We start from the raw sequence: 55,791 nt of genomic DNA on the forward strand, positions 1-55,791 counted from the left end.
CATTATAGGGATGGCGCGCAGCCAGGCAAGAGATTTTTTGAAGAAAATCACATAAATGACAGTACATTCAATTAGAAACAGCTTACCCCAAACATATATACAGGTTTATCCACAGAAGCGTGATTTATGCCCCGTTTAGCGACCATTAAAGTAGGCAGGAGGCCGCGAGTGGCATCATACTTGAGTGGAAATATCTGTACCGAGTGGCCGTGGTGGCGTCATCCAGGAAAGCTGGTTACCATGGTGGTGAATATAGTGTTGCACCTTTTTTGCTTTCATTTACAAAAGGTCTTTAAAGATGAATTTATCCAAGTTTCCCGTTTATATGCAGGCTGCGGTGCTGGCCCTGCTATTGGCTTTGATTGGTTATCTGGTTGCCCAAGCGCTGCAGTTCTCTTTGAAAGCCGAGGTGATCTTCGCCGTCGGCTTGGCGATTGGTGGCTTCATAGTTCCCCTGTGCCTGAAAAAGGCCCCCGCAACCGCGGCGGCCAACGGCACCCCGCAAGAGACGTGCACCTTATATGTAGGCAACCTGCCTTATCGTGCCAACGAGATCGCCGTGCGCGAACTGTTTGCCGAGCAGGGTCAGGTGATCTCTGTGCGCTTGATGAAGGACAAGGCGACTGGCAAGCGCCGGGGATTTGGTTTTGTCGAGATGCCCGCCGCCGATGCGGCCAAGGCCATCGCCGCGCTCAATGACAAGGAGTATCAGCAGCGCACCCTCAAGGTCCGTGAGGCCAATGACAAGCGAGACAAGGAAGAGACCGAGACGAACGACGTCGATGCCTGATCTCTCAGTCCATCACTTCGGTTAAGGTAGACAGCCCCCAAGCTTGCAAGGGGGCTGTCAGTTTTTTGGCCTCATCATCCAGCCGGGTGCAGTAGGCATGGGCCTGGGGAGTCCCGACACTCTCTGTCATGTCATGACTGGCCAGCAGATGGGACACCCGCTTGGCGACCGCCGCCCCCGAGTCCACCAGCCGGCAGCCAGGCATGAGGCGTTGGATCTCGCTATCGAGCAGGGGAAAGTGGGTGCAACCCAGCACCAGGGTATCCGGACGCTCCTCCCCCGTCAGCCAATCCGCCAGCACAGTTTGCAGCAGCGCCATATCGACTGCCTTCCCCGCCAGTTTCTGTTCGGCCTCGATGACGAGTTCAGTGGTGCCCTTGAGCAGCACCCGCTTGCCGGGCGCAAACTGGGCGATCAGTTCATGGGTATAGGGACGGGCTACAGTGCCCGGTGTCGCCAGCAGGCCGATGCAGCCGTTGCGGGTCAGGGTGGCGGCGGGCTTGATGGCGGGTACCACCCCCACCACCGGAATGGAGAGCGCGCTGCGCAGCGCCGGCAGGGCCAGGGTACTGGCGGTGTTGCAGGCGATCACCACCAGATCGATGGCAAGTTGGGCCACCATGCGGCTTACCAGGCCGACACAGGCCTGGATCAGGGCAGGTTCGCTCAGCTCACCGTAGGGGAAATTGGCGTTGTCGAAGCAGTAATAGTAGTTGTGGTTCGGCAGTGACTGACGGATCTCGCGATAGACGCTCAGCCCCCCCATACCAGAATCGAACACCAGAATATTAGCCACCTGCACCCCCTCACGCTGCGAGGGGGGGATCATACTCCCGCCCCCCGCCAATAGAAAAGGCCCCGCTCATGGCAGGGCCTGTTTTTTGCGAGCGGTTGCCTCGGGATCAGAACTTGTAGTCTGCCGTCAGGCGGAACTCGGTGCCCAGACCCGGGTAGTCGACCGCGGACTCGTACTGCTTGTCGAGCAGGTTGTCGATGCGCCCACCCAGGGTCAGCTGAGGCGTCGCCGCATAGGTGGCTCCCAGATTCAGCAGGGTGTAAGAGCCCAGTTCGACCCGCTCGGCCGGCCAGCTGCTGAAATCCTTGTCGTCACGTTTGCCGGTATAGATGAGCTCGCTCGACCAGTTGACCGGGCCAGTCTGCACCTGTGCCAGCCAGCCGGCCTTGTGCTTGGCACGACGCACCAGCTGACGGTCGTCGTCGTTCTTGTCCTTGGCACGGGTATAGTCGTAGTTGAACTCGTGATGGACCGGGCCGGTTTCCAGCCCCAGCGCCACTTCCACGCCGCGGATATCGGCATCCGTGTTGTCCGGCTTGCAACTGGAGAAAGCGCTCTGACAGGCGATCAGGTTCTGGATCTGGTTGCGATACAGGTTCAGCGACCAGTCCCAGCCGGTGTAACGGCCGGAGAAGTCCAGCTCCAGGTTCTTGCTCTCCTCCGGCTTCAGGTCCGGATTCTCATAGCCTGGATAGTAGAGATCGAGGAAGGTCGGCGCCTTGAATGCGGTGCCATAGCTCAGTCGCACGTTGTGGCTGTCATCTATGTCCAGGCCGGTGGCCGCAGACCAGGTGTTGTGACGCCCGTACTGTTCGTTGTCATCGGTGCGACCGGACAGCTCCATCAGCAGGGCCTGCCAGCGATAGCTGCCGACGGCAAACAACCCCTTGTTGTCCCGATCCGGGGCATCATAGGCCTGGCCACTGGCCCGGGAGTCCGACTTCAGTTGTTCCTGCTGCCAGTCCGCACCACCGGTCAGGGTCAGCCCCTCGACGCCACTCCAGCTGCTCAGCCAGGAGAAGCGGGTCAGCCCGGTATGAATGGGGTTGGCAGAGGATTCGCCCTGGCTCTCCAGCCAGTTCTTCAGCTTGTTCTCGCCATAGCTGGCCTCGAGCCTGCTGTTGAAGTGCTCGCCCTGATACTTGACGGCGCCATCATACTGAAACGCCTGTACCCGGCTCTGATCCGCCCCCAGATAGGGATCGTCCATCTCGGTCTGGTTGTCGTAACCCTGGGCGTTGATGTCGGCGCTCCAGGCCTGGTTGAAGGCGTGGTTGAAGCCCAGCTGACCATTGAGGCTGTCGAAGCCGTCCCGATCCGGCTGGTCGGCCGCGGCCACCACGTCGTAACCGTCGGTGCGCTCGTAACCGATCATCATATTGGCGTCCGTGCCGGCCCCCAGTGCCTGCACGCTGCGCAGTTGGCCCTGGCCATAACCATGGCTGCCCACCCCACCCTTCAGGTGAGTCTCGCTGCCATGTTTGGCGGAGGTCTGGGTGATCAGGTTGATGACGCCACCGATGGCATCCGAGCCATACACGGCCGCGCGCGGGCCCCGTATGTATTCGATGCGCTCGATATTGCCAAGGGGGATCTGGCTGAGGTCCGGGGCGCCGGTCACCATGGCGGCGATGGGGCGGCCATTGACCAGCACCAGGGAGTGGTTGGAGTTGGTGCCGCGGATGAAGAGGCTGCTCTGATGGCCACGACCACCCAGGGTGGTGATCTGTACCCCCGGCAGGGTCTTGAGCAGATCCGGCAAGCTCTGCACCTGACGGGCCTCGATCTCGGCGCGCTCGATCACCACGACGGGCGCGAGTACGGCGCTGGCGGGCTGTTCGACCCGATTGGCGGTCACCACCATGGTGGGGTTGACGGGGATGGTGGTCTGGGCGAAGGCGGCCGTCGGCAACAGGGCGGCCACCCATAATTTCTTGGACATCACAGATCCTTAAGTTCGCGTAAGTATCTATTCCTTATGCCGGTTTCTCTCGGCGGGAATACGAACTTTGGCAGGTCTTCGGGCTCGGGGGCTGATGGCCTACGGCGACGGCTTCCCACCTGACGGCAGTGCCCTGATGTCGCTTCGCTCCCCCTTACCGCTGCGCGCCAGCTCCGGATTCTCACCGGATTCCCTTTTAAGCATGATGCGCCAAAGCGGGGGGGATTATAGGCAGAGCCAGATTGGATGTATAGCCATCTGGATTGCTGTTATCGTTTTTTCCCAACAGATGGTGCCGAGTGGCACAGATGTTGCCCCACCCCGCTGCCTCCCCCCTGTTGCCGACCATCAGACGGGGCCAGAAACAAGAAATGTTGAGCCAGATCCCACGGCTTTTTGGTAACATGCGGCAAACGTTTGACACCCCCGAGGAAGCCGTAATGACGACCCCCCCTTTGATCGGCCTGGTAATGGGCTCCGACTCTGACTGGCCCGTGATGCAGGCAGCCGCCCGTATCCTCAAGGAGCACGGCGTGCCCTACGAGGCGCGCGTCGTCTCCGCCCATCGCACCCCGGATCTCTTGTTCGAATATGCCGCCAGTGCCCGCGAGCGCGGCCTGCGCGCCATCATCGCCGGGGCCGGCGGCGCCGCCCACCTGCCGGGAATGCTGGCCGCCAAGACCACAATCCCGGTGCTGGGCGTACCCATCCCCACCCGTCAGCTCAAGGGGATGGACTCCCTGCTCTCCATCGTCCAGATGCCCAAGGGGGTACCGGTCGCCACCTTCGCCATCGGCGAGGCGGGGGCCGCCAACGCCGGTCTGTTTGCGGTCTCCCTGCTCTCCGTCGCGCAAGACGGCGATGCCCCCCGTTATCACCAGCAGCTCGAGGGCTTTCGCGCCAAGGAGCGCGATCGGGTGCTGGCCCTCACCCTGGAGGACCCGGCATGATACTGCCCCCCGCCACTTTGGGTATGCTGGGTGGCGGCCAACTCGGCCGCTACTTCGTGATGTCTGCCCACCGTCTCGGCTACCAGGTCATCGTGCTGGATCCGGATCCCGCCAGCATCGCCGGCGCGGCCGCCGACGAGCAGATAGTGGCCTCCTATGACGATGCCGAGGCCCTGCGCGATCTGGCCAGCCGCTGCGACGCCATCACCTGCGAGTTCGAGAACGTGCCCGCCGCCTCCCTGGCCCTATTGGAGCAACACAAGCCGGTGCGCCCGGCCGCCAGCGCCGTGCGTGTCTGCCAGGATCGCCGGGAAGAGAAAGCCTTCCTGACCCGCGCCGGCGTGCCGGTCGCCCCGAACCTGACCCTGCTGCCGGGCGAGCCGCTGCCCGCCCTGCCCAGCGACCTCTTCCCCGCCATCCTCAAGACCGCCCGCGAGGGCTACGATGGCAAGGGGCAGTGGACTATCCACAATGCGGGCGAATTGCCAGCGGCCCTGACCGCCAGCGGCGTCCCCTGCGTGCTGGAGAAGCGCCTGCCCCTGGAGGGGGAGTTTGCCCTCACCCTGGCCCGCAGTCCGAGCGGTGCCATCAGTGCCCTGCCTCTGGTGCAAAACTGGCACAGCGGCGGCATCCTGGATCAGACCCGCTCCCCGGCCAATGTGCCCGCCCTGGAGCGCGAGGCCCAGCGCATCGCCGAGCACATCATCGCCGCCCTCGACTACGTGGGTGTGCTGACGGTGGAGTTCTTCCTGGTCGGCGGTGAGCTGCTGGTCAACGAGATGGCCCCCCGCCCCCACAATTCGGGTCATCCCAGCATCGACAACGCCGGTTGCAGCCAGTTCGAGTTGCAGGTGCGCGCCCTGTGCGATCTGCCGCTGCCGGCGCAGGCTGAGGTTCAGCCCGCCATCCTGCTGAACCTGCTCGGGGATCTGTGGCAAGACGGCACGCCGGACTGGGCCGGCGCCCTGGCCCTGCCCGGGGTGCACCTGCACCTCTATGGCAAGGGCGAGGCCCGCCCCGGTCGCAAGATGGGCCACGTCACTGTCACCGGCCGCGACTGGCCAGCGGTCGAGGCCACCGCGCACCAGTTGCGCGCCCTGCTGGGCCTGCCGCCGCGCTAAGCGTCGCTGGTACCAACGAAAAGACCCGGGCCTTGGCCCGGGTCTTCCTATTCATGTCATTGACGTCAGCGCCGATCCGCCACCACGGCGACGTAGGCCAGGAGCAAGAGCGTCATCAGCGCCGCCCGTTCAAACACCGCCAGCAACATTGTCTGATCCTCGAGCATAGTGCCCGCTGGCCTCTGGCCACCGGCACGCACCATAGAAGGAATCTGGCATGGACGACGAACCCCGATCAAATCAGGGGGGATGGCACCATAACAGGATTGAAAAAGAGAGGATCGGGCTGCCATCTTCAGCCCGATTTAGCGTAGAGGCTGATATCAGGAAGAGAGCGTCGCCAGTCTCGCGGCGAAGCCCATGAAGAACAGGCCTATCAGTCCGTTACCCAGCTTGGCGAGGCGCACCTTGCGCGCAAAGAAGCGGGCCATCAGAGTGCCGCCGAAGATCAGCAGGGTCAGGTAGACGAAGCTCATGGCCTCCAGCATGCCGGCCAGCACCAGGTAGGAGATCCAGGTGTGGGCATAGCTGAAGTCGATGAACTGCACGAAGAAGGAGACGTAGAACAGGATCGCCTTGGGGTTGGTGAGGCTCAGGGTGAGGGCCTTGGAGAAATAGCGCTCCCCCAGTTCCACCGCAGACTCCTGCCCTTCGCGCCTGGCGATGAAGTTGGCATGGAGGATCTTCACCCCCAGATAGAGCAGGTAGATGGCGCCCAGATAACGCACCAGGGTAAACAGCAGGGGGGTGGTGCGAATGAGGGAGGCGATCCCCAGATAGGCGCAGAAGATGAGGATGGCATCGCCGACGAAGACCCCGAGGGCGGCGCGATAGCCAGGCCCAATGCCCCGCACCGCGGCGGTGCGCAGCACATAAATGGAGTTGGGACCCGGCGCTATGATGATGAAGAAGAGCCCCACCAGATAGGTCCAGACGTTGATGACTCCCAGGCTTTCGAACATGTTCCCTCCATGGCGGGCGATGGGCCGGATAGCGGCGGCAGGCTTTCTATACTAATCCGCCACGCGCCAAGCACAAGATCTGACCTGCCATCCCCACACCTTCAGCATGCACGGCTTGCACGCCGATCGAGAGCAGCCCCGGCGTTCGCCCACTTTGGTTATGTCAAGATGCACCTGGATAGGGCATGGTAGAGGGAGTGTGAAACCGCAGATACCTCACCCATGGACAAGACCCTGAGTACCGACACGCCGATCGCCGCTCCGCCCTCGGCCGACCCCCTGAACACCACCACTTATCCGGTGATTGCCGCCATCAGCTTCTCGCACCTGTTGAACGACATGATGCAATCGGTGCTGCTGGCCATCTATCCGCTGCTGAAGCTGGGGCTCGATCTGTCGTTCACCCAGATAGGGCTCATCACCCTCACCTACCAGTTCACGGGCTCGTTGTTGCAGCCGCTGATCGGCCTCTACACGGACCGCAGGCCCATGCCGTATTCTCTGCCCCTCGGCATGGGTTTCACCCTGATAGGCTTGCTCTCCCTGTCACAGGCGGGCAGCTTTGGCGCCGTGCTGCTGTCGGCCATGCTGATCGGCATGGGCTCCTCCGTCTTCCATCCGGAATCCTCCCGGGTCGCCCGCATGGCGGCCGGCAACCAGCCGGGCCTGGCCCAATCCCTGTTCCAGATCGGCGGCAACCTCGGCTCGGCCATAGGTCCGCTGCTCGCCGCGCTCATCATAATGCCGCAGGGACAGGGCAGCGCCGCCTGGTTCTCGCTGTTCGCCCTGGTGGGCGTCATGGTGCTCTGCCTGGTCGGGCGCTGGTCCAGCCATCACGGGACCAACTTCCACAAGCGGATGAAGGCCCATGCCGGCAGTGGCCTGAGCCGCCGCCAGATCGGCTGGTCGCTGGCCATCCTGGGCCTGCTGATGTTCTCCAAGTTCTTCTACATGACCAGCCTGAGCAGCTATTACACCTTCTATCTGATGGACAAGTTCAGCCTGTCCCTGGATAGCGCCCAGTTCCATCTGTTTGCCTTCCTGTTCGCCGTCGCGGCGGGTACCGTGCTCGGCGGGCCGGTCGGTGACCGCATCGGCCGTAAGCGGGTGATCTGGATCTCCATCCTGGGGGTCGCCCCCTTCACCCTGCTGCTGCCCCACGTCGACCTGTTCTGGACCTCGGTGCTCTCGGTGATCATCGGCCTCGTCCTGGCATCGGCCTTCTCCGCCATCCTGGTCTACGCCCAGGAGCTGGTGCCCGGCAAGGTCGGCACCATCTCGGGCCTATTCTTCGGCTTCGCCTTCGGCATGGGGGGCATAGGGGCCGCCCTGCTGGGTCAGCTGGCCGATGCCACCAGCATAGAAACCGTGTACCAGTTCTGCGCCTACTTGCCGCTCATCGGCTTGCTGACCGCCTTCTTGCCGACGATCCGCAAGGGCTAGCGGGTCGCCCCGCGAGGGATGCCACCCATAAAAAACGCGGCCTGAGAGGCCGCGTCGGACGTTGATGAGAACAAGGGTGCGTCAGCAGTACTGGCCAGCCACCCAGCCGGAGGGGATGACAGACCCATTGGAAGTTGTCACTACTGAGCCCGTGATCGTGGTCATCGACGACTCCGGGCTGCATCATCAGCAGTACTGACCAGCTACCCAGCCGGAGGGAGTTACAGACCCATTGGAAGTTGTCACTATTGAGCCCGTGATCGTGGTCATCGACGACACCGGGCTGCATCATCAGCAGTACTGGCCAGCTACCCAGCCAGATGACCAGGCCCACTGGAAGTTGTAGCCACCGAGCCAGCCGGTCACGTCCACCACCTCGCCGACGAAGTAGAGACCGGGCACCTTGCGCGCTTCCATGGTCTTGGAAGAGAGCTCCCTGGTATCCACCCCCCCCAGGGTCACCTCGGCGGTGCGATAGCCTTCGGTGCCGTTCGGCAGTATCTGCCAGTCCCCCAGCAGGGTGGCCACCGCCTCCAGCTCCCGCTCGTTGTACTGACGCATGGGCTTGCTGTTGAGCTGCCCCAGCTCCACCAGCTTGTCGACGAAGCGCTTGGGCAGCTCACGCCCCAGCACGGTTTTCAGCTCCTGGGCCGGATGGGCCAGCGCCCAGGCCTTGAGGGCCGCCGGTATATCCAGCTCGGGCAGCAGGTTGATGTGGATCTTCTCCCCCGCCAGCCAGAAGGAGGATATCTGCAGGATGGCGGGGCCGGAGAGGCCGCGGTGGGTGAACAGCATGGCCTCCTTGAAGCGGGTGCCATCCTCGGCGGTCACCGCCACCGGCAGGCTGACCCCGGCGAGATCGGCGAAGGCCTCTTTCTGCTCCTGATGCAGGGTGAAGGGCACCAGACCGGCGCGGGTGGGCAACACGTTGAGGCCGAACTGCTCCGCCAGCTTGAAGCCGTACGGAGTGGCGCCGAGTTTGGGCATGGAGAGGCCGCCGGTGGCCACCACCAGCGAGTGGCAGTTGACCTCCCCCTGACTGGTGGTCAGCACGAAGCCCTCTTCGCTCTTGCCGACGGAGAGGGTCTCGGTCTGGCACTGCAGGGTCACCCCGGCCCAGTCACACTCGGTGAGCAATACCTCGACGATATCCTTGGCGCTTTCGTCACAGAACAGCTGACCTAGCGTCTTCTCGTGATAGTTCACCCCGTGCCTGTCCACCAGATCGATGAAATCCTGCTGGGTGTAGCGCGCCAGCGCCGATTTGCAGAAGTGCGGATTGCCCGAGAGGAAGGCGTGGGGACCGGCCTGATGGTTGGTGAAGTTGCAGCGGCCGCCGCCGCTGATGAGGATCTTGCGGCCCGGTTTCTTGGCGTTGTCCAGCAGCAGCACGGAGCGCCCCCGGTAGCCAGCCTGGGCCGCACACATCAAGCCGGCCGCCCCGGCGCCGATCACCACCACATCAAACTGCTTCATCATCACACACCCATCAAAAGAAACACGGCCCCTGCTACGGGGGCCGTCATGGCCGCCAGCAGAAACCGCAGCGGCGGTTTCATGGCAGCAGCAAAAGAAAACGGCCCACAAGGGGGCCGTATTGTACTGGTTGAACACTAAGTGTCCACGACTATCAGGCGTTGCCATCCATGACGCTGGCGGGGGCCGCCTTGGCCAGCTCGGCCAGCTCCTTGTCGATGAAGTAGAGGCCCTTGCCGTCTTCGCCCACCAGGTTGAGGCGGTCCACTATGCTCTTGAACAGCTTCTCTTCCTCATGCTGCTCGGCCACATACCACTGCAGGAAGTTGAAGGTGGAATAGTCCTGAGTCGTGAAGGCGACATGAGCCAGACCGTTGATGCACTGGGTGATGTGGTGCTCGTGCTCCAACGTGGTGCGAAAGACGTCTCCCAGGGTGGTGAACTCGTGGGGAGGGGCGCTGATGGCACCCAGGATCGGCATGGCGCCGGTCTCGCTCACATAGGTGAACAGGCGCTCCATGTGCTGGCGCTCCTCCACCGCATGCTTGCGCAGGAAGGTGGCGGCCCCTTCGAAGCCCTTGTCCTCGCACCAGGCGCTCATCTGCAGATAGAGGTTGGAGGAATAGAACTCCAGATTTATCTGTTCGTTCAGCTTCTCGATCATGGCTTGGGCCAACATGTTGATTCTCCACTGTGATTTGGTTTCGATTGTCGCGACGAACCCTTCCCGGATCAACCCGTTGTCACAGGATTTGCTGCTGTTTCAATCCAGGGCTCATTCTACCCCCCATATGGGTATGGCAAGATGATGACGCATGCCGTGCCCAAGCGTAACCCTTATGATGGCGCCCATGATCCGGGACCCCCTCTGAAATGTACCGCTATCTTCTGCTGCTCCTGTGCTGGTTGGCCCAGGTCCAGGCCAGTCCATCCCTGTTGCAGGACGCCGAGTGGCGCGCGATGCGCGATCCCGCCAGCTATCTCGCCCAGCTCAACGCCGTCTCTGGTCAGGACATGGAGCTGTTCCATGCCCGCTCCCTGGCCAAGGCCGCCCAGGGGGATTACCGCAGCGCCCAGCTCGACAACGCCAGAGCCAGAACCCTGGCCGCCGCCCATCAGGAGTCGACCCGGCTGCGGGATTTCGAGCTGCAGCAGGTGGCTCTTTCCCTGGACACCTCAGCCCCGGATCAGGCCCTCACCCTGCTCGCCCGACTCAAGCCAGCCCTGCAGGACAATCCGGCACAGCTGGCTCAGTGGCATGCCCTGAACGGCCTGGCGCACTATCGCACCGACCAGTTGCAACTGGCGGTCGCCGAGCTCAGAAGCGCCTTCCTGCTCAAGCGTCAACTCAACCAGCAGAGCAAGCTGGCCCGGCTGCAGTGCGTGCAGCTGCTCATCACACTGGGCGATCTCTACGCCGACATAGGGCTGCACCAGCAGGCCGAGGATCACTACCTGGACGCCCTGCAGCGCAATCTGCGGCTGGATGAACCCAGCAGCCAGGCACTCATCAAGACGGGCATGGCACGACTCTATCTCGACATGGGCCGCCCGGCCCAGGCACGGCAGCTGCTCGACAGCCAGCTGGCCAACCCGGCCCTCTCCCCGGGACGGCGCGCCACCATGCTGGGTTATCTCGCCCAGGCCCTCAATGCCGAGGGCAATGGCTCGGCGGCGCTGCGCACTCTGGATCAGGCAGAAGCCCTCTATCGGCAGCTCGGCTACCCCTCCCCCCGGCATCTGCTCACCACCCGGGCCCAGGCCCTGAGTGGCCAGGGCGAGCAGGGTCAGGCCCTGGCGCTGCTGGGCCATGCCCAGACGCTGGACCTCGCCGGCCAGCGGCTGCGGGCCGATCTGCTGGCCAGACAGGGCAACTACCCCGCCGCCTATCGGGCGCTGCAGGAGCATCAGGCCGATTATCGCCGCCGCTTCAATCGCACCCTGAGTGAACACACGGCCGCCTTCCAGGCACAGATGGATCTTGCCCGCAGCGAGGGCGACAACCACAGGCTGGTGCTGGAAAACGAGCAGCGCCGCCAGCAGCTTGTCCACCAGCAGCGTACCCGCAACTATCAGCTGATCCTGGTGATGCTGCTGCTCAGCGCCTTGCTGCTGCTCGGCATCACCACCTACCGGCTGCACCGCAGCTCACGGCGCCTCTATCGGCTGGCCACCTTCGATCAGCTGACCGGGCTCGCCAACCGCCACGCCCTGCTGGAGCGGATCCAGCGCATCTGGTCCCGGCCCGGGCCCCTCTCGCTCATCATCATCGACATAGATCACTTCAAGCAGATCAATGACCAGCATGGTCACAGCGCCGGGGATGCCGCCATCGCCCGCCTGGGCAGGCTGCTCGGGGAATGGGCGCCGGACAGGGAGTTGATCGGGCGCTGGGGCGGCGAGGAATTTCTGGTGGCCATTCCCCTGCCGGCCACGGACTGCTGGCATCTGGCGGAAGCGCTGCGCAAACGGGTGGCCACTGAGCAGCAAGCGGGCCAGGCGGCCATGACCATCAGCCTGGGGATCGCCAGTCGGGAGAGCGAGGCCGAGGCGCTGATCCCCCTCATTCACAGGGCCGACATGGCCATGTATCAGGCCAAGCGCCAGGGGCGCAACCAGACGGTGATGGCCGCCGCCCCCCGCATCCTGGCCATCCGTAGCCTGGCCTAGGGCGCCAGCTCGCCGAGGGCGGCTATGGCGATGTCGGCTCCCGCCCTTGCACCATGGTCATCCGCAGCCTGGCTTAAGGTGCCCGCTGACCGAGGACGGCAAGGACGGTGCAGGCCGACCTAGGGCTCCAGCTCGCCGAGGGCGTCTATGTTGACCGGCGCCTCATAATCCACCCCGGGCAGCTCGAAGCCGTTGAGCTGCATGAAGTCCCGCCTCAATCCGGCGAAGTCCCCCATGCTGGTGAAGTTCTCGGGCGTGACCTTGGGCCAGAGCGCCGAGACCGCGGCCTGAATGGCCGGATCCAGCTCGTGGTCATCCATGCGGATCAGCCGGTTGCCATCGGCGATCACCCCCTCGGCCCCATACATCTTGTCGGCAAACAGGCGCCGCATCTGTTCGATGCAGCCCTCGTGCACCCCGCGCTCCTTCATCACCCCCATCAGCAGCCCCAGATAGACGGGCAGTACGGGAATATAGGCGCTCGCCTTGGTCACCAGCGCCTTGCAGACGCTGACCCAGGCATGGCCGCCAAGCTCGGCCAGCTGCAGGTTGATCGCCTCGGCGGTGCCGTGCAGGTGCTCCTTGGCGTAGCCTATGGTGCCGTCCCGATAAAGGGGATAGGTGGATGCGGGGCCTATGTAGGAGTAGGCCACCGTCTGCACCCCGGGGGCCAGACAGTCGGCATCCTGCAGGGCCTGCATCCATTGCTGCCAGTCCTCACCCCCCATCACTGTGACGGTATCGTGGATCTCCTCGGGGCTGGCCAGCGGCAGGGTCTGCTCCACCAGGGCATTGTGCTCCAGGCTGAGCCCCCAGCCGGTGAAGGGCTGCCCCGTGGCCTTGAGCACGGAGCGCACCCGGCGTCCGTCCGCCAGTACCCGTTGACCGCTGGCCAATGAGTAGATGACCAGATCCACCTCTCCCCACAGCTGGCGTATGGTGGCGATGGCCTGCTGGCGCATGGCGTCGGAGAAGGCGTCACCGATCAGGTTGATGGCCTGGTAGCCCTCCCGCTCGGCGGCCTGCTTGAACCAGATGTTGTTGTACCAGCCCGCGCTGCCGATGCCCTGATCGGATGGACCACGCTCAAACGAGACCCCGATGGTGTTCGCCCCGGCCCCGAAGGTGAGGGCGATGCGCGACGCCAACCCAAAGCCGGAGGAGGCCCCCAGGATCAGCACCCGCCTGGGCCCGTTGAAGGGGCCGGCGGCACGGATCTCGGCTATCTGTTGCTCCACGGCGGCGCGACAGCCGATGGGATGGCAATTGCGGGCGACGCAGCCCTGGATCTGGGGATGGATGATCATGGTACTTCTCCTGCGGGAACAGGCTTGATCATAGCCAGCCGGTGCGAAGATGGCCTTGATGTGGCGAAGGGTGGCCCGGAGAAAATGGGCCGGAAAAACAAAAGGGAGCCATCGGCTCCCAAAGCGGTATTCAGATGCTTCTTGTTATGGTGCTCGTTGCGAGACACGGCCACATCCTATGCCGAGCGCGGATGACGGGCAAGGCGAGCACAGTGACCCCCGTCATATTTCTGCTCGTTTTATCGCCATATTCTGTCCGCAAGGGGAGCTGGCTCACACAGGTGGCACGACAGGATGCCATCGCCGCGCCAGGCTGTGACGAGACTGACATTTTAGTTGCAACAGAGATTGGTATAGTGAAGGGAACACCTGTGAGGAGAATCCCATGAGCGGAACCCATTACCAACATGTGCTGGTCGCGATCGACCTGTCGGAGGACAACCGCAAGGTAATAGAGAAGGCGGTGGACAGGGCCATCTCCAACGGCGCCAAGCTGTCGGTGATCCATGTGGACGTCGACCTCAAGGATCTCTACACCGAGATGATCGATATCGACATCGACAACGTGCAGGATCAGGTGATCGCCGAGGCGAAAGAGAAGCTGGAGGCGTTCCTGGCGCCGGTGGAGTACCCCATCGAGAAGAAGCTGGTGATCTGCGGCGATCTCAGCGAGCGGGTCAACCAGGCGGTGCGCGATTACGACATCGATCTGCTGGTGTGCGGCCACCGCCAGAGCTTCTGGAGCCTGCTGACCTCCAGCGCCCGTCAGCTGATGAATACCGTGCCCTGTGACCTGCTGGTGGTGCCCTTGCAGAAGTGAGCAAACAGGCGTAGCTTGATATGCCATGAACATGACCGCATTCAACCACAAGCACTGGTGGTGCCGCTCCTAAACAGGCGGCACCGCGTTTCTATTCTTTTTTCCCAAAGAAAACACCGTGACCGCCGAGAGGCGGTCATTGTTTTCATCCCTTTGTCGCCTCCCGGCCCACCCTGACTGGAGAGAGTGACATGCAAGCACCCATCATACTGACCGGCGATCGTCCCACCGGCAAACTGCACATAGGCCACTACGTCGGCTCCTTGCGTCAGCGCGTCGAGGCCCAGCACCATTATCGCCAGTTCGTGATGATCGCCGATCTGCAGGCGCTGACCGACAACGGCCACGACCCGGCCAGGGTGAGCGGCAACGTGCTGGAGGTGATGGCCGACTACCTGGCCGCCGGTCTGGATCCGGCAAAGACCACCTTCTGCCTGCAGAGCGCCCTGCCCGCCCTCCCCGAGCTCACCAGCTACTACCTCAATCTGGTCAGCGTCGCCCGGCTGGAGCGCAACCCCACCGTCAAGGCGGAGATCCAGCAAAAAGGGTTCGAGCGCAGCCTTCCCGCCGGTTTTCTGGTCTATCCCGTCAGCCAGGCCGCCGACATCACCGCCTTTCGCGCCACTCACGTGCCGGTGGGGGAGGATCAGCTGCCCATGCTGGAGCAGGCCAACGAGATAGTACGCCGCTTCAATGCCCTGGTGGGCAGGGAGGTGCTGACCGAGTGCCAGCCCATCCTGAGCGACACCGGCCGCCTGCCCGGCATCGACGGCAAGGCCAAGATGTCCAAGTCCCTCGGCAATACCATAGAGCTCGGCATGTCGGAAGAGGCGATCCGGCAGGCGGTGTTCGCCATGTATACCGACCCCAACCATCTCAGGGTGAGCGACCCGGGTCAGGTGGAAGGCAATACGGTATTCGCCTATCTGGATGCCTTCCACCCGGACAAGGCCCTGGTGGCCGAGATGAAGGCCCACTATCGCCGTGGCGGCCTCGGCGACATGCGCTGCAAACAGGTGCTGAACGACTGCCTGCAGAGCCTGCTCGCGCCGATGCGGGCCCGCAGGCAACAGGCCCTGGCCGATCGCGGCGAGCTGCTCCGCCTGCTGCACCAGGGCACAGAGCAGGCCCGCGTCATCACGGCCGCCGTGCTGGCGGAGGTAAAGGGCGCCATGGGGCTCAACTACTTCCCCTGATCCGGCTCAGGCCGGGCCGAGCGGTGTCAGCCCGTAGCGCGCCAGGGCCAGGGCATGGAGCTCCCCCTTGAGCCAGCGGATCGCCTCGTCGTGGGCGCTCAGGGGATGGCCCGCCATCAGGTAGACGATGGGAATGGCGGGCTCGAGCTGGTGCAGCCGCAGCGGATAGTGCTGGCTGAAGTGGCGCCCTATCATCTCGGGCACCACCACCAGGTAGCGGCCGGTCGCCATCAGCTGGGGTACCGCCATGAAGCTCGGCAGCCGCACCCCCAGCTCCCGCTCCACCCCGAAGCGGGCCAGCCAGAGATCCACCATGGCCTGGCTGTGGCCCCAGCTGGAGGTGTGTATATGGGGTCGACCGATCAGCTCGGCCGGCCCCAGGGTATCGGGCAGCGCGCTGCCGAGGGGTGACAGACAGACCAGGGGGTTGCTGAACCAGTCTTCGCGCCACAGCCGGGGGGAGAGATGATCCGCACCGGCGAAGCCCACCACCAGATCCAGCTCTCCCTTCTCAAGCTCCCGCTCGTAGTCGCTGGCCGCCAGCTCGCACACCTCCAGCCGGCAATGGGGCGCCAGCTCATGGAGCCGCTCCACCATGGCTGGCACCAGGCCATGCTCCACCGAGCCGGGCAGGGCCATGCGAAACACCCGATGGGCGCTGGCGGGGTCGAACCCCTTGGCCTGGCGCAGTCCCTGCTCCAGCATGGCCAGCGCCTGGCGCACCGGCCCCGCCAGGGCCTTGGCCCGCTCGGTCGGCATCATCTCTCGCCGGCTCATGACGAACAGGGGATCATCCAGCGCCTGGCGCAAGCGCCCCAGGGCGTGGCTGACGGTGGATTGGGAGAGGTGCAGCCGTTCGGCGGCGCGGGTGACGTTGCGTTCCTGCATCAGCACATCGAACAGGGTGAGCAGGTTGAGGTCGAGACGGGCGAGGGAGAGTTCCATCGATATTCACCATGGCTTGATGCCAACAATTCATTTTCGACATAGTAGCAGACTCCCTAGAATGCGCTCATTGATTGCATCACCGACAACGAGACAAGACATGCGTAGTTATCTGTTACTGCTGGCCATCGGCCTGCTGTGGGGTTCCCAGTTCATCTTCATGCATCAGGCCGTGGCCGAGCTGCCCCCCATACTGGTGGCCGCCGGACGTGCCCTGTGCGGCAGCCTGACCCTGGGCCTGCTCTGCCTGTTCATGCGCCTCAAGAGCGAACATACCCCCTGGCGCACCTACATGCTGATCGCCCTGCTCGATGCCACCATCCCCTTCATCATGGTGGCCTGGGGTCAACAGTACGTGGATAGCGCCATCGCCGCCGTGGTGATGGGCTGCATCCCCTTCGTCACCATACTGATGGCGCCGCTGTTCATCTCGGGGGAGAAGATCACCAAGAGCGGCCTGCTTTCCGTGGTGATCGGTTTCGTCGGCGTGCTGGTGCTGTTCTGGCCCGAGCTGGCTGGCGGCATGAATGCCGGCCTGCTGGGCGCCATGGCCATACTGTTCGGTGCCAGCTGCTTCGCCATCGGCCTGCTGATGATCAAGCGTTTCGCCAAGGATCACCCGGTGGTGGTGGCACGCAACATCCTCATCTCCTCCGCCATCCAGCTGCTGATCGCCGCCCCCTTCCTGATCGACTTCGACCGACTCACCCTGCCGGGCCAGCGCGCCATCGGCGCCGTGGTCATGCTGGGCATCTTCTGTACCGGCCTGGTCTATTTCCTCTACATGGCGCTGATCCAGAAGGCGGGCCCCACCTTCGCCTCCTTCAGCAACTATCTGGTACCCCTGTTCGGGGTGGTGCTGGGCGCCCTCTTCCTCGGCGAGCAGATCCACTCCACCACCGGGGTGGCACTGGCCCTGATCCTGGGCTCGGTCGCCATGAACCAGTGGGCCCAGCAGAGACGCAGCCGTCAGGAGAACCTGTGTCAGGCATCCTGACCTCCCTGTGTGGCGGCCTGGTGCTGATCGCCGGCTGGCAGTACCGCCACAAGGTGACGGGCCTGCTCGGCCTGCTGATGGTGCTGCTGCCCTGGCTGTTCGACAGCAGGCTGCAGGCCATGCTGGGGCATGCCTTCCATGCCTGACGGCCACCCAGTGTGACTGGCGACCCCTCGCCTGCCCGGCGAGGTGCGCCAAGGAACCCGCACTCCCGCAACCGGTGCCCTGCACCGGTTTTTTTATGGCCGGGATCCGTCACCGGGCCCGATAGCGGTAACCCAGGTGTTCGTTCTTGCGCGGGCCCCTGATCTGCCAGGCGAGCAGAAAGCCGTCTTCCCTCAGGGTCAGCTCGGCGCTGTAGTGATCCTGACCACAGCGGTGGGGCTCCGCGGTCAGCCAGCGACCATCCCCTTGCGGCAACAGCTCGAACAGCTCGACCGGCTGCTCATGGCGCAGATGGGAAAGCATGATCCCCCGCGCGGTGCGCTGCCACCAGAAGCGGTTGTGCATGGCCAGCACCTTGCCATGGGGCGTGGTGTAGCGGCCCTGCTCGGTGAACAGCCAGCCCCCCTGATGATGGGTCACCCGCACCTCCCCCTCGCCGCGACCGCACCAGTCGGTTGCGGAACCCGCCCCGTTGCTCGCCTCGAAGGCAAAAGATCCGATCTGTGGCAATCGCTCCCATAAACGCTGGATCGCGCCTTCCAACTCGGCCATCATAGCCACCTCCAAATTGACAACTGACGATAAATCAAACACATGAACTACTTGATAGGGGTTACCCTGCTCTGGTCCTTCTCCTTCAGCCTGATCGGGGTCTATCTGGCCGGTCAGGTGGATGCCTACTTCTCCGTGCTGACCCGCATCGCCCTCGCCAGTCTGGTATTTCTGCCCTTCCTGCGCCGACGCTGGCTGCGCCCGGATCTGGCCCTCAAGCTGATGGCCCTCGGCGCCATCCAGCTCGGCATCATGTATCTGTTCTACTACCACTCCTTCCTGCTGCTGACGGTGCCGGAAGTGCTGGTGTTCACCATCTTCACCCCCCTCTACGTCACCCTGCTCCACGATCTGCTGGAGCGGCGCTTCAAGCCCGCCTATCTGTGGGCGGCGCTGCTGGCGGTGCTGGGGGCGGCCGTCATCCGCTTCGACGGCCTGACCGAAAGCTATGTGCTGGGATTCCTGGTGGTACAGGGGGCCAACCTCAGCTTCGCCCTGGGGCAGGTGGGCTACAAGGTGCTGCTGGCACGGGAGACAGAACAGCCCCCCCAGCATGCCGTGTTCGGCTGCTTCTATCTGGGAGCCCTGGCTGTCGCCCTGCCCGCCTGGTGGTTGCTCGGCAAGCCGCAATACCCAAGTACAGGTTTGCAGTGGGGCATACTGCTGTGGCTGGGGATCGGTGCGTCCGGTCTGGGTTACTTCCTGTGGAACAAGGGCGCGACCCTGGTCAGCAGCGGCGTGCTGGCCATCATGAACAACGCCCTGATCCCGGCGGGTCTGCTGGTAAACCTGATGCTGTGGGGGCGGGAGACGGATCTGCTGCGCCTCGCCGTCGGCGGCCTGCTGATGCTGGCCTCCCTCTGGCTGTGCAAGCCAGGGCGACCGGCCCGGGCCTGACCGACAGCTGTGCTCAGCCGACGACCTGGTTGTGCTCCTGGCGGGCCTGACCATGGCAGGAGGCGAGCCGGGCGAGCAGGTGATCGATCTGCTCCCCCGGTTGATGCTGCACCAGGCCGATGCTGATGGTGACCGGGCGCTCCGGCAGCAGGCTGGCATCGGCAATCTCGAGGCGCAGCCGCTCGGCTATCTCCAGCGCATCGAGCCGCTCTATGCCGGGCAGCATCAGGATGAAGGTGTCATCATCCCAACGGGCGAAGGGATCGTCCTTGCGCAGCTCGTGGCGCACGATGCGCGCCAGCTTGGCCAGCATGGCGTCGCAGTCCGCCTCGCCAAACAGCTGTAATATCTTGGCCCTGTGGTCCACGGTCAGCTGCAGCAGGCAGAAGGCCCCCCCCTGGCTCAGCCGCTCGCCGAGCCGCTGTTCGAAGTCGCGGCGGCTCTCGAGCCCGGTCAGGGGATCCGTGCCCTGCGGCTCCGCCGCCTGGGCGTGGCGACAGCGGCGCACCATGCCGAGCAGATCGCCGTTCGCCATGCGGCTGGCCCGCTCGTCGAGCCGGATGTAGTGGCCGTCATGGTGCAGGATGCGGTAGTCCAGCCGCAACGCGTCATGCCCATGCAGGCAGGCGGCGAACGCCTCGGCCACCCGCCCCATGTCATCCGGGTGAACCCGGGCCAGCCAGCTCATCTCATCCAGGGTCTCGGGGGTGAGACCCAGCAGCGCCAGGCAGGAGGGATCCCGCTGTATCGCCTGATGCTGTGGCCAGCGCCAGGCGCCGGCATCCATGATGGCCATGACATCCGCCATCAAGGAACAATCCAGTTCGGTCACCGTATCCGCCAGCGGAGCCTTCAGTACATCCATCAAACGCCTCGAAACTGTGAAAATTCGTCATGAACCCCAATAAGTAGCATCGAGGCAAGGGATCGGCAATCCGGGTACTGGCAAAAAACCGGGACCATGGCCGAAGGGCCGGGATCAGGCACCGCCGCTGCGAGCCCCATGATAACCCTCCATCAGGGTCTGCCAGTTCCCGGGCACGAAGTGGAAGCTGGTGTGCAGCTGCGCCTCCTTGTTGAAGGAGCGCAGCAGACGCTCCAGATTGGCTTGCTGCCAGCTGCCCGGGGCGCGGAGCTCCCCCTTGTCGAAATCGATCACCCAGACCTTCTGATCCTTGTCGAGCAGCAGGTTGTGGCTGTTGAGATCCGCATGATAGACGCCGGCATCGTGCAACTGGCGGATCGCCTGGCCGACCCGCAGCCAGATGTCGGCCGCAATGGGGCCTCGCTTGAGCAAGGCCACCAGATCCTTGGCGCCACGAATGCGCTCGATCAGGATATCGGCCCGATAGAAGGGCCCCTGCTTGACCATGCGGGCCGCAAACGGGCGCGGTACCGGCAGGCCCTGTTCGCTCAAGCGGGCCAGCAGGCTGTACTCGGCCATGGCCCGGCTCGACTCCACCCCCTCGAACCAGAAGCGATCCCGCACCACCTTGCCCACCATGCCGCCACGATAGTAGTGGCGCAACACCAGATGGCACGACTCCCCCTTCACGAACCAGGTCACACCGCGACCAATGGCGGACCCCACCACCTTGCCCTGATCCTGCCACCAGCCGGGATCGAACAGCCTGGGCGAGGGGTTGTGGAAGTGATCATCGGCAAACCAGCACACCTGGTTCTTGTCGGTTTGAATTTGCATCTGGCGGGTTCCGGGCAGTGATTGGCCGCAATTTTACAATCCACGAGGGAGTTTGCATAATGCCATTCATCGATTACCCACCCATTGCGCCACATCATGCTGCCGTTCCAAACGCCACCCTCTTCCATCTGCATCCTGCGGCTCTCCGCCATCGGGGATTGCTGCCATGCGCTGGCCCTGGTGCGCGTCATCCAGCGGGCGTGGCCAGAGACCCGCATCACCTGGGTCACCGGCAAGCTGGAGGCCGGGTTGTTTGCCGATCTGCCCGGCGTCGAGGTGATCCCGTTCGACAAGGGCCAGGGCTGGCGCGGTTATCGCGATCTGTGGCGTCGACTGGCAGGCCGCAGGTTCGATGCCCTGCTGCATCTGCAGGCGGCCCTGCGGGCCAGCATCGCCACCCTCGGCATCCGGGCCGGGGTCAAGCTCGGCTTCGACCGGGAGCGGGCCAACGATGGCCAATGGCTGTTCACCAATCACAAGGTACCCTCCCCCGCCTCTCCCCACGTGCTGGATGGCTTCCTCGCCTTCGCCAGGGAGCTGGGCATCCAGGATCTGACCCCGGACTGGCAACTGCCCATCAGCGCGGAACATCAGGCGTGGGCAAAGGAGAAGATTGGCGGCAAGCCCACCCTGCTCATCTGCGCGGCCGCCAGCAAGCCCTTCAAGAACTGGACCGCAGCCGGTTATGCCGCCCTGGCAGACCATGCCGCGGCCAGGGGGATGCAGGTCTACCTGTGCGGCGGACCGGCCCAACTGGAGCTGGATCTCGCCGCCGAGATCCGGCGCTTAAGCGAGAGCAAGCCGGTCGACCTGGTGGGACAGACCAGCCTCAAGCAGCTGCTGGCCCTGATCAAGGAGGCGAGCCTGGTGCTGGCTCCGGACACGGGGCCCACCCACATGGCGACCATGGTCGGGACCCCCGTCATCGGCCTTTATGCCCACCACAACCCGGCCCGCACCGGTCCCTACCTGGCACGGGATCGGGTCGTCAGCGTCTATCAGGAACTCATTGAAGCCGAGACCGGCAAGCCCCTCGATCAGTTGAGCTGGCGTACCCGGCTCAAGGATCCGGACGCCATGGCCAGGCTGCCGATCGCCCGGGTGATCGCCCGATTCGACGAATATTGGCAGCAAATGGCAGGATCCATCGAAAATCCCGAGTGATCAGCGAGAGATAACCTGATGGTCAGCCGACAGCTGGCTCGCCAGAATGACGGCCGTGTGGAGGCGACTCCCACAGCAAGCTACGAATCCTTTGATCGGCTGGAATATGATTCCGGCCGTTTTTTTATCTGCGGCCGTCTGCTACCATCTGCCGCCTTCATATGCCCCAGTGGCTTAATTTTCCGCGTTTTGTGCTTGGCTGTCGCCCCTTCGGGCACAAGACGGCAGCCTCTGCTACAACCAGAACACTATCATCGCTTAAAGGTACGGACATGGCGCAACAAGGCACCCTCTACATCATCTCCTCCCCGAGCGGAGCGGGTAAGTCCAGTCTGCTCAGTGCCCTGCTCAGCCAGCCGGAAGCCGCCGGCCGGATGCAGCTCTCCGTCTCCCACACCACCCGCGCCATGCGCCCGGGGGAAGAGAACGGGGTGCACTACCATTTCGTGCCGGTAGATGAGTTCAAGGCGCTGATCGAGCGCGGCGATTTTCTGGAGTGGGCAGAGGTGTTCGGCAACTACTATGGCACCTCCCGCGCCGCCATCGAGGCCTGCCTGGCCCAGGGCATCGATGTCTTTCTCGACATCGACTGGCAAGGCGCCCGCCAGATCCGCGCGCAGATGGAGACCCGCTCCATCTTCATACTGCCGCCGAGCCGCCCCGAACTGGAGCGCCGCCTGATCGGCCGCGGCCAGGACAGCGAAGAGGTGATCCGGGGTCGCATGGCGAAAGCCGTTGCCGAAATGGTGCACTACGACGAGTATGACTATGTCATCATCAACGAAGAGTTCGAGCTGGCCCTGTGCCAACTCAAGGCCATCATAGAGAGCCAGAGGTTGACGACGGGCCGCCAGCAGCAGGCACAACAAAACTTGCTACAACAGCTACTGGCGGAATAAGCTAAAACCAAGTAAACTTTTGCGTCATTTTTAAACACTGGAGTCCTGCATGGCACGCGTTACTGTAGAAGATGCTGTAAAACAGGTAGGTAACCGTTTTGACCTGGTGCTGGTCGCCGCGCGCCGCGCCCGTCAGATCGCGGTTCAAGGTAAAGATCCCCTGGTTGACGAAGAGAACGACAAGCCGACTGTGATCGCCCTGCGTGAGATCGAGCTGGGTCTGGTGAACAATCAAGTAATGGATACCCAGGACCGTTACGAGCAGCAGGAGCAGGAAGCCGCCGAGCTGGCTGCCGTTGCCGCTATCGCCGAAGGGCGCGGTTAAGTCCTCCAAGCCGGCACCCGCCCGGGTGCCGACTGTTCTCCCCCATTTACAACCGCTCGAAAACCTCGCAAACTCAGGGGTATACCCTCAATACCACGGATTGCTGAATTACCGCAGCGGGGCATGTCTTGTATCTATTTGAAAATCTTAAAGAAGTAGCTAGTTCTTATCTGCCAGCAGAGCAGGTTGAGAAACTCAAGCAAGCCTATGTGGTAGCCCGCGATGCTCACCAGGGCCAGATGCGATCCAGTGGTGAACCCTATATTACCCACCCGGTTGCGGTTGCCCGCATTCTGGGGGACATGCGCCTGGACCACGAGACCCTGATGGCCGCCGTGCTGCACGATGTCATCGAGGACACCCCTGTCACCAAGGCCGAGCTGGCAGAGCTGTTTGGCGATGCGGTCGCCGAGCTGGTCTCCGGCGTCTCCAAGCTCGACAAGCTGAAGTTTCGCGACCGCAAGGAAGCCCAGGTCGAGAACTTCCGCAAGATGATGATGGCCATGACCCAGGACATACGGGTCATCCTGATCAAGCTGGCCGACCGCACCCACAACATGCGCACCCTCGGCTCATTGCGGCCGGACAAGCGCCGCCGCATCGCCCGCGAGACCCTGGAGATCTTCGCCCCCATCGCCAACCGCCTCGGCATCCACACCATGAAGAACGAGCTGGAAGAGCTCGGCTTCGAGGCCCTCTACCCCATGCGCTCCCGGGTGCTGAAAGAGTCGGTGCGCCGTGCCCGTGGCAATCGCCGCGAGATCATCGAGTCCATCCAGAGCGAAATCCAGGGGAGACTGCAGGAGTCCGGCATCGAGGCCCAGGTGAGCGGCCGCGAGAAGAACATGTTCTCCATCTACAACAAGATGGAGAAAAAAGAGCTGCAATTTCATGAGGTAATGGATATCTATGCCTTTCGCGTCAAGGTGAAGGACATAGACACCTGTTACCGGGTGCTGGGGCAGATGCACAGCCTCTACAAGCCCCGTCCCGGCCGCTTTAAAGATTATATCGCCATCCCCAAGACCAACGGCTACCAGTCCCTGCACACCTCCCTGGTGGGGCCGCACGGGGTGCCGGTCGAGGTGCAGATCCGCACCGAGTACATGGATCAGATGGCCGACAAGGGGGTTGCCGCCCACTGGGCCTACAAGCAGGATGGCGACAGCTCGGGCACCACGGCCCAGATCCGCGCCCAGCGCTGGATGCAGAGCCTGCTCGAGCTGCAGCAGAGCGCCGGCAGCTCGTTCGAGTTCATCGAAGGGGTCAAGACCGATCTTTTCCCGGACGAGATCTATGTGTTCACCCCCGAGGGACGCATCATGGAATTGCCCACCGGCGCCACCCCGGTGGATTTCGCCTACACGGTGCACACGGACATCGGCCATGCCTGCGTGGGGGCCAGGGTCGACCGCCACCCCTACCCGCTGAGCAGCCAGCTGCAATCCGGTCAGACGGTGGAGATCATCACGGCGCCGGGGGCCCGCCCCAATGCGGCCTGGCTCAACTTCGTGGTGACCACCAAGGCTCGCTCCAAGATCCGCCAGTTCCTCAAGAACCTGCGCACCGAGGAGTCCGTGGTGCTCGGCCGTCGCCTGCTCAATCATGCCCTCGGCGCCAAGAACATAGAGGACATTCCGGAAGCCCGCATCAAGCAGGTACTGACCGATACCAAGCACGAGAACCTGCATGGCCTGCTGGCCGATATCGGTCTGGGCAATGCCATGAGCGTCATGGTCGCCCGCCGCATGCAGGCCGATGAGCTGCCCCAGGATGATCAGCCCAGGAGCAGCAAGAAGATGCCGATCAAGGGTGCCGACGGCATGCTGGTCACCTTCGCCAACTGCTGCCGCCCGATCCCGGGGGATGCCATCATCGCTCACATCAGCCCGGGCAAGGGGCTGGTGATCCACCAGGAGTCGTGCCGCAACATCAAGGGCTACAGCCGCGAACCGGACAAGTACCTGCCGGTACAGTGGGAAGTGGATCCGGATCAGGAACTGGAATTCAAGACCGGCATCCATATCGAGATCGTCAACCATCAGGGCGCCCTGGCGGAGCTGGCCAACGTGATCGCCGCCACCGGTGCCAACATCCACGGTATCAGTACCGAGGAGAAGGATGGTCGCGTCTATCTGGTCACCCTGCTTATCACCACCAAGGGCCGCATCCATCTGGCCAACATCATGCGCAAGATCCGCGTCATGCCCAATGTGCTCAGGGTGAGCCGACAGAAGAACTGATCCCACAGGCGGCGCAAGCCGCCTGTTGCTTTTTCAAGAGACAATCATGGCCTCACGCGCATCGGCGGCACACAACGTCCGAGCCGCGCACCAGCCTCATCACATAGATATCGATATGACACCTGAACGCTTTAAACGGATCTCCGACATGCTGGCCCAGCGCCAGCTCGATTTGACCGTCTGCATGGAAGAGGTCCACAAGCCTCACAACCTGGCCGCCATCGTCCGCACCGCCGACGCCATCGGTATCCATCGGGTCCACGCCGTCTGGCCAAAAACCTGGATCCACAAGCGCAAGGGCACGGCCCGCGGCAGCCAGAACTGGGTCGACGTCAAGCTACACCCGGACGTAGGCAGCGCAGTGGCCGAACTGAAAGCCTCTGGCATGCAGATACTTGCGACTCATCTATCTGAAAATTCAGTGGATTTTCGCGCCATCGATTACACCAGGCCGACCGCCATCCTGGTGGGCCAGGAGAAGCACGGCATCGGCGACGAGGCGCTGGCCCTGGCCGATCACCATATCGTCATTCCCATGGTGGGCATGGTGCAGTCCCTCAACGTCTCTGTGGCCGCCGCCGCCATCCTGTATGAAGCTCAGCGCCAGCGGGAGCTGGCTGGCTGCTATCGGCGAGGCTGCCCACTCGACCTGGAAGAGCAGAACAGCATACTGTTCGAGGGGGGCTACCCCGTCTATGCCCAGCTCTGCAAAGAGAAAGAGATGCCCTACCCCCAGCTGGGCCCGGCCGGCGAGATCCTGGCGGACGAGGCCTGGTGGCAACGGATGCAGCTGACCCGCAAGGGTTGGGCCAGCCTGGGGGACGAGGAAGAGGCATTCAGAGAGGAGTCATGAAGACCCCGAGATCGCCATGGCGAAGACAAACCGCTACTCTGACTGTCATCTTGACCTGCCACCCAGACACGATGGCATCCGACCCTATCTGGCAACAGGAGTGTGCCCGATGAAATCCCTCTCTCTTCCCCTGCTGGCCCTGACCCTGTTTTCTGCCGGAGCCCTTGCCGTGAGCAATCCTTACCAGCTGACCACTGAAGCCGACGTCCCCGCCCTCTATCAGCAGACCCTGCCCGAGTTCTGGCGCCAGCATGCCGTTGAGGGGGAGTTTGAAGGCAAGGACGGGGTCACCATCCGCTATGCCGCCCTGCGCCAGCCCAAGATCGATCGCGCCATCCTCATCGTCAACGGCCGGGTCGAGACCTATCTCAAGTACCAGGAGCTGGCGTGGGATTTGTGGCGCCAGGGCTACAGCCTCTACCTGATAGACCATCGCGGCCAGGGGATGTCGGATCGCCTGCTGGCGAATAGGGAGAAGGGCTATGTGGCCGACTTCGAGGACTATGTGGTGGATCTGAAGCAGTTTCACGACCAGGTGATCCTGGCAGACCAGCCCGCCAGCCTGTTCCTGCTGGCCCACTCCATGGGGGGCGCCATCTCGGCGCGCTATCTGGAACGCTGGCCCGATGACATCCGCGCCGCCGCCCTCTCCTCCCCCATGATGGGCATTCATCTCGGCGGCCTGCCCCACTGGCTTGCCAAGGGGCTCAGCGCCACCATAGCCAGGGTCGGTGGCTGGTTCGGCGAGCCCCCCTACGGCCCTGGCCAGGGCGCCTATCAGGACCAGGGATTCGCCGACAATGAGCTGACCCACAGCGAGGCGCGCTACGCCGCCTTCCGCCGACAATACGAGCAATCCCCCCGGCTCAAGCTGGGAGGCGCCACGGCGCACTGGATCCATCAGGGCATGACGGGGGCTGAGCGGGCCCTGGCAGAGGCGGGCAGCATCAAGACACCGCTGCTGCTGCTGCAGGCGGGGGACGACAGCGTGGTCGACAACCAGGCCCAGGCCGACTTCTGCCAGCGCGCCCCCTGCGAGGGCGGCAAGCCCCTGCGCATCGACGGCGCCTGGCATGAGCTCTTCATCGAGGCCGATGACAAGCGCCAACCCGCCCTCACCGCGGTCCTGGACTTCTTCGGCCGCTACTAGGTGCCGTTGACCCATGGTCAACGGCACCTAGACTGGTTATTTTTTGTAACCCTAAATAAATGGGGCGAGCCCAATGGCTGGAGTACACTGCCCCGGTATTTCTGCGAAACCGAGGTAACGATGTTCAAGGTAGTTGTATCCGATCTCGACGGTACCCTGCTCAACAAGCAGCACCAGATCTCCCCCCGCACCCGCGACACCCTGCACCGGCTGGTGGCCAAGGGCATCAAGTTCGTAGTAGCCACCGGACGCCATCACGTGGATGTGCGCACCATTCGCGATACCCTCGGGCTGGACATCTACCTCATCACCTCCAACGGTGCCATGGTTCATGACAAGCAGGACAAGCTGGTGTTCAACCAGTCCCTGCCGGCGGAGGTCGCCGCCGAACTGATCGCCCTGCCACGCGACCCCGACATCCACCTCAACATCTATCAGGGGGATGAGTGGCTGGTCGAGGAGGAGCTGCCCTGGCTGCTCAGCTTCCATGACGAATCCGGCTTCAACTATCGGCTGGTCGATCTCCAGACTCAGTCGAAAGAGGGGATCAGCAAGGTGTTCTACATCGGCGAGCACGAGAAGCTGCTGCCCATCGAAGCCCGACTCAACGCCCAATACGGTGACAGGCTCAATGTCACCTTCTCCCTGCCGGACTGTCTCGAGGTGATGCACGCCGGCGTGCACAAGGGCAATGCGGTGCAGGCTGTCTTGGCCCAGCATGGGCTGGAGATGTCTCAGGCGGTGGCCTTCGGCGATGGCATGAACGACTTCGAGATGCTCAACATGGTGGGTCGTGGCGTGGTGATGGACAATGCCCACGATCGGCTCAAGCTGGCCCTGCCCCGCCACGAGCGCACCCTGAGTTCGGACGAGGACGGGGTGGCCGTCTATCTGGAGCAGCTGTTCTCGCTGCCGACCTGACCCGCAGCCGCACCGGCATGCCCCCGCGTCGGGGCATGCCGTCGGCCATCCCCGACACTGGCTAGCGCCTGAACCTGTGCTCGCAGGCCTTGCAGAAAAACTCATCGGAGAGACGCCTGTCCAGTACCCGGCCAAGTAGCCAGCCTATGCCTCCTGCCCCCAGCCCTCCCAGCAACCCACCACAGATGGCTCCCAGCAGAGCCCCGAACGGCGTACCGGCACTGCCCAGGGTACCACCCCAAATGGCACCAACCTTGGCGAGGGTCGCCGCCCCCGCATAGCCCCCCGCCGCCCCGATCCCTAGAGCGCAGGCTCGACTCACCCGCTCATCCAGCACCTTGTCAACTCCTTCGCGCAAGCACCTTGGACACCTCATCGCCATTTCCTCACAGAGTCAGCTCACTGATTATTGGTCAGAAACGCCACCTGGGTTCAATCGATGAATAAATGACGAATTTGAGTTCCGACTAACCCAAATTCTGGCTACCGAGGCGACGATCCGTGAACGCGATCGATACCCAAACATGCCCTCCTCTCGATAATGAAGAGCCCCATCCCACGACGGTGAAGCCACATGTCTGTCTTGAACAACCTCTCGTTTAGCGCCAAGTTAAGGGTCCCCCTCCTGATTGTCCTGCTTACCATGTCCGCCGTCATGGCGGTGGCCTACCGCAGTTTCAGTGAACAGCAGCGAGTGAACCAGGCCCTGACCGAGCAGATATTACCCGTCCAGAATGCGCTGGAGGATGCCTACCGGGATCTCTACCAGATCGTCGCCGCCGGTCAGGGCTTGATTGTCGGTGGCCTCAACGAACGCAATCTCGCCTTTCAGCATCGGGAATTTGTCGACAACAGCAGCAAGGCCAGGGCCCGGCTAGCCAAGGTGCAGGGCTTGATCGCGGCGGGTCTGCTCGGTCCGGAACATCAAGCCAGCTTGGACCTGATGCTGGCGGAGTTCGATCGCTGGTTGCCACATTATGACGCCGTCTTTGCCCATCCCCAGGAGGCTCAAGCCTACCTGGCCAGCCATTTCGATGAGGCAGAACAACAATTCGCCTCCATCCGCAAACAACTCAATCTGCTCAAGGGAGGGATAGGGCTGAGCAGAGAAGCCTTGATCCAGCAGAGCCAGTCATCCAGCCAGCACGCCCAGAGGCTGATGAGTCTGGGTACACTGGCAGCCATCCTTTTTGCCATAGGCCTTACCTGGTTGCTGACCCGGCTCATGCTGCAGCCATTGCGCAACATGCAGCTGGCCCTGGCCAATATTGCCGAGGGCGAGGGCGATCTGAGCCAGCGGCTGACGATCCACAGCCAGGATGAAATAGGTTCACTCGGTACCACCTTTAACCGCTTCATCACCCAGATACACAGGATCATCGGCGATGTCAGTCTCACTGTGACCACAGTACAGACCGCCTCGGATCGACTGCGCGACCTGATGACGCAGATGGTCGGCAACGGGCAGGCACAACAACAGCAGAGTGACCAGATAGCGGCGGCGGTAGAAGAACAGAGTGCCACCAGTGCTCAGATGATGGTCCATGCGAGCCAGACGGCCAGCACCTCTGCCGTCGCCACCCAGCAGGTACACAGCGCCAGCGATGCGCTGCATCAGACGGTCACGGCGATGGAGGAACTGGCCCTGGATATTCAGGCATCGGAGCAGGGGGTCACCAGACTGGAACAGGATGTCGACCACATTACCTCAGTGCTGGCGGTGATCCGCAATATCGCCGAACAGACCAATCTACTGGCCCTCAATGCCGCCATCGAGGCCGCCCGCGCCGGTGAGCAGGGACGCGGCTTCGCCGTGGTAGCCGACGAAGTACGCAACCTGGCCAGCAAGACCCGGCACAGCACGGGGGAGATACAACAGATGATAGAGCGGCTGCAACAGGGCAGTCAGCAGGCGGTGCAGAAGATGAAAGCCAGCAGCCGACGCAGCCAGCAAGTGGTCGAGCAGGCCCATCAGACCCGTGCCAATCTTGAGCAGATGCGCCAGGCCATCACCATCATCAATGAGATGAATGACCAGATCCGGGGGGCGGCCCACGAACAGAGCGAGGTCAGTGGCGAGATCAACCGGCGTCTGCAAGAGGTTGCGGGCAATGGTCGTGCCATGCTGTCCGGGCTGGCGCAAGTGCGCCTCACCAGTGCGCAACTGGCGGAGCAGAGCCAGCAGCTGGCGGCCACAGTCCATCAGTTCAAGCTGTGAGGCCCCCATCATGGACCGGCACCAGGCATCTCAACTGCTGGGCTTGAACAACCCCTTGTCCAGCTGGTGCTTCTTCATCCGCAGATAGAGCTTCTTGCGCGGGATGCCGAGGTAGTTGGCGGCTTCGGTCACCCGACCCGAGAAGAGGAAGAGGGTGTCTTCGATGATCCGCTTCTCGTACTCCTCCACCAGGTCATCGAGCGGCTCCCTGGCATTGGCGGCTGGCATGGCACGCTCGACACCTGCCAGCTTGATGATGCCCACCGCATAGAGCTCGGCCACGTTGCGCAGCTCACGGATATTGCCAGGCCATTGATGGCGCTTGAGGGTCTCCAGATAGGCGCGATCCACCTGGGGAACGGCGCGGCCTATCCGTTTGCAGCCCTGGCGCAAGAAAGAGCGAAACAGGGGAATGATGTCGCAGCTACGCTCCGCCAACCTGGGCAACTTTATCCTCACCTGGGAAAGGTAGTAGTAGAGCTCTGGCATCAGCACCTGCTGCGCCACCAGTTGCTCCGGCGCCTCTTCAAACAGGGCTATGGTACGCTGAGCCTTGTTGCCTTTGCGCTCTTGCTCCAGCAGATACCCTCCCAGCCAGCGCTGACACTCAGGGGTCAATCTGGCCGGGCCCTGCAACACCAGGGTGCCACGATGGCTCAGGGCCAGACTCTCCTTCATCTGCTCTACCCCGGGCGCAGCCGCACAGTCATGGAGATGCAACGGCTGATCCTGACGCTCACCTATGCCATGGAGCAGGTGGGCCAGGGTATGTCGACCCGTGCCAGGCTCCCCTTCCAGCATCAGATCCTTGTCGGTCTGGGCCAGTTGATTGAGCTGATGGCGGATGGCGACGAGTTGCGGGCTGGTCCCGATCAACTGATGCTCGACCGCCGCCTGGATCTCGTTGCGATGGGCCAGCAGGGCGCGCCTGTGCTCCAGGGCGCGGGCCAACAGATCCAGCAGCGCTTCCGGATTGAGGGGTTTCTCCAGAAAGTCGAAGGCCCCCTGCTTGACGGCCTTGACCGCCAGAGGGATGTCCCCATGACCGGTGATCAGGATCACCGGGATATCCGGGTCTATCTGGCGTACTCGCGCCAGCAGATCCAGCCCATTCATCGCCGGCATATAGATGTCGGACACCAGTACCCCGGACCAGTCTGCACCGAGCAAAGCCAAGGCCTGCTCCGGGCTGGCAGTCCCCCTTGGCTGATAGCCGGACAGGTTCAACAGATGACAATAGGACTCCAATACGTCCTCATCGTCATCCACCAGCAGCACGTCGGTGCCACGAGTTCGCGTTAACCGCATGATAGTTACTCCCATGAGTCATGAGCGGCGTCGCTCGCCAGCGATCTCGCCTCATCGACGGTAAATTCCAGTACCACCATGGCCCCTCTCTCCAGGGTCGACCCTAGGCAGATCCCCCCGCCGCAGCGCGCCAGCAGGGAGCGGCAGATGGTCAGCCCCAGCCCGAGCCCCACTTCCTTGGAGCTGGTGAAGGGGGTAAACAGCCTGGGCAGCATCTCTTCCCCGAAGCCGGACCCAGAGTCACACAGCGCAATCCTGATCAGCCGCGGATCCCGTTCGAGCAGCAGCAGCCGGATCTGGCGCAGTTCCCGACCCGCGATGGCATCCAGGCCATTGACCAGAAGGTTGACCAGGACCTGCTCCACCAGGCCAGGGTCACCCTGGATCCAGAGATCTCTGGGGAGCTCGTTGTGCAACCGGCATCCATCGCGCCTGGCCCGGGTCTCCACCAGCAACAGGGCTTGTTCCGCCAGTTCATGCAGATCCAGCCGGATCAGAGGGCAGGCCTGGGGCGACTTGCGGGCAAAATTGCGCAGCGCCGTGATGATGCGCCCCATCCGCTGGCCGAGACGCTCTATCTTGTCCAGCTCCAGCCCCAGCTGCCGAGACTCGCCGGCCGCCAGTGCCATCCGGCTGGTATAGAGATAGGTCATCATGGCCGACAGGGGCTGATTGAGCTCATGGGCCAGGCTGGTCATGGCCTGACCGACCACCGCCATCTTGGCGGCCTGAATCAGCTCGTCCTGAGTCTGCAACAGGTTGCGTTGGGCCTGCTCCCGCCGGGCCACCTCCTCCGCCAACCGACGATTATTCTCGGTCAATGCCCGGGTGCGCTCCTCCACCAGCCGCCCCAGCTCTCGTGCAGTCAGCTCCTGGCGGGTCACGTCCGTGATGGTGATGATGAACTTGGATCGCCGCGCCTGCTCGAAGCGACGGAAATTGAAATGAAGGTAGCGGGCCTGCCCCGCCAACTCGGCGGCCAGGGTGCATTCGCTGCTGCCGAGCCGTTGCAGCGGTTGACCTGGCTGGAACTGGGCCGCCAGCACGGCCCCCCCCTCACCGGGGAAAACCTGCCACAGGGGCTGCTCCGGTTCTATGCTCGCTTGCCGGAACAGGGCCAATGCACTCGGGTTGACCGACTCTATGGTCCCGTCCGGGTGGCAGGTGATGAGGGAGGCCTGGGTGTTGTTGATGAGATTGAGGGCATTGGTTCGTTCCACTTGCTGCCATTGCTCGCAGAAGCCGCGCAGGCTCTCACCCAGTCGTCCAATCTCGTCTCGCCCCACCGTCTTGATCGGTTGCTCCAGCTGGCCGGCCGCGACCCGGGCCAGATCCTGGCTCAGGATATCAAGCCGCCGGATCAACCGTCGACCAATCAGCACCACCAGCACGAAGCCGCTGATCAGCACAGAAAGCCCCAACGCCACCAGGATCACCGTCTTGCCCGTCACCACCCTGCGATGGCTGTCATGACCCAGGGTACGCAGCGCCTGGTTGGCCTCGATCACCACCCGGCTGACCCTGGCGTGATAGCGGGAGACAGACTCATCCAGCTGGGGCCGCAGCGCTTCCAGCTGTTGATGGGTCCGCACGTCGGCAGCCAGCAGCCGTTGCAGCTGGCCGCCGGGTTTGACCAGAGTCACTATCTCCTTGAGGATCTGGCGATAGCTCACCGTCGAGGGGTAATCTGCCAGCCGGGCGGCCAGGGTCTCTATCTCTTCTATCTTGTAACCGATGAACAGGAAGGCACTCTCCAGATCCTGCTGATAACGTAGCGCCATCACTTCAGTCACCAGGCTCTGGAGCTCGTTCTCCTTGAAGGTGAGATCCTGCAGGGTGGAGAACTCCTTGATGACCTCCCCCAGGGAACCATGCTGTCCCCCGTCTTCGACCATGCCGGTCAGATGCCATTCCACCTCCTGCAGCAGAGGCGCCACCTCATCCACCAGATCCTGATGCAGCCAGGTACTGTGTTTCTGGATCTGTGCCAGGGCAGTCTGATGATCCAGCTGCCGACGCAGGTAGTCCCCATGACGTTCGACCAGCCCTTCCAAGGCGAGGAAGCTCTGCCGCTGATGCGGGGTTTCCCTGTTGTCCGGTGTGCTGGAGAGCGAGGCCTGTCGCATTTCCTGCATGGTCATCGACACTTGACGGGAGAGGCGCTGGTGTTGCCCCAGCTCCCGGCTGTCCCTGAGCTGCGCCAGTTGCAGGAGCAACCGCGAGCTGGCACGCTCCAATTGGTAGGCCCCCTCAATGGCCGGCAGGCTCTCCTCGACGATAGCCCCCACCTGGCGACCGAGTCTGTCCCACATCACATAGGCGGTCCCTCCCATGGCAAGCGCCAGGGTCGTGATGGCAATGAAAGACAACATCAGACGCCGCCCCAGAGTACTGGGCCAGCGCAGCCATTCCCCTCGGCCACTCATGGCTGCGCCACCAGTTCGACCAATGCCATGGCTGCCTTCAGATTGTCCTGGGTCATCTGTCGCCACCTCTGCTGCGCCCGTTCCGCCTGCGGGCTCGCCTTGCCCCCCTCGTAGACATCATCAAACAGCGCCAGCAGGGCAGGATCCTGTGTCTGTTGCTCGCTGAGGGGGGGCGTGCTGGCCAGTGTCCTTGCCTGCGCGATCAGGGCGGCTCGCCTGGGTTCCCCGTTCGCTCCAGCCTCGTCTATGCCCTGCCAGGTCAGCCGCAGGGCGGGCAATTGCTGGGTGATGGTCTGATCAAACAGCACCTTCAGCAAACTGGCACGGCGATAGAGCAGCTCCTTGTCGAGCACGAATTCGGTCTGCTGGGCCAACCCAGGTTCGGTCAGAGTGACTTTCGCCATCTCGGAAGTGCCGACGATGGCTTGCCCCTCGGCAGAGAGCAGGAAATCGATAAACCGGGCCGCCAGCGCAGACTGCTGGCTGGTTTGCATCACCGCCAGGTAGGTGGGCAGTATCACTCCCTGGTGCAAGGGGGTGAATCCTATGTAATCGAAGTGGGCCTGGCTGGTGCGGGCATAGCTCTCGATCACCAGCCCGGCCCCAGCCAGCCCGCGACTGATGCCGTCACTGACGCCGAAACTGCGGGCCGTGATGGCGGACAGGTTGCCACCTATCTGCATCAGGATCGCCCAGCCCTGTCGCCAGCCATATTGCTGCAGGATGCTCTCCACCATCATGTGGGTGGTACCGGACTGGGAGGGGGAGCTCATCATCACATGCCCCATGAAGGCGGGATCAGCCAGACTCTGCCAGTCGGTCGGTACCGGCAACCGGTGCTTGGCCAGATAGCGGCGGTTGTACAGGATGCCAATGCCGGAGTAACCGACCACGGCCACCTTGCCATCCAGGCCCAGAATGTGGGGGCTCAACCAGGTGGGAGGCTGGGTGCGCACGGGCAATCGGGCAAGCAGGCCTGCCTTGTCCAGCGAGTGGAAGAAGGTGGGCGACGAGGAGAGCACCACGTCCACCGGGGCCCCGTCGGCCTGGGTCAGCAGACGCTGGGCCGACAGGGTGCGCCGGTAGATCACCTCCAGCCTCACCTCGGGATGGCGCTGGCGAAACCCTTCCACCATGGCCTTGATCGGGCTCTCGGAGAAGGAGGTCAGTACCGTCAGCGAGGATGCCACAGCCGGCATGCTGAGTCCGCCGCAGACCAGAAGCAGGATGGAGGCGATTCGGCGATGGGTCTGCATGGGTACTGAGTCACTCCTGATGCCAACGAAATGTGTGCGAGCGGTCAAAGATTCGGGATCTGGCCGAAATACTCGAGCGGGGGCATGGGCTAATTCTGACCCATATCCGCCACCCCCAGACTCTTATTGTCATTGATCACCGCTGGTGGAACCAGGCAAAACAGGCCATTTCTGACTCGTAAAATGCGCCAACCGAGTCACAAATGACTCGAAAATCGCATTTTGCCGCCCGCAATTCCCCCTACCTAAGATGTGCCCGACAGGCAGAGCCCCTCTGCACTTTCGCTACCTACACGAACGGAGCACACACCATGTTCAACTTCTTCAAGACGCGAGCCGACCTGCCGGTCATGGACGCCTCGCCAGACAAGATAAGATCCATCTATCGCAAGTATCAGTGGCAGGTCTTCCTGGGCCTGGTGCTGGGTTACGCCATGTTCTACGTGGTTCGAATGAGCCTTAACGTGGTCAAGAAGCCTCTGCTGGATGCCGGTATCGTCACCCTGGACGAACTGGGTGTCATCGGCTCGGCCTTCCTGTTCACCTATGCGGTCGGCAAGTTCTCCAACGGCTTCCTGTCGGATTACGCCAACATAGGCCGCTTCATGTCGGTCGCCCTGGGCGCCTCCGCGGTCTGCACCATCTTCATGGGCATGAACACCGCCACCTTCTTCCTGGTGCTGATGTGGGGCCTGAACGGCTGGTTCCAGTCCATCGGCTCGGCCCCCTCCTGCGTCTCCATCTTCCAGTGGTTCTCCCCCAAGCAGCGCGGCTCCGTCTATTCCATCTGGGGCGGCTCGCGCAACATAGGTGAAGGCATCTCCTGGATCCTGACCGCCACCGTCGTCAGCTACTTCGGCTGGCAGGCCGGCTTCATCGGCGCCGGCATCGCCTCCGGTATCGCCGCCATCCTGATGTACCTGGTCCTGAAGGATCGCCCGCAGACCTACGCCCTGCCCGAGCCTGCCGTCGCCTTCGGCGAAGAGCCCGAGATCGCCAAGAAGGTCGAGCCGGCCGAGATCCGCCGCGCCCAGCTGTTCATTCTCAAACAGCCGGTGGTCTGGCTCATCGCCGCCGCCTGTGCCTGTATGTACATGTCCCGCTATGCCATGAGCTCCTGGGCTGTGCTCTATCTGCAAGAGCAGAAGGGTTACAGCCTGATCGATGCCGGTTTCGCCATGTCCGCCTACCCCATCGCCGGTTTCATCGGCGCCATCCTGGCCGGGGTCATCTCCGACAAGGTGTTCAATGCCAACCGCCATATCCCTACCCTGCTGTACGGCTTGGCCAACATCGCCGGCATGTGCCTGATGTTCTGGGGCCCCCAGAGCCGCATGATGGATGCCGTCGCCCTCTCCCTGATCGGCTACTCCATCGGGGGGCTGGTGGTGTTCCTGGCCGGTCTGACCGCCTGCGACCTGATGCCCAAGACGGCAGTGGGGGCGGTGAAGGGCTTCATCGGTCTGTGCTCCTACATCGCCGCCTCCGGCCAGGAGCTGGTCTCCGCCGCCCTGATCGAGACCAGCGTGGTCGACGGAGTCACCCACTATGACTTCAGCAGTGCCCAGTACTTCTGGCTCGGAGCCTCTGTGGTCTCCATGCTGCTCGCCATGACGGTGTGGAATGCCAAGAAAGTCGTCAACTACTGATGCCTGCTCACAAAAAAGGTGGTCGCTTGACCACCTTTTTTGTTTCCTGCACTACCCAAGAGAGTGACCCCATGCGCAAAACCAAGATTATCGCCACCCTGGGCCCGGCCAGCTCTTCCTGCGAGATGGTGGAGAAACTGATCCGAGCGGGCGCCAATGTCTTTCGCCTCAACTTCTCCCACGGCAGCCACGAGCAGCACAGGCAAGTCGCAGGGCGGATCCGCGAGGTCGCCAGCCGGCTCGGACTGCACATCGGCATACTGGCCGACCTGCAGGGCCCCAAGATCCGGATCGCCAGCTTCGCGGCAGGCGGCATCCGACTGCGGCCGGGAGAGACATTCATCCTCGATGCCAGCCTGGCCCCCGCCCAAGGCAACCAGGAGAGGGTCGGACTCGACTATCCCGAGCTGGTGAACGAAGTCAGTATCGGCAATATGCTGCTGCTCGATGATGGCCGCCTGCAGCTCAGGGTGGAGCACATAGCGGAGCAAGAGGTCCACACCCGGGTGGTGATCGGAGGCGAGCTCTCCAACCGCAAGGGGATCAATGTGCTGGGAGGGGGTCTGAGCGCACCGGCGCTGACCGAGAAAGACAGGGAGGACATTCTGCTTGCCCGGCAGATTGGCGCCGATTTCGTGGCCGTCTCCTTCCCTCGCTGCAAGACGGATTTGCTGGAAGCACGCCAGCTGATCTCCGCCACCGGCAGCAAGGCGGCCATCATCGCCAAGGTGGAGCGGGCCGAAGTGGTCGCCTCCATCGAGGCCATGGACGAAATCATTCGCGCCGCCGACATCATCATGGTGGCCAGGGGGGATCTCGGAGTCGAGATTGGGGATGCCAGGCTGCCTGGCGTGCAGAAGAGATTGATCCAGCGTTGTCGCCAGCTAGGACGCCCGGTGATCACGGCGACCCAGATGATGGAGTCCATGATCAGCAACCCCATGCCGACCCGGGCCGAGGTGCTGGATGTGGCCAACGCCGTGCTGGACGGGACAGATGCCGTCATGCTCTCGGCCGAGTCTGCCGCTGGCGACTATCCGGTCGAGGCGGTGGAGGCCATGGCTCGCATCGCCCAGGGGGCCGAGCAGGAACAACCGTCGCCTCCGTTCATCCGGCACTGCATCGACCGTGATCAGCCGGGTCGCTGCATGGCCCTGACCGCCATGACCGCGGTCTTCAGCCAGAACAGTGCCTGCGGCATTGCCGTGCTGACCCGGCAGGGCCATGCCGTCACGGCACTCTCCCGCTCCCACCTAGGCAATCCGCTCTGGGCCGTCTCCAGCGATAGACTGCTGCTCAACCAGATGGCCATACTGCGCGGCGTCAGCCCCCTCTTTTTCGAGCAAACCGCCACGGACAACCAGCATCACAGACTGATCGAGACCCTGCGCCAGGCCGGTCAACTGAACGGGATCGGCTCTCTGCTCATCAGCCAGCTCGATGCCATGGAAGGGGCCGGCCATGAGGATGTCTGTCGCCTGGTCCCCCTGCCGGCCCCGGAGACTCTTGCCGTCTAATGGGGGTGGGATACAGGCGGACTCGAGTCAGGGAGTCAGAATGCGAAAAACCCCGCCGAAGCGGGGTTTTTCTGAAGATGGTCGGTGATAAAGGATTCGAACCTTTGACCCTCTGGTCCCAAACCAGATGCGCTACCGGGCTGCGCTAATCACCGAAATAGTTGGTATTCAAAAACAAAAAATGACCTTGCCGGTCATCTCTCGCATTCAGTCGGTATGGTGCGAAGAGAGGGACTCGAACCCTCACACCCGGGGGGCACTAACACCTGAAGCTAGCGCGTCTACCAATTCCGCCACCTTCGCGTACCTAACCAACTGTCACTTCTTCAGCTTGAATGGGGTGGCTGATGGGGCTCGAACCCACGACAACCGGAATCACAATCCGGGACTCTACCAACTGAGCTACAGCCACCACAACTGTTTTTTTTCGTTCCACAACACGCCCGCTATTCGGCGCACGTTTGATGGTGCGCCCGACAGGATTCGAACCTGTGACCTCTGCCTCCGGAGGGCAGCGCTCTATCCAGCTGAGCTACGGGCGCTACGCTGTCGAACGGGGCGGATTATTCATTACCCGGGACAACTTGTCTACTCTTTTTTTATTTTATCGATTCAACTGCTTCTTTTTCAGTCACTTGGCATCCATTGCCATCACTAATCCGGTGTTAGGCCCAGATCGGCACCAAGATAGCTCGTTTATGCTGCTTCTGTTTCCTTGACTTGCTTCCACATGATCCTAGAATGAATGAACGTTCATTCATGCGATCACCACAAGAGCCATGGACAAGAAAGAACGCATCTTCGATGCGGCACACGACATTCTCGCCGAACAGGGCTTCCATGGCCTCTCTATCGCCATGGTCGCCAAGCAAGCAAGGGTAGCGACCGGAACCATTTATCGTTATTTTAGCGATAAGGAAGACCTGATACGCCTGCTTTATCGGCACACCATCCAACAATGTCATGATCTGATCATGAGTGACGTGGATATAGAAGAGACAACGTTCACGCAATATCGACAACTGTGGCTCAATGTTCATCAGATCTTTGCCTCCGACCCCAATGCCCTCACCTGCAAGTTGCAGTATGAGAGTTCGCCGCTAGCCTGTGAGCTGGAGAAGGACCCCGTCATACTGGCGCTGTGGGAACCCCTGGATCGCTTCTATGAGCGGGGACGGGCATCGGGACTGTTTATCGATCTGCCGATCCGTGTGTTGCAGACTCTCAGCCTGGAAAGCGCAGCCCAGCTGATGCAACAGTGCCGGGTGCATGAACTGGAACTGACGGACACCCAGCAGGAGGCGGTCATACACGCCAGCTGGCAAGCCATATTACAACCCTCAACCTCTCTACCAGGAATCTGTTCATGAAAAAGTGGATGGTCATAATGTTGTTGATCGCGCTCGCCCTCTTTGGCAGCGTCATCGGCTTCAACATGTTCAAGCAGAAGAAGATTGCCGAGTACATGGCCAACCGGCCCGAGCCTGAATTCCCGGTGACCGCCATGGTCGCCCAGGCGCAGGACTGGACCCCGACCATAGAGGCGATCGGCTTCATCGAGCCAAACCAGGGGGTCACGCTGTCGACCGAGCTGGCGGGCACCATAGACCAGATCGCCTTCGAATCCGGGATGGCCGTCAAGGCTGACCAGCTGCTGATCGGACTGGACTCCAGCGTCGAGAAGGCCAATCTGCGCTCCTCCACCGCCAGATTGCCCGCCGCCCGGGCCAAGTTCGAACGCTACCAGAACCTCTACCAGAAGAACTCCATCTCCCGGGATCAGCTCGATGACGCCGAAGCCAGCTACCGCTCCCTGGAGGCCGACATCGAGAGCCTGAGGGCGACTATAGCTCGCCGGGAAGTGCGTGCACCGTTCGCCGGTGTCGTCGGCCTGCGCAATGTCTTCCTCGGCCAGTACATGGAGCCGGGCACCGAGATAGTGCGCCTGGAAGACATCAGCGTGATGCGCCTGCGCTTCACCGTGCCCCAGACCGATATCTCCAAGATATCCCTGGGCCAGACCATCAAGATCGGCGTGGATGCCTATCCGCAGACCGAGTTCAACGGCAAGATCAGCGCCATCGAGCCCGCCGTCAACTACCAGAGCGGCCTGATCCAGGTGCAGGCCGACATCCCGAACAATGGCGGCAAACTGCGCTCCGGCATGTTCGCCCGTGCCAGCATCATTCTGCCGACCATCAAGGATCAGATAGTGCTGCCGCAAAATGCCATCACCTTCACCCTGTATGGCCAGAACGTCTATGTCATCAAGGAGAAGGACGGCGTCAAGCGTGCCACTCAGGTGGTGGTCAAGGTTGGCGAGCGTCGCGGCAATGACGCCCATATTCTGAGCGGCCTCAAGGCTGGCGATGAAGTGGTGCTGTCCGGGCAGGTGCGACTGAGTAACGACACCAAGGTCAAGGTCGAACAGAACGACGCCCTGGCCGTCCCGGCACAAACCCCGATGCTGTAAGCGCGGAGATCCGTAATGCGATTTACTGACATATTCATAAAGCGGCCCGTGCTGGCGATCTCGATCAGTTTCCTGATCGCCCTGCTCGGCTTCCAGGCCATCTTCAAGATGCAGGTGCGGGAGTATCCCGAGGTCATCAACACCGTCATCACGGTCAACACCAGCTACTATGGCGCCAGCTCCGACCTGATCCAGGGGTTCATCACCCAGCCCCTGGAACAAGCCATCGCCCAGGCAGACAACATCGACTTCATGACCTCCTCCAGTCAGCTTGGCAGCTCGACCGTGACGGCCTACATGAAGCTGAACACGGATCCCAACGCCGCCCTGTCCGACATACTGGCCAAGGTCAACTCGGTGCGATCCCAGCTGCCCAAGGAGTCTGAGGACCCGTCCGTCACCTCATCGACCGGCTCCACCACAGCGGTGCTCTACCTCGGCTTCACCAGCCCCGAGCTCAACTCGAGCCAGATCACCGACTACCTGGAGCGGGTCATCAAGCCCCAGCTGTTCACCGTGGGCGGCGTCTCCAAGGTGGATCTCTACGGGGGGACCGAGTTCGCCCTGCGAGTCTGGCTGGATCCGGCCAAGATGGCGGCGTTCGATCTGACCGCCAGCGACGTGATGACAGTGCTCAACAGCAACAACTATCAGTCGGCCACCGGTCAGTCCACCGGCTATTTCATGCTGTTCAACGGCGATGCCAAGACCCAGGTCACGGATACCGAGGAGCTCAAACGCCTGGTGGTCTCGACCCGGGAAGGCAAGGTGATCCGCCTGTCCGACATCGCCAAGGTCAGTCTGGAGAAGAGCCACGATATCTATCGCGCCACCGCCAACGGTCGTGAAGCCGTGGTCCTGGCCATCAACGCCTCCCCGACCGCCAACCCGATCAACATAGCCCACGACGTGCTGGCCATGCTGCCCAGCCTCAAGAGCAACATGCCGAGCACCATGGAGCTGAACATCCTCTATGACTCGACCGTGGCGATCAACGAATCCATCAACGAGGTCATCAAGACCATACTGGAGGCGGCCGCCATCGTACTGGTGGTGATCACCCTGTTCCTGGGCTCCTTCCGTGCCGTCATCATCCCCATCATCACCATTCCCTTGAGTCTGATCGGGGTAGTGATGGTGATGGACATGTTCGGTTTCTCCATCAACCTCATGACCCTGCTGGCCATGGTGCTCGCCATCGGTCTGGTGGTGGATGATGCCATCGTGGTACTGGAGAACGTCGACCGACACATCAAGGAGGGTGAAGAACCATTCCGGGCCGCCATCATAGGCACCCGGGAGATAGCCGTGCCCGTCATCGCCATGACCCTGACCCTGGCGGCCGTGTACGCCCCCATCGCCCTGATGGGTGGCATCACGGGCTCCCTGTTCAAGGAGTTCGCCCTGACCCTGGCGGGGGCCGTGTTCGTGTCGGGCATCATAGCCCTGACCCTCTCCCCCATGATGTGCTCCGTGATGCTCAAGGCCAATGCCAAGCCGGGCAAGTTCGAGAGCACTGTGCACCACCTGCTCGAACGCATGACGGAGCGCTACGATCGCATGCTGCACGCCGTGATGCACAAGCGCCCCGTGGTCATAGTGTTCGCCATCATAGTGTTCGGCAGCCTGCCGCTGCTGTTCAAGTTCATCCCGAGCGAACTGGCGCCGTCCGAAGACAAGGGCGTCATGGCGGTGCTGGGCACGGCGCCCTCGAACGCCAACCTGGACTACATAGAAAACACCATGAAGGACGTGAACAAGATCCTGGATGACCAGCCTGAGATCGCCTATTCACAAGTCTTCTCCGGTGTGTTCAACGCCAACCAGGCCTTCGGCATCGCCTCTCTCAAGCCCTGGAGCGAACGGGAAGCGAGCCAGAAAGAGGTGCTCGACAGGGTTGGCCAGCAGGTACAGCACATCCCCGGCATGTCCATCACCACCTTCCAGTTCCCCGAACTGCCGGGTGCCTCCAGTGGCTTGCCGATCCAGTTCGTCATCACCACCCCCAACAGCTTCGAGAGCCTCTTCATCGTGGCCAGCGAGATGTTGACCGCAGCCCAGGCCAGTGGCCAGTTCGTCTATTCGGATCTCGATCTGAACTATGACTCGGCCACCATGAAGATCAGCATCGACAAGGACAAGGCCGGTGCCTACGGCATCACCATGCAGGACATAGGCGTCACCATGGGCACCATGATGGCGGATGGCTACGTCAACCGTATCGATCTGGATGGCCGCTCCTACGAGGTGATCCCGCAGGTGGAACGCAAGTACCGCCTCAACCCCGAGTCCATGAAGGGCTACTATGTGCGTGCCGCCGATGGCCGTGCCGTGCCGCTCGGCAGCCTGATCTCCATCGAGGTAGTCGGCGAGCCCCGCGCCCTGCCCCACTTCAACCAGCTCAACTCGGCCACCATTGGCGCCGTGCCCACCCCGGGCGTCGCCATGGGGGATGCCATCGGCTGGTTCGAGACGGCCGCCGCCGACAAGCTGCCCCAGGGCTACCGTTACGACTTCATGGGCGAGGCACGCCAGTTCGTCACCGAGGGTAGTGCCCTCTACGCCACCTTCGCCCTGGCCCTGGCCATCATCTTCCTGGTGCTGGCCATCCAGTTCGAATCCGTGCGCGACCCCCTGGTGATCATGGTGTCGGTGCCGCTGGCCATCAGCGGTGCCCTGATCGCCCTGGCCTGGGGCATGGCCACCATGAACATCTACTCCCAGGTGGGCCTGATCACCCTCGTTGGCTTGATCACCAAGCACGGCATCCTGATCTGCGAGGTGGCCAAGGAGGAGCAGCTGCTGCACGGCATGAACCGGATGGAAGCCGTGATGCAGGCGGCCAAGGTGCGACTGCGCCCGATCCTGATGACCACGGCGGCCATGATAGCCGGCCTGATCCCGCTGCTGTACGCGACCGGCGCCGGCGCCGCCCAGCGCTTCAGCATCGGCATCGTCATCGTGGCGGGTCTGGCCATCGGCACCCTGTTCACCCTGTTCGTGCTGCCGGTCATCTACACCTTCCTGGCATCCGAGCATGAGCCGCTCAAGGAGTTCGACGAGTCGATCCCTCCCAAGGCGAAGGGGGGTCATTGATCCCCTGACGCAAGAGGCCCCGCGAGGGGCCTCTTTTCTATCCGCATCCAGGGCCCGGCGACGGGCCAATAAAAAGCGGCCACCCCGGGGTGGCCGCTCTCATGTCTGTCTCTTCTCTCGCAGGATCAGCCCAGACGCTTGACCGAGCGACGCACGATCAGTTCCGGCTGCACCGTCATGGACTCGACTTCGAGCTCCTTGTTGCGGATCCGGCTCACCAGCTGCTGCACCGCCAACAGGCCCAGCTCGGCCTTGGGGTGGCGAATGGTGGTGAGCGGCGGGCTGGAGAAACGCGCCATCTCAACGTCGTCATAGCCGATGACGGAGATGTCGTCCGGCACCTTGACCCCCGCCTCCCAGGCGGCGCAGATGGCACCGATCGCCATGGGATCGTCGAAGGCGAACACCGCGGTCGGCCGCGGCGTCAGGGCCAGGATGCGCTGCATCTGGTCGAACCCGCTCTGGCTCTCGTAATCCCCTTCGAAGATCTGCTCCTCTTTCAGGGTGAGGCCCTGCTCGGCCAGGGCATCGCGCACCCCGTCCAGGCGCTGCTGGGTAGTCGGCTTGTCGAGATGCCCCGTGATGCAGACGATCTCCCTGTGACCCTGCTCCAGCAGGTGGCTGACCGCCATGCCGGCACCGATGCGGGCGTTGTCGTTGATGACGTTGGCAAAGTCGCACTCTGTGCCCCAATCCAGCACCACCTGGGGCACGTTCTTGTGAATGCGCAACATGTCACGCAGCGGCGTGTCTATGTCGGTCCCCAGCACCAGCAGGCCATCGACCCGCTTCTCCATCAGCATCTTGAGGTAGTGCTGCTGGCGAGGTGGCTGGTTCTCGGTGTTGCACAGGATCAGGCTGTAACCCTGCTCGAAGCAGTAAGCCTCGACACCGCGCACCACTTCCGCGAAGAAGGGGTTGGCACTGGTGGTCACCAGCATGCCTATGGTCTTGGTCGAATTGATCTTGAGGCTGCGCGCCACCGAATTGGGTGCGTAGTTGAGCTCTGCCACCGCCTCAAGCACTTTCTGGGTCGCGTCTTCGCTGACCCGACGGGTGTGATTGAGTACATGTGAGACGGTGGAGATGGATACGCCCGCCCGTGAGGCGACATCTTTGATTGTGGCCATCTCTGTCTCCTGAATATCAAAAAGCGGAACCTTAGCAGATTTCCCGAATAAAGGCTTGAAATTCACGGGAACTGTCAAGCAATTACCGCTGCCGGCTAATCTAGGTGCTCCCCCTGATTTGCGCAAACGGATTTTGAACGAAATGGGAGCAGCATCAGAGTAAAAACTCCCCAGCTTTTTCCGCTATCAAATCAAACAGATTCAAATGTTAACTTGATGTTGCCGAGGCAATTCAGCAGGAAACACCAGCTAAATGTCTATACATAGCGATTAGCTTCATTCAAGCCCCTGCAAGTCCCCCCCCTGCCAGATCTTTAACAGCTTGTTATTACCGGGGCAGGAGTGATAGAACCTTAGCTATTGCCGGATAAGCGGGAAGTCTGTCCGGAGTGAAACAATCCACTGATTAAAGGGACGAATCTATGAATAACTGGAGCAAGGTAGCGGTCAGGGCAGCGGTTTCTATGGCGCTGTTTGGTTCTGTTTCCATGGCACATGCCGCCGACACCATCAAGATTGGCATCGCCGGACCCGTCACTGGACCGGTCGCCCAATATGGTGACATGCAGTTCACCGGCGGCAAGATGGCGGTCGAGATGATCAACAAGGCCGGCGGCATCAAGGGCAAGCAGATCGAAGCCGTCATCTATGACGATGCCTGCGATCCCAAGCAGGCGGTAGCCATCGCCAACAAGGTGATCAACGACGGCGTCAAGTTCGTGGTGGGCCACCTCTGCTCCGACAACACCCTGCCCGCCTCCGACATCTATGAAGATGAAGGGGTGCTGATGGTGACTCCCGCCTCCACCAACCCCAAGATCACCGAGCGTGGCTACCAGCTGACCCTGCGTACCATAGGTCTGGACAGCGACCAGGGCCCGACCGCCGCCAAGTACATCATCGAGCAGATCAAGCCCCAGCGCGTCGCCGTCATCCACGACAAGAAGCAGTACGGTGAAGGCATCGCCTCCAGCGTGAAGGCCGCACTGGACAAGGCCGGCGTCAAGGTGGTGGCATTTGAAGGCATCACGGCCGGGGACAAGGACTTCTCCGCCCTGATCGCCAAGTTGCAGAAAGAGAACGTCGACTTCGTCTACTACGGCGGCTATCACCCCGAGCTGGGTCTGATCCTGCGTCAGGCGAACGAGAAGGGCCTCAAGGCCAAGTTCATGGGTCCGGAAGGGGTGGGCAACAAGGATATCTCCGCCATCGGCGGCCAGGGTTCCGAGGGGCTGCTGGTGACCCTGCCGAACAAGTATGACCTGGTCCCGGCCAACGCCCCGATCGTGGCCGCCTTCAAGGCCAAGGGTCAGGACTCTTCCGGTCCCTTCGTCTGGACCACCTATGCTGCGGTCCAGACCCTGGCGGCCGGTATCGCGCAGGCGGGTGAAGACCCGATGGCCGTGGAAAAAGCCATCAAGGCCAGCACCATAGACACCGTCATGGGCCCCCTCAGCTGGGCGCCGAATGGCGATCTGAAAGGCTTCGAGTTCGGTGTGTTCGAGTGGCACGCCGACGGCACCTCTACCCAGCTCAAATAATAAATCTGCCGGAGGGGGTGAGCATGCTCACCCCCTCACGTCTTTGCGGGCAAGTACAGGGAACGCAGTATGTCCGAACACATTCTCTATTTTGTTCAGCAGTTGCTGAACGGATTGACCATAGGTAGCACCTATGCGTTGATCGCCATCGGCTACACCATGGTCTATGGCATCATCGGCATGATCAACTTCGCCCACGGCGAGGTCTACATGATCGGCTCTTATGTCGCCTTCATGGTCATGGCCGCCCTCATGATGATGGGCATAGACGCCACGACCGTCCTGCTGGGCGCCGCCTTCCTCATCAGTATCATAGTGACCGGCACCTATGGCTGGACCATAGAGCGGGTCGCCTACCGCCCCTTGCGCGGCGGCAACCGTCTCATCCCCCTGATCTCCGCCATCGGCATGTCGATCTTCCTGCAGAACATGATGCGCATGGCGCAGGGTTCGCGTGACATCGCCATGCCGACCCTGATCAGCGGTGGCTGGACCCTGGGTGGCGAGGATGGCTTCCAGGCCAGCCTCTCCTACATGCAGCTGGTCATCTTCGTGGTCACCTTCATCACCATGCTGGCGCTGACCCAGTTCATCAATCGCTCCCGCATGGGGCGTGCCTGCCGCGCCTGTTCGGAAGACATCAAGATGGCAAACCTGCTGGGGATAGACACCCATGTGGTCATCTCCATCACCTTCGTGCTGGGGGCCACCCTCGCCGCCGTTGCTGGGGTACTGCTCGGCATGTATTACGGTGTCATCAACCCCTACCTCGGTTTCATGGCCGGGCTGAAGGCGTTCACCGCCGCTGTCTTGGGCGGCATCGGCAGCATTCCGGGCGCCGTGCTCGGCGGCCTGCTGCTGGGGGTGGTCGAAGCCCTCACCGCCGGTTATCTCAGTACCGAATACAAGGATGTGATGGCCTTCGCCCTGCTCATCTTCGTGTTGCTGTTCATGCCGACAGGTATCCTGGGCCGCCCGGAGGTCGAGAAAGTATGATGAAACGCCAATTCATTCATGCCTGCGTCGCCAGCCTGGTGCTGATGGTGCTCTCCTTCTGGCTGCTGGGCTTCAAGCTCGAGACCGAAGGCACCCGCTTGCTGGTGGTGAGCCGCCTCGATGTGTCCCTCGCCTGGCTGCTGGGGGGCGCCGCCCTGGTATTCTGCTTCCAGCTGCTGCGCAGCCAGATCCTGGGGCTGTTCACGGGCTCCACCAGCGGCTTTGCCAAGCTGGTGCTGCCAAGCCCCGAGCAGGCGCCGCGCCTCTACAACAGCGCGGCCCTGATCGTGCTGCTGCTGGCGGTCAGCTGGCCCTTCGTCGCCTCCCGGGGCGCCGTGGACCTCGCCACCCTCACCCTGATCTACATCATGCTGGGGCTGGGGTTGAACGTGGTGGTCGGCCTCGCCGGCCTGCTGGATCTCGGTTATGTCGGCTTCTACGCGGTCGGCGCCTACAGCTATGCCCTGCTCAATACCTATTTCGGCCTGAGCTTCTGGGAGTGCCTGCCCATCGCCGGTGGCATGGCCGCCCTGTTCGGCTTCCTGCTCGGCTTCCCCGTGCTGCGGCTGAGGGGGGACTATCTGGCCATCGTCACCCTGGGCTTTGGCGAGATCATCCGCATCCTGCTCAACAATCTCACCTCTCTCACCGGTGGCCCGAACGGCATCTCCGGCATTCCCAAACCCACCCTGGGGGGGCTGGAGTTCAATCGTACCGTCAAGGATGACGGCTTTGGCACCTTCCACGACTTCTTCGGCATCGCCTACAACGCCAACCACAAGGTGATTTTCCTCTATCTGATGGCACTGGTGCTGGTGATTGCGACCCTGTTCGTCATCAATCGCCTGCTGCGCATGCCGCTCGGCCGCGCCTGGGAAGCGCTGCGGGAAGACGAGATCGCCTGCAAGTCGCTCGGGCTCAACCCCACCATCATCAAGCTGACCGCCTTCACCATAGGCGCCTGCTTCGCGGGCTTTGCCGGCAGCTTCTTCGCCTCGCGCCAGGGCTTCATCAGTCCGGAATCCTTCGTCTTCATCGAATCAGCCATCGTGCTCGCCATCGTGGTGCTGGGGGGCATGGGCTCCCAGATCGGGGTGGTGCTGGCCGCCATCGTGATGACGGTGCTGCCTGAGCTGGCCCGTGAATTCAACGAGTACCGCATGCTGATGTTCGGCCTCTTGATGGTGTTCATGATGATCTGGCGTCCCCAGGGACTGCTGCCGATGACCAGACCACACTTGGAGCTGCAAAAATGAATCAGACGTTGTTAGAAGTCTCTGATCTGTCGATGCGTTTCGGCGGCTTGCTCGCGGTCAACGGCGTCAAGCTGGATGTGAACAAGGGAGAGGTGATCTCCATCATAGGGCCCAATGGCGCGGGCAAGACCACCATCTTCAACTGCCTGACCGGCTTCTATCGCCCGAGTGGCGGCACCATCCGCTATCGCGGCGAGGAGATCCAGGGGCTGCCCGGCCACCTCATCGCCCGCAAAGGGGTGGTGCGCACCTTCCAGCACGTGCGGCTGTTCAAGGAAATGACGGCGGTGGAGAACCTGCTGGTGGCCCAGCACAGGCACCTCAACACCGGCTTCCTCGCCGGCCTGTTCAAGACGCCGGCCTTCCGCCGCGCCGAGCAGGAGGGGCTGGAGCAGGCGGCATACTGGCTGGAGAAGGTGGGCCTCAAGGATCTGGCCAACCGCCCCGCCGGCAACCTGGCCTACGGTCAGCAGCGTCGCCTCGAGATCGCCCGCTGCATGGCCACCAAGCCGGAGCTGCTGATGCTGGATGAACCCGCCGCCGGTCTCAACCCCAACGAGACCGACGATCTCAACGCCCTCATCGTCGGGTTGCGGGACGAATTCGAGGTCTCGGTGCTGCTCATCGAGCACGATATGAAGCTGGTCATGGATATCTCGGACCGCATCTTCGTGGTCAATCAGGGCACGCCGCTGGCCAACGGCAAGCCGGATGAGATCCGTAACAACCCGGCCGTGATCAAGGCCTATCTGGGCGAATCGTAGGGCCCAAGGAGTCAGGATGTTAGAACTTCGCAACGTATCGACCCACTACGGCAAGATCCAGGCGCTGCATAACGTCAGCGTCGAGGTAAAAGAGGGGGAAATCGTCACCCTGATCGGCGCCAATGGCGCCGGCAAGACCACACTGCTGATGACCCTGTGCGGCGAGCCCAAGCCCAGCAGCGGCAGCATCTGGTTCGAGGGAGAACAGATAGACTCCCTCAGCACGGCCCGCATCATGCGCAAGGACATCGCCGTGGTGCCGGAGGGGCGCCGCATCTTCGCCCGTCTGACGGTAGAGGAGAACCTGAGGATGGGGGCCTTCTTCGTCGACAAGGCCGAGCAGCACGGTCTGCTGGATCAGGTGTTCACCCTGTTCCCGCGCCTGCACGAGCGGCTGGAGCAGCGGGCAGGCACCATGTCCGGCGGCGAGCAGCAGATGCTGGCCATCGGTCGCGCCCTGATGAGCAAGCCGCGCCTGCTGCTGCTCGATGAGCCCTCCCTGGGGCTGGCCCCCATCATCATCCAGCAGATCTTCGACACCATAGAGCAGCTGCGCCAGAAGGGGATGACCATCTTCCTGGTGGAGCAGAACGCCAACCAGGCCCTCAAGCTGGCGGACAGGGGCTATGTGCTGGAGAACGGCCACGTGGTGCTGCAAGACTCGGGGGCGGCCCTGCTGGCCAACCCCGCCGTGCGCCAGGCCTATCTGGGTGGCTGACAAGGTGCGCCAGGCCAGGAGCTGTCTCCTGCTGGCGCCATCACCGCCGGGGGGCGTCACATCGACCCGGAGGAACAAACCATGAGCAGGGCCGGAACCACGCCGGATCGCCACCAGTTCTGGCGTGATCCGGCCCTGCCCTTCATCGAGGCGCGCGCCGTGCAGGATGGCCGCCGCGTCTGCTACGACAAGCACAGTCACCCCCACTTCTCCATCGGCGCCATCACCGGCGGCCACAGCCAGTATCTCAACCAGCGCAGCAGGCAGGAGGTCGGCGGCGGCAGCCTGGTGCTGATGAACCCGGAAGAGGTTCACGCCTGCAACCCCATCGCGGATCAGCCCTGGTCCTATCTGATGTTCTACCTCGACCTGGACTGGCTGGGTTGCCAACAGCAAGAGGCCGGCCTTGGCACCGAATTTCGCCCCTTCGACATGACCGCCAGCCGGGATCCCCTGCTGTATGTCGCCTTGCAGCGCCTCTATCGCACCCTGCAAGACGAGGGGCAAGACCTCCTCGCCAAGGAGGTCGCCTGCCACCAGTTCAGCCACCTGCTACTGGCCAGGCTGACCCCCGCCAACTGGGGCCAGCGCCCTCCCCCACACCTGAAACGCGCCGCCGAGCTTATCAAGGATGAATGCGCCTCCCCCCTCACCCTGGAGCGGCTGAGCGCCGTGGCCGGGCTGACCCCCTCCCACTTCGTGCGCGCCTTCAGCCGTCATTACGGCATGACCCCCCACGCCTACCTGCTCAACCGACGCATCGGCCATGCCCGTGGCCTGCTGGCGCGCGGCCAGCCCCTGGCAGAGGTGGCGTTGGCGACGGGCTTCTCGGATCAGGCCCACTTCCAGCGCCAGTTCAAGCGACTGGTCGCCGCCACCCCGGGACAGTATCGCGCCCTGCGCCTCCCTCAGGACGAGCGCACCAGATAGGCGGCACTGAACAGCAGCAGAAGCGCCATCACCCGGTTGAACCAGCGCAGCCGCCGCGCACAGAGCAGGGCCTGCTGCAGGAAACTACCGGCATAGGCCCAGCAGGCGATGGAACCCAGGCAGATCACCAGATAGAGACAGGTGAACAGGATCACCTGCCCAGCGCCGCCCGCCACCCCGTATGCTCCCATCCCCATGCTGGCCGCCAGCCAGGCCTTGGGATTGAGCCACTGCATCAGGGCCCCGTACCAGAAGGCAGGGGGCGCGCCTCTCTCGGCCTCGATTTCCCCCTTGTCCCGTATCAGCAGCCAGGCCATGTAGCAGAGAAACAGGATGCCGCCCCAGTGGATGGCGCCCAGTGCCATGGGCCACTGCGACAGGGCGCCCCCCAGACCCAGTCCCATCAACAGCAGCAACAGGATGAAGCCCAGGGTGGCCCCTACCACATGGCGCAGGCTGGCCCGAAAACCGTACTGCGCCCCGGCGCTGAGGGCGACCAGATTGACCGGGCCGGGGGAGATGGACATGGCCAGGGCAAAGCCGGCCATGGATAACAACAGACTCAGTTCCATGGGTGACACTCGTTGCGACAATCGAGGTACCACCCTAACCGCCAGCCTGACCGCGATATTGAAGAAAATTGCGATCTCTTCCCATCGGGCCATGAACACATTGCGGGCTTAGCGCAACCGCACGCTTGCGGTAAACTGGCCGTCAATCAACCTATTCACAGGACATGCCCATGGACCAGTTTGCCCATATCAGCGCCCATGATGCCCACCAGAAGCTCCTCGCCGGCGAGGCTCGCCTGGTGGATATTCGCGACCCTCAATCCTTCGAGGCCGCTCACCCGGTCGGCGCCTTCCACCTCACCAATGGCACCCTGGTGCGCTTCATGGACGAGGTGGACTTCGACACCCCCGTCATCGTGATCTGCTACCACGGCAACAGCAGCCAGGGGGCGGCCCAGTACCTGCTACAACAGGGCTATGACGAGGTTTACAGCCTGGATGGCGGCTTTGAAGCCTGGCGCAAGGAGTTCCCCATCCAGGCGGGGGAGGAATGAGCGGCGCCGATGGCGACACTCCCGCCGGCATGATCCAGCTGCTGGTGCTGGGGGATGCCCGCATGGCCCAGGCCCTGGTGGACTATCTCACCACCCTGGGCATTGCCTGCGAGCTGACCCAGTCCGAGCTCGGCGTCAGCGTCTGGCTTGCGGACGAGCAGCGCCTGGCCCAGGCCCAGCTGGAGGTGAAACGCTTCCTGAGCGAACCCAATCACCCCCGCTACCTGGAGGCTTCCTGGCAGTCGGGCCGGGCCGACGCCCGCATCGACTACAGCAAGGGGATGGCGGATCCCGTCACCGACTTCCTGCACCATGCCGGGCCCCTGACCCTGCTGGTCATCGTCGCCTGCCTCGCCATCTACGCCCTGCAAGCCATAGGGCTGCCCCTCTTCGATCTGCTGGCGTTCCACCCGACCCTGGCCCAGTTCGGCGACTGGCAGGCCTGGCGCTACGTCACCCCGGCCTTCATCCACTTCTCCGTGCTGCACCTGGTGTTCAACCTGCTGTGGTGGTGGTATCTCGGCGGCCAGATAGAGCAGCGCCTGGGCAGCGGCAAGCTGCTGATCCTGCTGCTGGTCGGTGCCGCCCTGCCCAACATCGCCGAGTTCCTGGTGAGCGGCCCGCGCTTTGGCGGCCTCTCCGGGGTGGTCTATGCCCTGCTCGGCTACTGCTGGGTGCGAGGCAGATTGCAGCCAGCGTCCGGCTTCACCCTGCCCCCGGCCCTGATGGGCTTCATGCTGTTCTGGCTGGCGCTGGGGTTCTTCGATCTGCTGGGGACCAGCGTGGCCAACATGGCCCACCTGATGGGTTTGCTGGTCGGTCTGCTGCAAGGCTGGCTTGACCGCCACCACAAGCCGGTTTGAGGTGCTGTTGCCTGCTGGTTTAGCCTGCTCGGCAACCCCCATGATGGCCAACATGGTTCATCTAATGGGTTTGCTGGTCGGTCTGCTGCAAGGCTGGCTGGACAGGCACCCCAGGCCAGCCTGAGCCGATTTGCCATAAAAAAAAACGCCGCCCCAAGGGGCGGCGTTTTTTTATCGGTCGGCCGGCTTACTGCTTGAGCAGGCTGGCGTCGCTCACCTTGACCGCAGTGCCGCCGCTCATGAAGAAGCTGGCGAACTGGGTCTGCATTTCGGTGGTGACCTTGCCTGTCGGATCGAAGTTCTCGTCCGGTGCCAGCAGCGAGCTGTGACCACCTGCCACGAAGCGGGTAGCGTGGTGGTTGGCTGCGCCGGTCGCGCTCAAGGCTTGCAGGCCCATCAGACTGAACAGCGGCTCTGTACCACCCAGCGGCGCGGTGGCGATGCTGTTCGGGATCACCTGATCCGGCAGACTGGTGGCGCCGTCGCCGACGATTTCGGTGGCAAACAGCGGGAAGTCCGCCTTGATGCCTGCCACCAGGTTGACCGGGTCTGCCGAATCCAGCACCGACTGGGCCGCGAAGCTGTAGCTCTGCAAGGTGCTGGCCGCCGTCGCCTGGCTGGCCGTATCCAGGCTAGGCAGGAACTCGTTGACGAAGCAGGTCGGCACCGCCGTCTTGCAGTTCGGGGCATAGGCGGTGAAGCCCGCCTTGAGGGCCGGGCTGCCCGCGGTCAGCACGCCCATCTTGATGGTCGGGCCGAAAGTGGGCGAGTTCAGCAGCAACGGCGCTATGCCGCCACCCGGCATGGCCAGGCCACCGGTGTCGAACTTGAACAGGGCATTCGCCTGGGCATTGCCGATATCCTGGTTGGAGACGGAGAGCAGATCGGCCCCCGAGATGGCCCCCAGGGAGTGACCCAGGAAGTGGACCTTGAGCCCGGCGCCGCCGAGCTGAACACCCAGCCCCTTGGCATTGGCCAGTCCCACCGCCAGGCGCAGGCCCAGCAAGTCGGCCACGCTCTGCTTGAGGTTGTCCCGCGCCACCGTCAGGTAGCTCAGGTTCAGGTAGGGGGTCGGGTTCTCATCCGTGGTCACCGAGTCCGTGCTGCCGGTCAGGGCATAGCCGCGCTCACCATGCAGCGGGTGATCGATCACCACCACGGCCACGTTCTTGGACGGGGAAGCCTGGGCACCGGCACCAATCTGGCTCAGGGCGATGGCGTAGGCGTTCTCCTTCACCGAGGTGACGCCATGCTGATAGATGATGACGTCGGTGACGGCGCCTAGGGGAGCTGCTGAGAAGATCCGCATCGGCACCGACTGCACCTCGGTCAGGGCAGGCAGCGGGTTGAAGCGGCCGATGTTCATCTCGGCATCCAGCGCCTTGCCGCCGGAGGTGAGGGTCACCCCGATCAGCTTGCTCGCCTCCGCCAGCAGCTCGGCCTGGCGGGTCGGATCGGCGATGAGCGCACCCAGCAGGGCCGGATCCACACCCGCGCCCACCAACCCGGCAATCACTTCACTGTCAGAGGCTTTCAGCGCATTGGCGATGGCATAGAGGCTGGGGATGGCGCCATGCCAGGACTGGGTTCTGGCCTTGTCCCAGGAACCCGCACTGGTCGGAGTCGCCAGGAAGTAAGGCAGCTTGACCGCCCCCGTGTAGACCTTGGTCTTCTGAGCGATGCCGTTCAGCTGTGGGTTGTTGGTGATGGTGCTCTCGAGCAGGGATTTCTGCTCGTCCGGCAGGAAGGGTTCCCCCGCCAACTGGGTCAGGAAGTCGACCCCGCCATTGAGGCCCGTCATGGTGTAGGTCAGCGGCAGGCTGTCATTACCTGCTGCATCCTGCTTCCACAGGGCGGCGGCGTCCAGGGTCGGGCTCTGGAGGATGGAGGCCGCAGCCCCTTTCACCGCCACCAGCACGTCGGCGCCGGACTGGGTACCGAACCAGTCAGAGAAGATGACGCGGTCGCTGCTCACCCCGGTCGCGGCCTTGAACAGGCCCTCCTGCAGGGTGATCAGGCCATGGATGGTCTGCTCCTGGGTGTTGCTGCCGGCGTTGCCCTTGAAGTTGCTGTAATCGCTGCCGGCCTGCAACGCCTTGCCGTCGCTGTCTTTGAGGCTGTCGGTGGCGACGATCATGTAGTAGGAGGAGGGGTTGAGCGGCTTGAGCGGCACCAGGTTGAGCTTGCCTCCCGCACTGGCGACCACGTAGTCGCTGCCGTAGGCCAGCACCTTCTTCACGCCGCTCGGGCGCAGGGCTTCGCTGTCGAATGTCAGCTCAAGCAGATAGAGGGGAGCCA

49 protein-coding genes, 4 tRNA genes and 1 riboswitch (1 of these 54 only partly in view) are annotated in these 55,791 nt (G+C 62.7%); of the genes, 32 read left to right on the forward strand and 21 right to left on the reverse strand.

Annotation, left to right across the window (positions count from 1 at the left end):
* Positions 1 to 298 precede the first annotated feature (298 nt).
* Positions 299 to 790, forward strand: a complete 492-nt coding sequence (locus BN1119_RS15775) for an RNA recognition motif domain-containing protein (protein ID WP_042000144.1) — start codon at positions 299 to 301, stop codon at positions 788 to 790.
* Positions 791 to 794: 4 nt separating this feature from the next.
* Here the strand turns inward: BN1119_RS15775 and murI are convergent, their stop codons facing one another.
* Together murI and BN1119_RS15785 are read right to left on the reverse strand one after the other, a co-directional pair.
* The gene (gene murI / locus BN1119_RS15780) at positions 795 to 1,586 is read right to left on the reverse strand and encodes a glutamate racemase (protein WP_042000458.1); all 792 of its coding nucleotides are present in this window, start codon (positions 1,584 to 1,586) and stop codon (positions 795 to 797) included.
* A gap of 106 nt (positions 1,587 to 1,692) precedes the next feature.
* A complete protein-coding gene (locus tag BN1119_RS15785; RefSeq protein WP_042000148.1) occupies positions 1,693 to 3,528 on the reverse strand; it encodes a TonB-dependent receptor domain-containing protein in 1,836 nt (611 codons plus the stop codon).
* 52 nt (positions 3,529 to 3,580) lie between these two features.
* Positions 3,581 to 3,758, reverse strand: a riboswitch (cobalamin riboswitch).
* A 210-nt stretch (positions 3,759 to 3,968) separates the two neighbouring features.
* Between BN1119_RS15785 and purE the strand changes: the two genes are divergently transcribed.
* Positions 3,969 to 4,478 carry a 5-(carboxyamino)imidazole ribonucleotide mutase gene (purE, locus tag BN1119_RS15790; protein ID WP_042000151.1) on the forward strand — a complete coding sequence of 170 codons (510 nt, stop codon included), beginning with the start codon at positions 3,969 to 3,971 and terminating at the stop codon, positions 4,476 to 4,478.
* Positions 4,475 to 5,599: a 5-(carboxyamino)imidazole ribonucleotide synthase gene (locus BN1119_RS15795; protein ID WP_042000154.1), complete on the forward strand. Its 1,125-nt coding sequence runs from the start codon at positions 4,475 to 4,477 to the stop codon at positions 5,597 to 5,599. The genes purE and BN1119_RS15795 overlap by 4 nt, the downstream gene beginning before the upstream one ends.
* Positions 5,600 to 5,922: 323 nt before the next feature.
* Here BN1119_RS15795 and leuE read toward each other — a convergent pair whose 3' ends face one another.
* Positions 5,923 to 6,561, reverse strand: a complete 639-nt coding sequence (gene leuE / locus BN1119_RS15800; RefSeq protein ID WP_042000158.1) for a leucine efflux protein LeuE — start codon at positions 6,559 to 6,561, stop codon at positions 5,923 to 5,925.
* Between the two features lie 222 nt (positions 6,562 to 6,783).
* Here leuE and BN1119_RS15805 point away from each other — a divergent pair, with 222 nt between their 5' ends.
* A complete protein-coding gene (locus tag BN1119_RS15805; RefSeq protein ID WP_042000161.1) occupies positions 6,784 to 8,004 on the forward strand; it encodes an MFS transporter in 1,221 nt (406 codons plus the stop codon).
* Between the two features lie 76 nt (positions 8,005 to 8,080).
* On the forward strand, positions 8,081 to 8,203 hold the full coding sequence (locus BN1119_RS21070; protein ID WP_280136495.1) for a hypothetical protein: 123 nt from the start codon (positions 8,081 to 8,083) through the stop codon (positions 8,201 to 8,203).
* A gap of 92 nt (positions 8,204 to 8,295) precedes the next feature.
* Here BN1119_RS21070 and BN1119_RS15810 read toward each other — a convergent pair whose 3' ends face one another.
* Entirely contained in the window at positions 8,296 to 9,480 is a 1,185-nt protein-coding gene (locus BN1119_RS15810) for a BaiN/RdsA family NAD(P)/FAD-dependent oxidoreductase (RefSeq protein ID WP_209434931.1), read from the reverse strand.
* Between the two features lie 154 nt (positions 9,481 to 9,634).
* Positions 9,635 to 10,159 (reverse strand): non-heme ferritin, encoded by a 525-nt coding sequence (gene ftnA, locus BN1119_RS15815; RefSeq protein ID WP_042000165.1) that lies wholly within the window; start codon positions 10,157 to 10,159, stop codon positions 9,635 to 9,637.
* Positions 10,160 to 10,353: 194 nt separating this feature from the next.
* On the opposite strand from ftnA, the gene BN1119_RS20745 reads away from it, so the two are divergent.
* The gene (locus tag BN1119_RS20745) at positions 10,354 to 12,150 is read left to right on the forward strand and encodes a diguanylate cyclase domain-containing protein (protein ID WP_042000169.1); all 1,797 of its coding nucleotides are present in this window, start codon (positions 10,354 to 10,356) and stop codon (positions 12,148 to 12,150) included.
* Positions 12,151 to 12,269: 119 nt separating this feature from the next.
* On the opposite strand, the gene fabV is transcribed toward BN1119_RS20745, so the two are convergent.
* Positions 12,270 to 13,457, reverse strand: coding sequence for an enoyl-ACP reductase FabV (gene fabV, locus BN1119_RS15825; protein WP_042000173.1), 1,188 nt, complete (start codon positions 13,455 to 13,457; stop codon positions 12,270 to 12,272).
* A 385-nt stretch (positions 13,458 to 13,842) separates the two neighbouring features.
* Here fabV and BN1119_RS15830 point away from each other — a divergent pair, with 385 nt between their 5' ends.
* Positions 13,843 to 14,277, forward strand: coding sequence for a universal stress protein (locus tag BN1119_RS15830; protein ID WP_042000176.1), 435 nt, complete (start codon positions 13,843 to 13,845; stop codon positions 14,275 to 14,277).
* A gap of 191 nt (positions 14,278 to 14,468) precedes the next feature.
* Entirely contained in the window at positions 14,469 to 15,473 is a 1,005-nt protein-coding gene (gene trpS, locus BN1119_RS15835; RefSeq protein ID WP_042000179.1) for a tryptophan--tRNA ligase, read from the forward strand.
* A gap of 6 nt (positions 15,474 to 15,479) precedes the next feature.
* Here the strand turns inward: trpS and BN1119_RS15840 are convergent, their stop codons facing one another.
* Complete coding sequence (locus BN1119_RS15840; protein ID WP_042000182.1) at positions 15,480 to 16,418, reverse strand: LysR family transcriptional regulator; 939 nt, start codon at positions 16,416 to 16,418, stop codon at positions 15,480 to 15,482.
* A gap of 100 nt (positions 16,419 to 16,518) precedes the next feature.
* Between BN1119_RS15840 and BN1119_RS15845 the strand changes: the two genes are divergently transcribed.
* Both BN1119_RS15845 and BN1119_RS20215 read left to right on the forward strand, forming a co-directional pair.
* Positions 16,519 to 17,415, forward strand: coding sequence for a DMT family transporter (locus BN1119_RS15845; protein ID WP_042000185.1), 897 nt, complete (start codon positions 16,519 to 16,521; stop codon positions 17,413 to 17,415).
* A complete protein-coding gene (locus tag BN1119_RS20215; RefSeq protein WP_084205513.1) occupies positions 17,400 to 17,561 on the forward strand; it encodes a hypothetical protein in 162 nt (53 codons plus the stop codon). Before BN1119_RS15845 ends, BN1119_RS20215 begins: the two co-directional genes overlap by 16 nt.
* Before the next feature lie 109 nt (positions 17,562 to 17,670).
* Here the strand turns inward: BN1119_RS20215 and BN1119_RS15850 are convergent, their stop codons facing one another.
* Entirely contained in the window at positions 17,671 to 18,132 is a 462-nt protein-coding gene (locus tag BN1119_RS15850; protein ID WP_084205518.1) for a DUF6314 family protein, read from the reverse strand.
* Between the two features lie 42 nt (positions 18,133 to 18,174).
* Here BN1119_RS15850 and BN1119_RS15855 point away from each other — a divergent pair, with 42 nt between their 5' ends.
* A complete protein-coding gene (locus BN1119_RS15855) occupies positions 18,175 to 19,029 on the forward strand; it encodes a carboxylate/amino acid/amine transporter (protein WP_042000189.1) in 855 nt (284 codons plus the stop codon).
* Positions 19,030 to 19,042: 13 nt separating this feature from the next.
* Here the strand turns inward: BN1119_RS15855 and BN1119_RS15860 are convergent, their stop codons facing one another.
* Both BN1119_RS15860 and BN1119_RS15865 read right to left on the reverse strand, forming a co-directional pair.
* On the reverse strand, positions 19,043 to 19,894 hold the full coding sequence (locus tag BN1119_RS15860) for a sensor domain-containing diguanylate cyclase (RefSeq protein WP_042000191.1): 852 nt from the start codon (positions 19,892 to 19,894) through the stop codon (positions 19,043 to 19,045).
* Positions 19,895 to 20,008: 114 nt separating this feature from the next.
* On the reverse strand, positions 20,009 to 20,731 hold the full coding sequence (locus BN1119_RS15865) for a 3-deoxy-D-manno-octulosonic acid kinase (protein WP_042000195.1): 723 nt from the start codon (positions 20,729 to 20,731) through the stop codon (positions 20,009 to 20,011).
* A gap of 84 nt (positions 20,732 to 20,815) precedes the next feature.
* On the opposite strand from BN1119_RS15865, the gene BN1119_RS15870 reads away from it, so the two are divergent.
* The 7 genes from BN1119_RS15870 to BN1119_RS15900 all read left to right on the forward strand — a co-directional run bounded on the left by BN1119_RS15870 (position 20,816) and on the right by BN1119_RS15900 (position 28,286).
* On the forward strand, positions 20,816 to 21,895 hold the full coding sequence (locus BN1119_RS15870; protein ID WP_042000198.1) for a glycosyltransferase family 9 protein: 1,080 nt from the start codon (positions 20,816 to 20,818) through the stop codon (positions 21,893 to 21,895).
* Positions 21,896 to 22,167: 272 nt separating this feature from the next.
* Positions 22,168 to 22,794 (forward strand): guanylate kinase, encoded by a 627-nt coding sequence (gene gmk / locus BN1119_RS15875; RefSeq protein ID WP_042000201.1) that lies wholly within the window; start codon positions 22,168 to 22,170, stop codon positions 22,792 to 22,794.
* Positions 22,795 to 22,843: 49 nt separating this feature from the next.
* Positions 22,844 to 23,119, forward strand: coding sequence for a DNA-directed RNA polymerase subunit omega (gene rpoZ, locus BN1119_RS20220; RefSeq protein WP_005307060.1), 276 nt, complete (start codon positions 22,844 to 22,846; stop codon positions 23,117 to 23,119).
* Positions 23,120 to 23,247: 128 nt separating this feature from the next.
* Positions 23,248 to 25,362 (forward strand): bifunctional GTP diphosphokinase/guanosine-3',5'-bis pyrophosphate 3'-pyrophosphohydrolase, encoded by a 2,115-nt coding sequence (gene spoT, locus BN1119_RS15885; RefSeq protein ID WP_042000206.1) that lies wholly within the window; start codon positions 23,248 to 23,250, stop codon positions 25,360 to 25,362.
* A 115-nt stretch (positions 25,363 to 25,477) separates the two neighbouring features.
* Entirely contained in the window at positions 25,478 to 26,215 is a 738-nt protein-coding gene (gene trmH, locus BN1119_RS15890) for a tRNA (guanosine(18)-2'-O)-methyltransferase TrmH (protein WP_042000208.1), read from the forward strand.
* A 109-nt stretch (positions 26,216 to 26,324) separates the two neighbouring features.
* On the forward strand, positions 26,325 to 27,365 hold the full coding sequence (locus BN1119_RS15895; protein ID WP_042000211.1) for an alpha/beta fold hydrolase: 1,041 nt from the start codon (positions 26,325 to 26,327) through the stop codon (positions 27,363 to 27,365).
* Between the two features lie 120 nt (positions 27,366 to 27,485).
* A complete protein-coding gene (locus tag BN1119_RS15900) occupies positions 27,486 to 28,286 on the forward strand; it encodes a Cof-type HAD-IIB family hydrolase (RefSeq protein ID WP_042000212.1) in 801 nt (266 codons plus the stop codon).
* 61 nt (positions 28,287 to 28,347) lie between these two features.
* Here BN1119_RS15900 and BN1119_RS15905 read toward each other — a convergent pair whose 3' ends face one another.
* Complete coding sequence (locus BN1119_RS15905; protein WP_244463755.1) at positions 28,348 to 28,644, reverse strand: hypothetical protein; 297 nt, start codon at positions 28,642 to 28,644, stop codon at positions 28,348 to 28,350.
* Positions 28,645 to 28,860: 216 nt separating this feature from the next.
* Here BN1119_RS15905 and BN1119_RS15910 point away from each other — a divergent pair, with 216 nt between their 5' ends.
* Entirely contained in the window at positions 28,861 to 30,504 is a 1,644-nt protein-coding gene (locus tag BN1119_RS15910) for a methyl-accepting chemotaxis protein (protein ID WP_042000220.1), read from the forward strand.
* A 30-nt stretch (positions 30,505 to 30,534) separates the two neighbouring features.
* Here BN1119_RS15910 and BN1119_RS15915 read toward each other — a convergent pair whose 3' ends face one another.
* Genes BN1119_RS15915 through BN1119_RS15925 form a run of 3 tightly spaced genes read right to left on the reverse strand, consistent with a single transcriptional unit; the run spans position 30,535 to position 35,494 of the window.
* Positions 30,535 to 31,812, reverse strand: coding sequence for a sigma-54-dependent transcriptional regulator (locus tag BN1119_RS15915; RefSeq protein ID WP_042000222.1), 1,278 nt, complete (start codon positions 31,810 to 31,812; stop codon positions 30,535 to 30,537).
* Positions 31,813 to 31,817: 5 nt separating this feature from the next.
* A complete protein-coding gene (locus BN1119_RS15920; RefSeq protein ID WP_244463756.1) occupies positions 31,818 to 34,184 on the reverse strand; it encodes an ATP-binding protein in 2,367 nt (788 codons plus the stop codon).
* 50 nt (positions 34,185 to 34,234) lie between these two features.
* On the reverse strand, positions 34,235 to 35,494 hold the full coding sequence (locus BN1119_RS15925; protein WP_042000227.1) for an ABC transporter substrate-binding protein: 1,260 nt from the start codon (positions 35,492 to 35,494) through the stop codon (positions 34,235 to 34,237).
* Between the two features lie 311 nt (positions 35,495 to 35,805).
* Here BN1119_RS15925 and BN1119_RS15930 point away from each other — a divergent pair, with 311 nt between their 5' ends.
* Together BN1119_RS15930 and pyk are read left to right on the forward strand one after the other, a co-directional pair.
* Positions 35,806 to 37,143, forward strand: coding sequence for an MFS transporter (locus tag BN1119_RS15930; RefSeq protein WP_042000230.1), 1,338 nt, complete (start codon positions 35,806 to 35,808; stop codon positions 37,141 to 37,143).
* A gap of 71 nt (positions 37,144 to 37,214) precedes the next feature.
* Positions 37,215 to 38,660 carry a pyruvate kinase gene (gene pyk, locus BN1119_RS15935; RefSeq protein ID WP_042000233.1) on the forward strand — a complete coding sequence of 482 codons (1,446 nt, stop codon included), beginning with the start codon at positions 37,215 to 37,217 and terminating at the stop codon, positions 38,658 to 38,660.
* Between the two features lie 78 nt (positions 38,661 to 38,738).
* Here the strand turns inward: pyk and BN1119_RS15940 are convergent.
* The 4 genes from BN1119_RS15940 to BN1119_RS15955 all read right to left on the reverse strand — a co-directional run bounded on the left by BN1119_RS15940 (position 38,739) and on the right by BN1119_RS15955 (position 39,202).
* Positions 38,739 to 38,815: transfer RNA gene (locus tag BN1119_RS15940), tRNA-Pro, on the reverse strand.
* Between the two features lie 62 nt (positions 38,816 to 38,877).
* Positions 38,878 to 38,963 (reverse strand) — tRNA-Leu (locus tag BN1119_RS15945).
* A 33-nt stretch (positions 38,964 to 38,996) separates the two neighbouring features.
* Positions 38,997 to 39,072, reverse strand: a tRNA-His gene (locus tag BN1119_RS15950).
* Positions 39,073 to 39,125: 53 nt separating this feature from the next.
* A tRNA-Arg gene (locus tag BN1119_RS15955) sits at positions 39,126 to 39,202 on the reverse strand.
* A 237-nt stretch (positions 39,203 to 39,439) separates the two neighbouring features.
* Here BN1119_RS15955 and BN1119_RS15960 point away from each other — a divergent pair.
* From BN1119_RS15960 to BN1119_RS15970, 3 genes are read left to right on the forward strand one after another with little or no spacing between them, the layout of a single operon-like run.
* Entirely contained in the window at positions 39,440 to 40,030 is a 591-nt protein-coding gene (locus BN1119_RS15960; protein WP_042000236.1) for a TetR/AcrR family transcriptional regulator, read from the forward strand.
* Complete coding sequence (locus BN1119_RS15965) at positions 40,027 to 41,133, forward strand: efflux RND transporter periplasmic adaptor subunit (protein ID WP_042000239.1); 1,107 nt, start codon at positions 40,027 to 40,029, stop codon at positions 41,131 to 41,133. Before BN1119_RS15960 ends, BN1119_RS15965 begins: the two co-directional genes overlap by 4 nt.
* 15 nt (positions 41,134 to 41,148) lie before the next feature.
* Entirely contained in the window at positions 41,149 to 44,229 is a 3,081-nt protein-coding gene (locus BN1119_RS15970) for a multidrug efflux RND transporter permease subunit (protein WP_042000242.1), read from the forward strand.
* Between the two features lie 125 nt (positions 44,230 to 44,354).
* On the opposite strand, the gene BN1119_RS15975 is transcribed toward BN1119_RS15970, so the two are convergent.
* On the reverse strand, positions 44,355 to 45,359 hold the full coding sequence (locus BN1119_RS15975) for a substrate-binding domain-containing protein (protein WP_042000245.1): 1,005 nt from the start codon (positions 45,357 to 45,359) through the stop codon (positions 44,355 to 44,357).
* Between the two features lie 422 nt (positions 45,360 to 45,781).
* Between BN1119_RS15975 and BN1119_RS15980 the strand changes: the two genes are divergently transcribed.
* From BN1119_RS15980 to BN1119_RS16005, 6 genes are all read left to right on the forward strand, one after another.
* Positions 45,782 to 46,900, forward strand: coding sequence for a branched-chain amino acid ABC transporter substrate-binding protein (locus tag BN1119_RS15980; RefSeq protein WP_042000250.1), 1,119 nt, complete (start codon positions 45,782 to 45,784; stop codon positions 46,898 to 46,900).
* A gap of 69 nt (positions 46,901 to 46,969) precedes the next feature.
* Complete coding sequence (livH, locus tag BN1119_RS15985; protein ID WP_042000253.1) at positions 46,970 to 47,896, forward strand: high-affinity branched-chain amino acid ABC transporter permease LivH; 927 nt, start codon at positions 46,970 to 46,972, stop codon at positions 47,894 to 47,896.
* Positions 47,896 to 49,152: a high-affinity branched-chain amino acid ABC transporter permease LivM gene (locus tag BN1119_RS15990; RefSeq protein WP_042000461.1), complete on the forward strand. Its 1,257-nt coding sequence runs from the start codon at positions 47,896 to 47,898 to the stop codon at positions 49,150 to 49,152. Before livH ends, BN1119_RS15990 begins: the two co-directional genes overlap by 1 nt.
* Positions 49,149 to 49,916, forward strand: coding sequence for a high-affinity branched-chain amino acid ABC transporter ATP-binding protein LivG (gene livG, locus BN1119_RS15995; RefSeq protein WP_042000256.1), 768 nt, complete (start codon positions 49,149 to 49,151; stop codon positions 49,914 to 49,916). Before BN1119_RS15990 ends, livG begins: the two co-directional genes overlap by 4 nt.
* A gap of 16 nt (positions 49,917 to 49,932) precedes the next feature.
* A complete protein-coding gene (locus tag BN1119_RS16000; RefSeq protein WP_042000259.1) occupies positions 49,933 to 50,634 on the forward strand; it encodes an ABC transporter ATP-binding protein in 702 nt (233 codons plus the stop codon).
* Between the two features lie 81 nt (positions 50,635 to 50,715).
* Positions 50,716 to 51,564, forward strand: a complete 849-nt coding sequence (locus BN1119_RS16005; protein ID WP_042000264.1) for a helix-turn-helix transcriptional regulator — start codon at positions 50,716 to 50,718, stop codon at positions 51,562 to 51,564.
* Here the strand turns inward: BN1119_RS16005 and BN1119_RS16010 are convergent.
* Complete coding sequence (locus BN1119_RS16010) at positions 51,543 to 52,136, reverse strand: LysE family translocator (RefSeq protein WP_084205515.1); 594 nt, start codon at positions 52,134 to 52,136, stop codon at positions 51,543 to 51,545. The genes BN1119_RS16005 and BN1119_RS16010 overlap by 22 nt on opposite strands.
* 170 nt (positions 52,137 to 52,306) lie before the next feature.
* Here BN1119_RS16010 and glpE point away from each other — a divergent pair, with 170 nt between their 5' ends.
* Together glpE and glpG are read left to right on the forward strand one after the other, a co-directional pair.
* Positions 52,307 to 52,630, forward strand: coding sequence for a thiosulfate sulfurtransferase GlpE (glpE, locus tag BN1119_RS16015; RefSeq protein WP_042000270.1), 324 nt, complete (start codon positions 52,307 to 52,309; stop codon positions 52,628 to 52,630).
* A gap of 29 nt (positions 52,631 to 52,659) precedes the next feature.
* Complete coding sequence (glpG, locus tag BN1119_RS16020; protein WP_042000464.1) at positions 52,660 to 53,493, forward strand: rhomboid family intramembrane serine protease GlpG; 834 nt, start codon at positions 52,660 to 52,662, stop codon at positions 53,491 to 53,493.
* A 187-nt stretch (positions 53,494 to 53,680) separates the two neighbouring features.
* On the opposite strand, the gene BN1119_RS16025 is transcribed toward glpG, so the two are convergent.
* Positions 53,681 to 55,791, reverse strand: partial view of a VolA/Pla-1 family phospholipase gene (locus tag BN1119_RS16025; protein ID WP_042000273.1) — the 3' portion only. It continues 322 nt past the right edge of the window; 2,111 of the gene's 2,433 nt are visible here — the last part of the coding sequence; its start codon lies off the right edge, out of view; it ends in the stop codon at positions 53,681 to 53,683.

This window comes from Aeromonas bivalvium, from assembly GCF_000819765.1.
Lineage (GTDB): Bacteria > Pseudomonadota > Gammaproteobacteria > Enterobacterales > Aeromonadaceae > Aeromonas > Aeromonas bivalvium.

What these genes read in the sequence shown, in the direction of transcription:
- glpE (WP_042000270.1), top strand. Translation starts at nt 52,307, where the DNA reads ATGGACCAGTTTGCCCATATCAGCGCCCATGATGCCCACCAGAAGCTC.
- BN1119_RS15805 (WP_042000161.1), top strand. Translation starts at nt 6,784, where the DNA reads ATGGACAAGACCCTGAGTACCGACACGCCGATCGCCGCTCCGCCCTCG.
- BN1119_RS20745 (WP_042000169.1), top strand. Translation starts at nt 10,354, where the DNA reads ATGTACCGCTATCTTCTGCTGCTCCTGTGCTGGTTGGCCCAGGTCCAG.
- BN1119_RS15860 (WP_042000191.1), bottom strand. Translation starts at nt 19,894, where the DNA reads ATGGATGTACTGAAGGCTCCGCTGGCGGATACGGTGACCGAACTGGAT.
- BN1119_RS15775 (WP_042000144.1), top strand. Translation starts at nt 299, where the DNA reads ATGAATTTATCCAAGTTTCCCGTTTATATGCAGGCTGCGGTGCTGGCC.
- BN1119_RS15925 (WP_042000227.1), bottom strand. Translation starts at nt 35,494, where the DNA reads ATGCAGACCCATCGCCGAATCGCCTCCATCCTGCTTCTGGTCTGCGGC.
- trpS (WP_042000179.1), top strand. Translation starts at nt 14,469, where the DNA reads ATGCAAGCACCCATCATACTGACCGGCGATCGTCCCACCGGCAAACTG.
- BN1119_RS15920 (WP_244463756.1), bottom strand. Translation starts at nt 34,184, where the DNA reads ATGTTGTCTTTCATTGCCATCACGACCCTGGCGCTTGCCATGGGAGGG.
- purE (WP_042000151.1), top strand. Translation starts at nt 3,969, where the DNA reads ATGACGACCCCCCCTTTGATCGGCCTGGTAATGGGCTCCGACTCTGAC.
- BN1119_RS15930 (WP_042000230.1), top strand. Translation starts at nt 35,806, where the DNA reads ATGTTCAACTTCTTCAAGACGCGAGCCGACCTGCCGGTCATGGACGCC.
- BN1119_RS15960 (WP_042000236.1), top strand. Translation starts at nt 39,440, where the DNA reads ATGGACAAGAAAGAACGCATCTTCGATGCGGCACACGACATTCTCGCC.
- BN1119_RS16005 (WP_042000264.1), top strand. Translation starts at nt 50,716, where the DNA reads ATGAGCAGGGCCGGAACCACGCCGGATCGCCACCAGTTCTGGCGTGAT.
- fabV (WP_042000173.1), bottom strand. Translation starts at nt 13,457, where the DNA reads ATGATCATCCATCCCCAGATCCAGGGCTGCGTCGCCCGCAATTGCCAT.
- BN1119_RS15980 (WP_042000250.1), top strand. Translation starts at nt 45,782, where the DNA reads ATGAATAACTGGAGCAAGGTAGCGGTCAGGGCAGCGGTTTCTATGGCG.
- BN1119_RS15785 (WP_042000148.1), bottom strand. Translation starts at nt 3,528, where the DNA reads ATGTCCAAGAAATTATGGGTGGCCGCCCTGTTGCCGACGGCCGCCTTC.
- BN1119_RS15840 (WP_042000182.1), bottom strand. Translation starts at nt 16,418, where the DNA reads ATGGAACTCTCCCTCGCCCGTCTCGACCTCAACCTGCTCACCCTGTTC.
- BN1119_RS15850 (WP_084205518.1), bottom strand. Translation starts at nt 18,132, where the DNA reads ATGGCCGAGTTGGAAGGCGCGATCCAGCGTTTATGGGAGCGATTGCCA.
- pyk (WP_042000233.1), top strand. Translation starts at nt 37,215, where the DNA reads ATGCGCAAAACCAAGATTATCGCCACCCTGGGCCCGGCCAGCTCTTCC.
- BN1119_RS15900 (WP_042000212.1), top strand. Translation starts at nt 27,486, where the DNA reads ATGTTCAAGGTAGTTGTATCCGATCTCGACGGTACCCTGCTCAACAAG.
- BN1119_RS15795 (WP_042000154.1), top strand. Translation starts at nt 4,475, where the DNA reads ATGATACTGCCCCCCGCCACTTTGGGTATGCTGGGTGGCGGCCAACTC.
- BN1119_RS15965 (WP_042000239.1), top strand. Translation starts at nt 40,027, where the DNA reads ATGAAAAAGTGGATGGTCATAATGTTGTTGATCGCGCTCGCCCTCTTT.
- rpoZ (WP_005307060.1), top strand. Translation starts at nt 22,844, where the DNA reads ATGGCACGCGTTACTGTAGAAGATGCTGTAAAACAGGTAGGTAACCGT.
- BN1119_RS15830 (WP_042000176.1), top strand. Translation starts at nt 13,843, where the DNA reads ATGAGCGGAACCCATTACCAACATGTGCTGGTCGCGATCGACCTGTCG.
- BN1119_RS15975 (WP_042000245.1), bottom strand. Translation starts at nt 45,359, where the DNA reads ATGGCCACAATCAAAGATGTCGCCTCACGGGCGGGCGTATCCATCTCC.
- ftnA (WP_042000165.1), bottom strand. Translation starts at nt 10,159, where the DNA reads ATGTTGGCCCAAGCCATGATCGAGAAGCTGAACGAACAGATAAATCTG.
- livH (WP_042000253.1), top strand. Translation starts at nt 46,970, where the DNA reads ATGTCCGAACACATTCTCTATTTTGTTCAGCAGTTGCTGAACGGATTG.
- BN1119_RS15865 (WP_042000195.1), bottom strand. Translation starts at nt 20,731, where the DNA reads ATGCAAATTCAAACCGACAAGAACCAGGTGTGCTGGTTTGCCGATGAT.
- leuE (WP_042000158.1), bottom strand. Translation starts at nt 6,561, where the DNA reads ATGTTCGAAAGCCTGGGAGTCATCAACGTCTGGACCTATCTGGTGGGG.
- gmk (WP_042000201.1), top strand. Translation starts at nt 22,168, where the DNA reads ATGGCGCAACAAGGCACCCTCTACATCATCTCCTCCCCGAGCGGAGCG.
- BN1119_RS15915 (WP_042000222.1), bottom strand. Translation starts at nt 31,812, where the DNA reads ATGCGGTTAACGCGAACTCGTGGCACCGACGTGCTGCTGGTGGATGAC.
- BN1119_RS15990 (WP_042000461.1), top strand. Translation starts at nt 47,896, where the DNA reads ATGAAACGCCAATTCATTCATGCCTGCGTCGCCAGCCTGGTGCTGATG.
- BN1119_RS15970 (WP_042000242.1), top strand. Translation starts at nt 41,149, where the DNA reads ATGCGATTTACTGACATATTCATAAAGCGGCCCGTGCTGGCGATCTCG.
- glpG (WP_042000464.1), top strand. Translation starts at nt 52,660, where the DNA reads ATGATCCAGCTGCTGGTGCTGGGGGATGCCCGCATGGCCCAGGCCCTG.
- BN1119_RS15855 (WP_042000189.1), top strand. Translation starts at nt 18,175, where the DNA reads ATGAACTACTTGATAGGGGTTACCCTGCTCTGGTCCTTCTCCTTCAGC.
- BN1119_RS15810 (WP_209434931.1), bottom strand. Translation starts at nt 9,480, where the DNA reads ATGAAGCAGTTTGATGTGGTGGTGATCGGCGCCGGGGCGGCCGGCTTG.
- BN1119_RS15895 (WP_042000211.1), top strand. Translation starts at nt 26,325, where the DNA reads ATGAAATCCCTCTCTCTTCCCCTGCTGGCCCTGACCCTGTTTTCTGCC.
- BN1119_RS15845 (WP_042000185.1), top strand. Translation starts at nt 16,519, where the DNA reads ATGCGTAGTTATCTGTTACTGCTGGCCATCGGCCTGCTGTGGGGTTCC.
- BN1119_RS16000 (WP_042000259.1), top strand. Translation starts at nt 49,933, where the DNA reads ATGTTAGAACTTCGCAACGTATCGACCCACTACGGCAAGATCCAGGCG.
- BN1119_RS16010 (WP_084205515.1), bottom strand. Translation starts at nt 52,136, where the DNA reads ATGGAACTGAGTCTGTTGTTATCCATGGCCGGCTTTGCCCTGGCCATG.
- livG (WP_042000256.1), top strand. Translation starts at nt 49,149, where the DNA reads ATGAATCAGACGTTGTTAGAAGTCTCTGATCTGTCGATGCGTTTCGGC.
- BN1119_RS15910 (WP_042000220.1), top strand. Translation starts at nt 28,861, where the DNA reads ATGTCTGTCTTGAACAACCTCTCGTTTAGCGCCAAGTTAAGGGTCCCC.
- trmH (WP_042000208.1), top strand. Translation starts at nt 25,478, where the DNA reads ATGACACCTGAACGCTTTAAACGGATCTCCGACATGCTGGCCCAGCGC.